This is a genomic window from Ornithinimicrobium sediminis (assembly GCF_021272345.1).
In the GTDB taxonomy this organism is placed as follows: Bacteria; Actinomycetota; Actinomycetes; order Actinomycetales; family Dermatophilaceae; genus Ornithinicoccus; species Ornithinicoccus sediminis_B.
This window is the reverse complement of record NZ_JAJSDQ010000006.1, coordinates 1-56,064: the sequence shown is the minus strand read 5'-3', so window position 1 is coordinate 56,064 and position 56,064 is coordinate 1. Positions and strand designations below refer to the sequence as shown.

At 69.6% G+C, this 56,064-nt stretch carries 50 protein-coding genes and 4 tRNA genes (1 of these 54 only partly in view); 33 read left to right on the top strand and 21 right to left on the bottom strand.

Going from position 1 to position 56,064, the window contains the following annotated elements; genetic code table 11:
- Positions 1 to 94, bottom strand: partial view of a DUF6131 family protein gene (locus LVO85_RS13425; RefSeq protein ID WP_232748000.1) — the 5' portion only. 62 nt of this gene lie to the left of the window's left edge; the window shows 94 of its 156 coding nt (coding positions 1–94); its start codon is at positions 92 to 94; the stop codon falls past the left edge of the window.
- 167 nt (positions 95 to 261) lie between these two features.
- Between LVO85_RS13425 and LVO85_RS13420 the strand changes: the two genes are divergently transcribed.
- Together LVO85_RS13420 and LVO85_RS13415 are read left to right on the top strand one after the other, a co-directional pair.
- Positions 262 to 1,329 (top strand): ATP-dependent DNA ligase, encoded by a 1,068-nt coding sequence (locus tag LVO85_RS13420; RefSeq protein WP_232747999.1) that lies wholly within the window; start codon positions 262 to 264, stop codon positions 1,327 to 1,329.
- A complete protein-coding gene (locus tag LVO85_RS13415; RefSeq protein ID WP_232747998.1) occupies positions 1,329 to 2,588 on the top strand; it encodes an alpha/beta hydrolase family protein in 1,260 nt (419 codons plus the stop codon). Before LVO85_RS13420 ends, LVO85_RS13415 begins: the two co-directional genes overlap by 1 nt.
- On the opposite strand, the gene LVO85_RS13410 is transcribed toward LVO85_RS13415, so the two are convergent.
- Positions 2,545 to 3,297, bottom strand: coding sequence for a dihydrofolate reductase family protein (locus tag LVO85_RS13410; protein WP_232747997.1), 753 nt, complete (start codon positions 3,295 to 3,297; stop codon positions 2,545 to 2,547). The genes LVO85_RS13415 and LVO85_RS13410 overlap by 44 nt on opposite strands.
- Before the next feature lie 45 nt (positions 3,298 to 3,342).
- On the opposite strand from LVO85_RS13410, the gene LVO85_RS13405 reads away from it, so the two are divergent.
- Positions 3,343 to 4,254: a polyphosphate kinase 2 family protein gene (locus LVO85_RS13405; RefSeq protein ID WP_232747996.1), complete on the top strand. Its 912-nt coding sequence runs from the start codon at positions 3,343 to 3,345 to the stop codon at positions 4,252 to 4,254.
- A gap of 27 nt (positions 4,255 to 4,281) precedes the next feature.
- On the opposite strand, the gene glgX is transcribed toward LVO85_RS13405, so the two are convergent.
- The gene (glgX, locus tag LVO85_RS13400) at positions 4,282 to 6,420 is read right to left on the bottom strand and encodes a glycogen debranching protein GlgX (protein ID WP_232747995.1); all 2,139 of its coding nucleotides are present in this window, start codon (positions 6,418 to 6,420) and stop codon (positions 4,282 to 4,284) included.
- Between the two features lie 125 nt (positions 6,421 to 6,545).
- On the opposite strand from glgX, the gene LVO85_RS13395 reads away from it, so the two are divergent.
- From LVO85_RS13395 to LVO85_RS13380, 4 genes are all read left to right on the top strand, one after another.
- Positions 6,546 to 7,556: a YihY/virulence factor BrkB family protein gene (locus LVO85_RS13395; protein WP_232747994.1), complete on the top strand. Its 1,011-nt coding sequence runs from the start codon at positions 6,546 to 6,548 to the stop codon at positions 7,554 to 7,556.
- Between the two features lie 63 nt (positions 7,557 to 7,619).
- Positions 7,620 to 7,692, top strand: a tRNA-Gly gene (locus LVO85_RS13390).
- A gap of 22 nt (positions 7,693 to 7,714) precedes the next feature.
- Positions 7,715 to 7,785, top strand: a tRNA-Cys gene (locus LVO85_RS13385).
- 26 nt (positions 7,786 to 7,811) lie between these two features.
- Positions 7,812 to 7,883, top strand: a tRNA-Val gene (locus tag LVO85_RS13380).
- Positions 7,884 to 7,984: 101 nt separating this feature from the next.
- On the opposite strand, the gene LVO85_RS13375 is transcribed toward LVO85_RS13380, so the two are convergent.
- Complete coding sequence (locus LVO85_RS13375) at positions 7,985 to 8,191, bottom strand: helix-turn-helix domain-containing protein (protein WP_232747993.1); 207 nt, start codon at positions 8,189 to 8,191, stop codon at positions 7,985 to 7,987.
- 199 nt (positions 8,192 to 8,390) lie between these two features.
- Between LVO85_RS13375 and LVO85_RS13370 the strand changes: the two genes are divergently transcribed.
- Genes LVO85_RS13370 through LVO85_RS13355 form a run of 4 tightly spaced genes read left to right on the top strand, consistent with a single transcriptional unit; the run spans position 8,391 to position 15,439 of the window.
- Positions 8,391 to 9,845: a type I restriction-modification system subunit M gene (locus LVO85_RS13370; protein WP_232747992.1), complete on the top strand. Its 1,455-nt coding sequence runs from the start codon at positions 8,391 to 8,393 to the stop codon at positions 9,843 to 9,845.
- Complete coding sequence (locus tag LVO85_RS13365) at positions 9,842 to 10,996, top strand: restriction endonuclease subunit S (RefSeq protein WP_232747991.1); 1,155 nt, start codon at positions 9,842 to 9,844, stop codon at positions 10,994 to 10,996. The genes LVO85_RS13370 and LVO85_RS13365 overlap by 4 nt, the downstream gene beginning before the upstream one ends.
- A 3-nt stretch (positions 10,997 to 10,999) precedes the next feature.
- Positions 11,000 to 12,082, top strand: a complete 1,083-nt coding sequence (locus LVO85_RS13360) for a hypothetical protein (RefSeq protein WP_232747990.1) — start codon at positions 11,000 to 11,002, stop codon at positions 12,080 to 12,082.
- 9 nt (positions 12,083 to 12,091) lie between these two features.
- Positions 12,092 to 15,439, top strand: a complete 3,348-nt coding sequence (locus LVO85_RS13355) for a DEAD/DEAH box helicase family protein (RefSeq protein WP_232747989.1) — start codon at positions 12,092 to 12,094, stop codon at positions 15,437 to 15,439.
- Positions 15,440 to 15,937: 498 nt separating this feature from the next.
- On the opposite strand, the gene LVO85_RS13350 is transcribed toward LVO85_RS13355, so the two are convergent.
- The 3 genes from LVO85_RS13350 to LVO85_RS13340 are packed head-to-tail and all read right to left on the bottom strand — an operon-like array spanning position 15,938 to position 19,434.
- The gene (locus LVO85_RS13350; protein ID WP_232747988.1) at positions 15,938 to 17,611 is read right to left on the bottom strand and encodes a DUF6119 family protein; all 1,674 of its coding nucleotides are present in this window, start codon (positions 17,609 to 17,611) and stop codon (positions 15,938 to 15,940) included.
- 6 nt (positions 17,612 to 17,617) lie between these two features.
- Complete coding sequence (locus LVO85_RS13345; protein WP_232747987.1) at positions 17,618 to 18,790, bottom strand: helix-turn-helix domain-containing protein; 1,173 nt, start codon at positions 18,788 to 18,790, stop codon at positions 17,618 to 17,620.
- A 41-nt stretch (positions 18,791 to 18,831) separates the two neighbouring features.
- On the bottom strand, positions 18,832 to 19,434 hold the full coding sequence (locus tag LVO85_RS13340) for a hypothetical protein (protein ID WP_232747986.1): 603 nt from the start codon (positions 19,432 to 19,434) through the stop codon (positions 18,832 to 18,834).
- A 401-nt stretch (positions 19,435 to 19,835) separates the two neighbouring features.
- On the opposite strand from LVO85_RS13340, the gene LVO85_RS13335 reads away from it, so the two are divergent.
- Both LVO85_RS13335 and mobF read left to right on the top strand, forming a co-directional pair.
- Entirely contained in the window at positions 19,836 to 21,107 is a 1,272-nt protein-coding gene (locus tag LVO85_RS13335) for an IS110 family RNA-guided transposase (protein ID WP_232747985.1), read from the top strand.
- Between the two features lie 650 nt (positions 21,108 to 21,757).
- Positions 21,758 to 25,567 carry a MobF family relaxase gene (mobF, locus tag LVO85_RS13330; RefSeq protein ID WP_232747984.1) on the top strand — a complete coding sequence of 1,270 codons (3,810 nt, stop codon included), beginning with the start codon at positions 21,758 to 21,760 and terminating at the stop codon, positions 25,565 to 25,567.
- A 12-nt stretch (positions 25,568 to 25,579) separates the two neighbouring features.
- Here the strand turns inward: mobF and LVO85_RS13325 are convergent, their stop codons facing one another.
- Positions 25,580 to 26,350: a hypothetical protein gene (locus tag LVO85_RS13325; RefSeq protein WP_232747983.1), complete on the bottom strand. Its 771-nt coding sequence runs from the start codon at positions 26,348 to 26,350 to the stop codon at positions 25,580 to 25,582.
- Positions 26,351 to 26,785: 435 nt separating this feature from the next.
- Here LVO85_RS13325 and LVO85_RS13320 point away from each other — a divergent pair, with 435 nt between their 5' ends.
- The gene (locus tag LVO85_RS13320; protein ID WP_232747982.1) at positions 26,786 to 27,199 is read left to right on the top strand and encodes a helix-turn-helix domain-containing transcriptional regulator; all 414 of its coding nucleotides are present in this window, start codon (positions 26,786 to 26,788) and stop codon (positions 27,197 to 27,199) included.
- A gap of 6 nt (positions 27,200 to 27,205) precedes the next feature.
- On the opposite strand, the gene LVO85_RS13315 is transcribed toward LVO85_RS13320, so the two are convergent.
- The 4 genes from LVO85_RS13315 to LVO85_RS13300 form a co-directional block, all read right to left on the bottom strand.
- The gene (locus tag LVO85_RS13315) at positions 27,206 to 27,427 is read right to left on the bottom strand and encodes a hypothetical protein (protein ID WP_232747981.1); all 222 of its coding nucleotides are present in this window, start codon (positions 27,425 to 27,427) and stop codon (positions 27,206 to 27,208) included.
- Between the two features lie 18 nt (positions 27,428 to 27,445).
- Positions 27,446 to 27,703: a hypothetical protein gene (locus LVO85_RS13310; RefSeq protein WP_232747980.1), complete on the bottom strand. Its 258-nt coding sequence runs from the start codon at positions 27,701 to 27,703 to the stop codon at positions 27,446 to 27,448.
- A complete protein-coding gene (locus LVO85_RS13305; protein WP_232747979.1) occupies positions 27,700 to 28,863 on the bottom strand; it encodes a tyrosine-type recombinase/integrase in 1,164 nt (387 codons plus the stop codon). Before LVO85_RS13305 ends, LVO85_RS13310 begins: the two co-directional genes overlap by 4 nt.
- A 278-nt stretch (positions 28,864 to 29,141) precedes the next feature.
- Entirely contained in the window at positions 29,142 to 30,848 is a 1,707-nt protein-coding gene (locus LVO85_RS13300) for a lipase family protein (protein ID WP_232747978.1), read from the bottom strand.
- 277 nt (positions 30,849 to 31,125) lie between these two features.
- Here LVO85_RS13300 and LVO85_RS13295 point away from each other — a divergent pair, with 277 nt between their 5' ends.
- Together LVO85_RS13295 and LVO85_RS13290 are read left to right on the top strand one after the other, a co-directional pair.
- Positions 31,126 to 31,992 carry a GAF and ANTAR domain-containing protein gene (locus tag LVO85_RS13295; RefSeq protein ID WP_232747977.1) on the top strand — a complete coding sequence of 289 codons (867 nt, stop codon included), beginning with the start codon at positions 31,126 to 31,128 and terminating at the stop codon, positions 31,990 to 31,992.
- Positions 31,993 to 32,170: 178 nt separating this feature from the next.
- Positions 32,171 to 32,410 carry an acyl carrier protein gene (locus LVO85_RS13290; protein WP_232747976.1) on the top strand — a complete coding sequence of 80 codons (240 nt, stop codon included), beginning with the start codon at positions 32,171 to 32,173 and terminating at the stop codon, positions 32,408 to 32,410.
- 70 nt (positions 32,411 to 32,480) lie between these two features.
- Here the strand turns inward: LVO85_RS13290 and LVO85_RS13285 are convergent, their stop codons facing one another.
- The gene (locus LVO85_RS13285; RefSeq protein ID WP_232747975.1) at positions 32,481 to 32,654 is read right to left on the bottom strand and encodes a hypothetical protein; all 174 of its coding nucleotides are present in this window, start codon (positions 32,652 to 32,654) and stop codon (positions 32,481 to 32,483) included.
- Positions 32,655 to 32,758: 104 nt separating this feature from the next.
- On the opposite strand from LVO85_RS13285, the gene LVO85_RS13280 reads away from it, so the two are divergent.
- The 3 genes from LVO85_RS13280 (at position 32,759) to pflA (ending at position 36,250) form a co-directional block, all read left to right on the top strand.
- Positions 32,759 to 32,980: a hypothetical protein gene (locus LVO85_RS13280; RefSeq protein ID WP_232747974.1), complete on the top strand. Its 222-nt coding sequence runs from the start codon at positions 32,759 to 32,761 to the stop codon at positions 32,978 to 32,980.
- Between the two features lie 194 nt (positions 32,981 to 33,174).
- A complete protein-coding gene (gene pflB / locus LVO85_RS13275) occupies positions 33,175 to 35,436 on the top strand; it encodes a formate C-acetyltransferase (protein ID WP_232747973.1) in 2,262 nt (753 codons plus the stop codon).
- A 52-nt stretch (positions 35,437 to 35,488) separates the two neighbouring features.
- Positions 35,489 to 36,250: a pyruvate formate-lyase-activating protein gene (gene pflA / locus LVO85_RS13270; protein ID WP_232748125.1), complete on the top strand. Its 762-nt coding sequence runs from the start codon at positions 35,489 to 35,491 to the stop codon at positions 36,248 to 36,250.
- Between the two features lie 9 nt (positions 36,251 to 36,259).
- On the opposite strand, the gene LVO85_RS13265 is transcribed toward pflA, so the two are convergent.
- Positions 36,260 to 38,047, bottom strand: coding sequence for an alpha-amylase family glycosyl hydrolase (locus LVO85_RS13265; RefSeq protein WP_232747972.1), 1,788 nt, complete (start codon positions 38,045 to 38,047; stop codon positions 36,260 to 36,262).
- 154 nt (positions 38,048 to 38,201) lie between these two features.
- Here LVO85_RS13265 and LVO85_RS13260 point away from each other — a divergent pair, with 154 nt between their 5' ends.
- Positions 38,202 to 38,711: a hypothetical protein gene (locus tag LVO85_RS13260; protein ID WP_232747971.1), complete on the top strand. Its 510-nt coding sequence runs from the start codon at positions 38,202 to 38,204 to the stop codon at positions 38,709 to 38,711.
- A gap of 11 nt (positions 38,712 to 38,722) precedes the next feature.
- On the opposite strand, the gene LVO85_RS13255 is transcribed toward LVO85_RS13260, so the two are convergent.
- Complete coding sequence (locus tag LVO85_RS13255) at positions 38,723 to 40,384, bottom strand: phospholipase D family protein (protein ID WP_232747970.1); 1,662 nt, start codon at positions 40,382 to 40,384, stop codon at positions 38,723 to 38,725.
- Positions 40,385 to 40,788: 404 nt separating this feature from the next.
- Between LVO85_RS13255 and LVO85_RS13250 the strand changes: the two genes are divergently transcribed.
- Entirely contained in the window at positions 40,789 to 41,202 is a 414-nt protein-coding gene (locus LVO85_RS13250) for a phage holin family protein (protein ID WP_232747969.1), read from the top strand.
- Positions 41,203 to 41,227: 25 nt separating this feature from the next.
- On the opposite strand, the gene LVO85_RS13245 is transcribed toward LVO85_RS13250, so the two are convergent.
- Positions 41,228 to 41,749, bottom strand: coding sequence for a DUF421 domain-containing protein (locus LVO85_RS13245; protein WP_232747968.1), 522 nt, complete (start codon positions 41,747 to 41,749; stop codon positions 41,228 to 41,230).
- A gap of 136 nt (positions 41,750 to 41,885) precedes the next feature.
- Between LVO85_RS13245 and LVO85_RS13240 the strand changes: the two genes are divergently transcribed.
- Entirely contained in the window at positions 41,886 to 42,278 is a 393-nt protein-coding gene (locus tag LVO85_RS13240; RefSeq protein WP_232747967.1) for a DUF302 domain-containing protein, read from the top strand.
- Here the strand turns inward: LVO85_RS13240 and LVO85_RS13235 are convergent.
- The gene (locus LVO85_RS13235) at positions 42,264 to 42,950 is read right to left on the bottom strand and encodes a phosphodiesterase (RefSeq protein ID WP_408637697.1); all 687 of its coding nucleotides are present in this window, start codon (positions 42,948 to 42,950) and stop codon (positions 42,264 to 42,266) included. The two genes, LVO85_RS13240 and LVO85_RS13235, sit on opposite strands and share 15 nt — an antisense overlap.
- Before the next feature lie 156 nt (positions 42,951 to 43,106).
- Between LVO85_RS13235 and LVO85_RS13230 the strand changes: the two genes are divergently transcribed.
- A complete protein-coding gene (locus tag LVO85_RS13230; protein WP_232747966.1) occupies positions 43,107 to 44,243 on the top strand; it encodes a baeRF3 domain-containing protein in 1,137 nt (378 codons plus the stop codon).
- 31 nt (positions 44,244 to 44,274) lie between these two features.
- Here the strand turns inward: LVO85_RS13230 and LVO85_RS13225 are convergent, their stop codons facing one another.
- Positions 44,275 to 44,988, bottom strand: coding sequence for a spermine/spermidine synthase domain-containing protein (locus tag LVO85_RS13225; RefSeq protein ID WP_232747965.1), 714 nt, complete (start codon positions 44,986 to 44,988; stop codon positions 44,275 to 44,277).
- A gap of 499 nt (positions 44,989 to 45,487) precedes the next feature.
- Between LVO85_RS13225 and ctlX the strand changes: the two genes are divergently transcribed.
- Both ctlX and LVO85_RS13215 read left to right on the top strand, forming a co-directional pair.
- Positions 45,488 to 46,552: a citrulline utilization hydrolase CtlX gene (gene ctlX, locus LVO85_RS13220; protein ID WP_232747964.1), complete on the top strand. Its 1,065-nt coding sequence runs from the start codon at positions 45,488 to 45,490 to the stop codon at positions 46,550 to 46,552.
- A complete protein-coding gene (locus LVO85_RS13215; protein ID WP_232747963.1) occupies positions 46,549 to 47,247 on the top strand; it encodes an HpcH/HpaI aldolase family protein in 699 nt (232 codons plus the stop codon). The genes ctlX and LVO85_RS13215 overlap by 4 nt, the downstream gene beginning before the upstream one ends.
- A gap of 4 nt (positions 47,248 to 47,251) precedes the next feature.
- On the opposite strand, the gene LVO85_RS13210 is transcribed toward LVO85_RS13215, so the two are convergent.
- The gene (locus LVO85_RS13210; protein ID WP_232747962.1) at positions 47,252 to 47,557 is read right to left on the bottom strand and encodes a DUF427 domain-containing protein; all 306 of its coding nucleotides are present in this window, start codon (positions 47,555 to 47,557) and stop codon (positions 47,252 to 47,254) included.
- A gap of 83 nt (positions 47,558 to 47,640) precedes the next feature.
- Here LVO85_RS13210 and LVO85_RS13205 point away from each other — a divergent pair, with 83 nt between their 5' ends.
- The gene (locus LVO85_RS13205; RefSeq protein ID WP_232747961.1) at positions 47,641 to 48,873 is read left to right on the top strand and encodes a bifunctional alpha/beta hydrolase/OsmC family protein; all 1,233 of its coding nucleotides are present in this window, start codon (positions 47,641 to 47,643) and stop codon (positions 48,871 to 48,873) included.
- Positions 48,874 to 49,006: 133 nt separating this feature from the next.
- Positions 49,007 to 50,254, top strand: a complete 1,248-nt coding sequence (locus LVO85_RS13200; protein ID WP_232747960.1) for an MFS transporter — start codon at positions 49,007 to 49,009, stop codon at positions 50,252 to 50,254.
- A gap of 34 nt (positions 50,255 to 50,288) precedes the next feature.
- Here the strand turns inward: LVO85_RS13200 and LVO85_RS13195 are convergent, their stop codons facing one another.
- Together LVO85_RS13195 and pta are read right to left on the bottom strand one after the other, a co-directional pair.
- Positions 50,289 to 51,482 (bottom strand): acetate/propionate family kinase, encoded by a 1,194-nt coding sequence (locus LVO85_RS13195; RefSeq protein ID WP_232747959.1) that lies wholly within the window; start codon positions 51,480 to 51,482, stop codon positions 50,289 to 50,291.
- 6 nt (positions 51,483 to 51,488) lie between these two features.
- Positions 51,489 to 53,549 (bottom strand): phosphate acetyltransferase, encoded by a 2,061-nt coding sequence (gene pta, locus LVO85_RS13190; protein WP_232747958.1) that lies wholly within the window; start codon positions 53,547 to 53,549, stop codon positions 51,489 to 51,491.
- Between the two features lie 47 nt (positions 53,550 to 53,596).
- Here pta and LVO85_RS13185 point away from each other — a divergent pair, with 47 nt between their 5' ends.
- From LVO85_RS13185 to LVO85_RS13160, 6 genes are all read left to right on the top strand, one after another.
- Entirely contained in the window at positions 53,597 to 54,514 is a 918-nt protein-coding gene (locus LVO85_RS13185; protein WP_232747957.1) for an aminotransferase class IV, read from the top strand.
- A complete protein-coding gene (locus LVO85_RS13180; protein WP_232747956.1) occupies positions 54,511 to 54,795 on the top strand; it encodes a DUF6343 family protein in 285 nt (94 codons plus the stop codon). Before LVO85_RS13185 ends, LVO85_RS13180 begins: the two co-directional genes overlap by 4 nt.
- A 62-nt stretch (positions 54,796 to 54,857) precedes the next feature.
- On the top strand, positions 54,858 to 55,121 hold the full coding sequence (locus LVO85_RS13175; RefSeq protein ID WP_232747955.1) for a hypothetical protein: 264 nt from the start codon (positions 54,858 to 54,860) through the stop codon (positions 55,119 to 55,121).
- A 39-nt stretch (positions 55,122 to 55,160) separates the two neighbouring features.
- Positions 55,161 to 55,237: transfer RNA gene (locus tag LVO85_RS13170), tRNA-Val, on the top strand.
- Between the two features lie 165 nt (positions 55,238 to 55,402).
- A complete protein-coding gene (locus tag LVO85_RS13165) occupies positions 55,403 to 55,660 on the top strand; it encodes a type II toxin-antitoxin system Phd/YefM family antitoxin (protein ID WP_232747954.1) in 258 nt (85 codons plus the stop codon).
- Between the two features lie 4 nt (positions 55,661 to 55,664).
- Positions 55,665 to 55,922, top strand: a complete 258-nt coding sequence (locus LVO85_RS13160; protein WP_232747953.1) for a Txe/YoeB family addiction module toxin — start codon at positions 55,665 to 55,667, stop codon at positions 55,920 to 55,922.
- The last annotated feature ends 142 nt before the right edge of the window (positions 55,923 to 56,064 follow it).

The window sequence follows — 56,064 nt, the reverse complement described above, 5'->3', positions numbered from 1 at the left end:
CTCCGATGACGGCCAGGATGATGCCGATCGTGTAGAGGATGCCGATGTCGAGGACGACGCCGAGCACGATGAGGATGACGCCCAGGATGATCACGGTGGCTCCTTCGTTGTGCAGGCTCTTCGTGTTGCGCTGCCTTCTGAGGTTAGTGCCGACCGTGCTGTGCGGCGACCGGAACGGATGGCGGGGACTCCGCTCCGGGGGACTCGACCGGGGCTGCCGGGTTCCACCGGGTGTCAGCGGTATGGGGCAGGATGTGTGCTGTGGACCTGCCCGTCATGCCGCCGGTCAAGCCGATGCTGGCCAAGCCCGCGACCACCATCCCGCCGGGGCAGCTCTACGAGCCCAAGTGGGACGGCTTCCGGTCGGTCGTCTTCCGGGACGGTGACGAGGTCGTCATCGGCAGCCGGAACGAGCGTCCCCTGACCCGCTACTTCCCCGAGGTGGTGGACGCGGTCCTGGCATCCTTCCCGCAGCGGGCCGTGGTCGACGGTGAGATCGTCGTCGCCGACCTGGCCGGCAACCGCCTCGACTTCGAGGCGCTGCAGCAGCGGATCCACCCGGCGGACAGCCGCGTGCGGATGCTCGCGGAGCAGACGCCGGCGAGCTTCGTCGCCTTCGACCTGCTGGCGCTGGGTGACGACGACCTCACCCAGGAGCCGCTCGAGCGCCGGCGCGCCCTGCTGGAGGAGGCCTTCGCCACCGCGCAGGCGCCCGTCCACCTCACCCCGCTCACCCGCGACGTGGAGGAGGCCCGGCGCTGGTTCGAGCAGTTCGAGGGCGCGGGTCTGGACGGCCTGGTCGCCAAGTCGCCCACGCTGACCTACCAGCCCGACAAGCGCGTGATGACCAAGGTCAAGCACGTGCGCACGGCCGACTGTGTGCTGGCCGGCTACCGCGTGCACAAGTCCGGACCCGGCGTCGTCGGCTCACTGCTGCTGGGCCTCTACGACGACGCGGGCACGCTGGCCAGCGTCGGGGTCGTCGGGGCGTTCCCGATGGCCCGCCGCAGGGAGCTCTTCGCCGAGCTGCAGCCGCTGGTCTGCGCCTGGGACGAGCACCCGTGGAGCTGGGCGGCGCACGAGGCCGGGGAGCGGACCCCGCGCAAGAACGAGACGTCGCGGTGGAACGCCGGCAAGGACCTGTCCTTCGTGCCGCTGCGACCGGAGCGGGTGCTCGAGGTGAAGTACGACTACATGGAGGGTGCACGCTTCCGGCATACGACCCAGTTCGTGCGCTGGAGGCCCGACCGCGACCCGTCCAGCTGCACCTACGACCAGCTGGAGCGCCCGGTCGCGTTCGACCTGTCCGACGTGCTGGACGGACGCTGATGGACGCCAAGGCCGCGCGGGCCGCGACCACCGCTGCCGTGGCCGGGATGGCCCTGGGGGTGGTGGCCTCGCTGGGCTCGTTCGGTGCCGCGACCTACTTCGCCCGCCGCATCATCACCCCGGAGCACGAGAAGAAGGACGACACGACCGTGGTCGAGGTCGGCGACGGCACCGTCACCCTGGTCGCCGAGCCGCACACCCTCGCCCCGGGGCACTACGGGCTGTGGCTCGACGGTGGAGCGGGCCACGCCCGCCTGGGCGACGTCCTCGCGGTCGACGCGACGTCGCGACGGGCCGCCGAGCACACCGTGACCCGGGAGGTGCTCGGCGTGGACGCCGGGGAGCTCCGGGTGGGCACGGCCCGGTGGAACGGCTACCTCTACTGCGGTGACCCGATGACGGCGCACGGGCTGGCGCACGAGGACGTCCTGGTCACCAGCGACATCGGCGACCTCCCGGCGTGGCGCGTGCCCCCGGCCGCCGACACCGACGGAGACCGCACGCGATGGGCCGTCCTCGTGCACGGCCGCAGCGCCCGTCGCGAGGAGACCCTGCGGGCCCTGCCGGTGCTGCACCGCCTGGGGTACGTCTCCTTGGTCCCCATGTACCGCAACGACATCGGCGCCCCCGCCAGCATCGACGGCCGTTACAACCTCGGGCTGTCGGAGTGGCGGGACATCGAGGCCGCCATCCGGTATGCCGTGCGTCACGGCGCCCGCGAGGTCGTGCTGTTCGGATGGTCCATGGGGGGCGCCGTCGTGCTGCAGACCCTGGACCGCTCGCCGCTGGCAGGGTGGGTGCGCAAGGTGGTGCTCGACGGCCCGGTCATCGACTGGGGCGACGTCATCTCCCACCAGGCCGACATCAACCGGATGCCCTTCGGCGCCGACGTGATCTCCAAAGGACTGCTGGGGCACCCGTGGGCCCGCGGGCTGCTCGGCGCGGCCGAGCCCATCGACATCGGGGTGACCAACTGGGTGGCCCGGGCCGACGAGCTCGAGCACCCGGTGCTGCTCATCCACTCGGTGGCCGACGACGTCGTGCCCTCGGGTCCCTCGCAGGCCCTGGCGCGGCGCCGGCCCGACCTGGTGCAGCTGGCGCTGTGGGAGCAGGCGCTGCACTGCCGGGAGTGGAACACCGACCCCCAGCGGTGGGAACGGCTGGTGGCCGACTTCCTCACCACCGGCGCCATCCGCGACGACCCGCCTCCGACGGTCAGCGCAGGCGGTAGCGCATCATCAGGTCGTCGTCGAGACTGAGCACCGAGAGCAGCCGGGCCTGTCGCACCCGCTCCGGTGCACCGGTGAGCAGCGACGGCCCACCACCGCCCACGAGCAGGGGCCGCAGGGTGAGGCAGAGCTCGTCCACGACCTCCGCGTCGACCCACTGGGCCAGCAGGCTCGGGCCGCCCTCGAGGAGCACGTGGCGCCAGCCCCGCTCCGCCAGCTGCTCCAGCAGCACCTCGGGCTCCACCTCGTCCGTGCCGCAGACCAGGACCGCCTCGTCTCCGAGCCGGTCCCTCAGCCCGGCCACCCTCCGGGGGTCGGTGCGCCGGGCCACCGCGACGACGAGGTCGCCGGTGCCGGGGCGCTCCTGCAGCAGTCGCTCGGGCAGGTCACCCGAGGCGGTGACGGCCACCAGCGGCGGGTGTGGCGGCCGCCCTGCCCGCTCACGGTGGTCCAGCCAGCCGGGCGCGGTGGCCAGGCGGGTGTAGCCCTCGACGCGCAGGGTGCCCGAGGCGACCACCACGACGTCGGCCAGAGCCCGCACGGTGTCGAAGACGACCTTGTCGGCAGGGGAGCCGATGGAGCCGGAGAGCCCGTCGGGTCCGCCGACACGACCGTCCAAGGTGCTGACGAAGCCGGCTCGCACCCACCGCCGGGCCGTGACGGCATACAGCTCGGCCAGCTCGTCCCGACCGGTGACACCACTGCGCAGATCCGTTGTGCCGCCGCTGCTCCGCTCCATGGCGCCCATCGTGGCGCACTCACTCGCAGCGTGTCACCATGGCCCATGGCGAAGAAGAAGAGCAAGGCGACGAAGAAGGCTGGCAGCAGCACCACGAAGGGCCGGGCGACGGCCACGGAGTCGGCGACCCCCTTCAGCGACGCACTGCGCGTGGGGGAGGGCTTCGCTCTGACCGACGTGGACCCCCGGGACACGCCGGTCTTCGACGGCAAGAAGGCCGAGGGCAAGGAGGCGCTCGCGGCGGCGGACGCCGAGCTCGACGTGCTGCAGGAGAAGCTCTTCGCCCACGGGCGCACCGGGGGAGCCGAGCGCGTGCTGCTGGTCATCCAAGGTCTCGACACGGCAGGCAAGGGTGGCATCATGCGCCACGTCATCGGCTCGGTGGACCCTCAGGGCGTGGAGCTCACCGCCTTCAAGAAGCCCACGCAGGAGGAGCTCGACCACCCCTTCCTGTGGCGCATCCGCAATGCGCTGCCCGGGCCCGGCATGATCGGGGTCTTCGACCGCTCGCACTACGAGGACGTGCTCATCGTGCGCGTCCACGACCTGGTGCCACCGGCCCAGTGGAAGCGGCGCTACCGCACCATCAACGACTTCGAGCAGAGCCTCGTGGCGGACGGGACGACGGTCGTCAAGGTGATGATGCACATCTCGAAGAAGGAGCAGGGCGAGCGGCTGCAGGAGCGGCTCGACCGCCCCGACAAGCACTGGAAGTACAACCCCGGCGACGTGACCGAGCGGGGCCACTGGGACGACTACATGGAGGCCTACCAGGCGGCGCTGGTGAAGTGCTCGACGGAGGCAGTGCCCTGGTTCGTGGTGCCCGCGGACCGCAAGTGGTATGCCCGCCTGGCGGTGCAGCAGCTCCTGCTCGAGCACATGCGGTCCCTCGACCTGGCCTGGCCGTCGGCCGACTTCGACGTGGAGACCGAGAAGGCGCGGCTGGCCGCGAGCTGAGCCCGCGGCCGACCGCGCCGGATGACGTCAGTCGAGCTCGGGCTCGGGCACCCCCAGCAGCACGACGACCGCACGCGGGGGCAGCTCGTGCGTGGAGCCGGCGTCCCACGTGACCGGCTCGCCGGGCTCGGCCAGCGTGTCACCCTCGTCGCTGGTGTCGACGACGACGGTCCACACGCGGGCGTCGATGTCGTCCGGCACGGTGAACGCGACGGCCTCGTGGAAGGCGTTGAACAGCAGCAGGAAGTGGTCGTCGACGACGGGGCGGCCCTTGGTGTCGGTCGTCGAGATCGCCTCGCCGTTGAGGAAGACCATGAGCGAGGTGCGGCTGGTGTGCCAGTCCTGGCCGTCCATGACGGCGCCTTCCGGGGTGTACCAGACGATGTCACCCAGCTCGCTCTGGCCGCCGTGGTCGGCGTCGCCGGCGAAGAACCGCCGCCGGCGCAGCACCGGGTGCTCCTTGCGCAGCCGGATCAGGGACGAGGTGAAGTCGAAGAGCTCCTGCTCGTCGTCGGCGATCTCCCAGTCGACCCACGCCAGCTCGTTGTCCTGGGCGTAGACGTTGTTGTTCCCCTGCTGGGTGCGGCTGAGCTCGTCACCGTGCAGGATCATCGGCACCCCCTGGCTGAGCAGCAGGGTGGCCAGGAAGTTCTTCTGCTGGCGCAGGCGCATCGTCAGGATGTCGGGGTCGTCCGTCGGGCCCTCGGCGCCGCAGTTCCACGAGCGGTTGTGGCTCTCGCCGTCCTGCCCGCCCTCGCCGTTGGCGTCGTTGTGCTTGTGGTTGTAGGACACCAGGTCACGCAGCGTGAAGCCGTCGTGGGCGGTGACGAAGTTGATCGAGGCGTAGGGGCGCCGGCCGGAGTGCTCGTAGAGGTCGGAGGAGCCGGTGAGGCGTGAGGCGAACTCGCCGAGGGTGGAGGGCTCCCCGCGCCAGAAGTCCCGCACGGTGTCGCGGTACTTGCCGTTCCACTCGGTCCACAGCGGTGGGAAGTTGCCCACCTGGTAGCCGCCGTCGCCGAGGTCCCAGGGCTCGGCGATGAGCTTGACCTGGGAGATCACCGGGTCCTGCTGGATGATGTCGAAGAAGGCGGACAGCTTGTCGACCTCGTGGAACTGCCGGGCCAGGGTCGCGGCCAGGTCGAAGCGGAAGCCGTCCACGTGCATCTCGGTCACCCAGTAGCGCAGCGAGTCCATGATCAGCTGCAGCACGTGCGGGCTGCGCATGAGCAGGCTGTTGCCCGTGCCGGTGGTGTCGTAGTAGTGCTGCGGGGCGTGGTCGACGAGCCGGTAGTAGGAGGCGTTGTCGATGCCGCGGAAGGCCAGTGTCGGCCCCATGTGGTTGCCCTCGGCCGTGTGGTTGTAGACCACGTCGAGGATGACCTCGATGTCGGCGTCGTGCAGCGCCTTCACCATCGACTTGAACTCGGTGACCTGCTGACCCCGGGTGCCGTATGCGGCATACCCGTTGTGCGGCGCGAGGAAGCCGATCGTGTTGTAGCCCCAGTAGTTGGACAGCCCCTGGTCGACCAGGTGGCTGTCCTGCACGAACTGGTGCACGGGCAGGAGCTCCACCGCGGTGACCCCGAGGTTGGACAGGTGCTCCACGACCGCCGGGTGCGCCAGCCCGGCATACGTGCCGCGGATGTCGTCGGGCACCTCCGGATGGGTCATGGTCAGACCCTTGACGTGGGCCTCGTAGATGACGGTGTCGTGGTACTCGTGCCGCGGCGGCCGGTCGTGGCCCCAGTCGAAGAAGGGGTTGACCACGATCGACATCATCGTGTGCCCCAGGGAGTCCTCGGTGTTGAAGGAGTCGGGGTCGCCGAAGGTGTAGCCGAACAGCGGCTGTCCGCCGTCGCCCTGGCCCTCGATGGCCTTGGCGTACGGGTCGAGCAGGAGCTTGTGCGGGTTGCAGCGGTGGCCGTGCTCGGGGGCGTACGGCCCGTGGATGCGGTAGCCGTAGCGCTGCCCGGGCTGGACCGTCGGCAGGTAGGCGTGCCAGACGTGGGCGTCGACCTCGGTCAGCTCGTGGCGGGTCTCCTTGCCGCGCTCGCCGATCAGGCAGAGCTCGACCCTCTCGGCGACCTCGGAGAAGATCGCGAAGTTGACGCCACTGCCGTCATACGTGGCGCCCAAGGGGTAGGGCTTGCCGGGCCAGATGTCCATCAACGGTCTTCCTGTCGGGCGGTCAAAAGAGTCCGACGGCGCTGTCGGCGACGTTCATTGTGTCCCATGGCGGCGCTCCCGACGGCTTCCGGGGTGTGCGCCGGTGCTGCGGCTACCGTGGGGACGTGACGTTTCGGCAGCGTGTCCGGCGGGTGCTGGCACCGGTCCCCGGAGCGCTCAACGTCGCACGTGTCGTGGTCGAGACCGGCACGATCGCCCTGCGATACCGGGTGACCGGCCTGGCTGCCGAGGCTGCGTTCTTCGCCCTGCTCTCGGTGCCACCCCTGCTGCTGGCCCTCATCGCCGGGGTGGGCTTCGTCGGTCGCCAGCTGGGCACCGACGTGATCGACACGGTCACCGAGGCCATCGAGACCTGGGCGCTGCGCTTCCTGACCGAGGACACAGTCGACCAGGTCATCATGCCGACGGTCAACGACACCCTGGTCGGTGGGCGTGCCGACCTGCTCTCTGCAGGGTTCCTGCTGTCGCTGTGGGCAGGCTCCCGTGCGCTGCACGTCTTCATGGACACGATCGTGATCATGTACGGCCAGATGGGCTACCGGGGGATGGTCCGCTCCCGGGCGCTCAGCCTGTCCCTCTACGTCGGCCTCACCGTGGCGATGGGCATCACGGTGCCCCTGGTGCTGATCGGGCCCCGGTACCTGCGCGTGTGGCTGCCCGACCAGGCGCAGTTCCTGGTGGCAGGCTACTGGCCCATCGTGGGACTTCTGGGGCTGGTGAGCCTGACCGGGCTGTACCACTTCGCCACCCCCCAGCGGTCCCCGTTCTTCCGGGACATCGGCGGAGCCCTCCTTGCGGTGGTGGTCTGGGTGGGTGCCTCCAACGTGCTGCGCTACGGGGCCGAGCAGGCCGTCGGCGGGGCGTCGATCTTCGGACCCCTCTCGGCTCCGATCATCCTGCTGGTCTGGCTCTACTTCCTCGCCCTCGCGGTGCTGGTCGGGGCGGCCTTCAACGCCGCGATCCGCCGGCTGTGGCCCCCGCCGGACTACCGGGGACCGGTCTCGCGGCTCAACGACTGGTGGGACCAGCGACGCGAGAACGGCGAGGAGCCGGGGCCGCTTACCCCGGTCCAACCGCCCCTGGAGCAACCCCAGCAGGAGCCCCGTCCAGGCTGATTTTGCGACCGGTGCGGGGGTGGGCTAATGTTCCGTGACGCACCGGGGAGACCTCTGGGGCACGCGGACGTAGCTCAGTTGGTAGAGCGCAACCTTGCCAAGGTTGAGGTCGCCGGTTCGAGACCGGTCGTCCGCTCGGAGGCAGAAGCATGTCTCACGGTGGAGTGGCCGAGAGGCGAGGCAACGGCCTGCAAAGCCGTCTACACGGGTTCAAATCCCGTCTCCACCTCGCAGCACGACCAGTCCAACACGCCAGGGCGATTGGCGCAGTGGTAGCGCGCTTCCTTGACACGGAAGAGGTCACTGGTTCAAACCCAGTATCGCCCACAGGATAACCGCAGGTCAGAGGCCCTTTAGGGGGCCTCTGCTTGTGTCCGAGGAACATCCGAGGAACAGCGGGCGGGTCCTTCTGGGCACGCATGGGACTCTCAGCCAGCCCGACGCCACCCGCCGACGGGTCGGGCGTCGATGAACCTCTCGATCGAGTCGAGCTTGATCCGCAACGTCTTGCGCCCGAGCCGCACGGCGTCGAGGTGCCCGTCGGCGATGTAGCGGCGCACGGTCTTCGTCGAGACCGCGAGGACGTCGGCCGCTTCGGCCAGCGACACGAGCTTGTGGGGGATGGTGGCAGCCATGGTCTTCTCCTGGGTCGCTTGCGGCCCACCTGGCCGCGCTCATCCTCTAAGGCCGCCGAGTAACCGCGAGTGGCCACCGGCGTCTCCCGCGGTCCCCCTCCTCCGGGGAGCGGCCATCCTGAAGGGCGGCACGGACAACCCGGCGGGCCGGAGGGTGTCCCCGGTCTGAGCGCGGGGCCTAGTCGCTAGAGTTACGCCTGTGATCACAGGTGACCTGAAGAGCAAGATCGACCGCGTCTGGGACGCCTTCTGGTCGGGCGGTATCAGCAACCCGCTCGAGGTGATCGAGCAGATCACCTACTTGCTGTTCATCCGTCGCCTCGACGACATTCAGACGCTGGCCGAGAAGAAGGCGCGCATCACCAAGACTTACGTCGAGAATCCGGTTTTCCTGCCTGGCCAGGCGCATCTGCGGTGGGGTCAGTTCAAGAACACCTCGCCCGAAGTGATGCACAAGACCATCGCCGACGAGGTGTTCCCGTTGCTGCGTGGCCTTGGTGACGGGAGCACCTACAGCGAGCACATGAGGGACGCTCGCTTCACCATCCCCACCCCGGCGCTGCTGTCCAAGGTCGTCGACATGCTCGACGACATCCCGATGGTCGATCGCGACACCAACGGCGACCTGTACGAGTACCTGCTCTCCAAGATCGCTTCCGCCGGCGTGAACGGCCAGTTCCGCACGCCGCGCCACATCATCGACCTCATGGTCAAGATGACAGCGCCACAGACGTCCGACGAGATCTGCGACCCCGCCTGCGGCACCGCCGGCTTCCTCGTCGCCGCCAGCGAGTACGTCCGCGACACCCAGGCCGAAGCTCTGCTCGACTCTCTGCAGCGCAAGCACTTCCACCAGTCGATGTTTCACGGCTACGACTTCGACTCCACGATGCTGCGCATCGGCAGCATGAACATGCTCCTGCACGGCATCGAATCTCCCGACATCCGCTACCGCGACTCCCTTTCCGAGGGAGCGGCCGGGGACGCCGACAAGTACACGCTCATCCTTGCCAACCCGCCGTTCGCGGGCTCACTCGACTACGAGGCCACCGCCAAGGATCTTCAGCGGATCGTCAAGACCAAGAAGACCGAACTGCTCTTTCTCGCGCTGTTCCTCAAACTTCTCAAGTCCGGCGGCCGCGCGGCGATCATCGTCCCCGACGGCGTGCTGTTCGGGTCGAGTACTGCGCACAAGGCCCTGCGCAAGATGCTGGTTGAGGACCAGAAGCTCGACGCCGTCGTAAAGCTGCCGTCCGGTGTCTTCCGCCCGTACGCCGGCGTCTCAACTGCGATCTTGTTCTTCACCAAGACCAATTCCGGCGGCACCGACGACGTCTGGTTCTACGACGTTCGCGCCGACGGCTTCTCCCTCGACGACAAGCGCAACCCGGTGGAGACGAACGACCTGCCCGACGTGCTGGCCCGATGGCAGAACCTCGACGCAGAGCAGGACCGCGCCCGCACCGAACAGTCGTTCCTCGTCCCCAAGGCCGACATCGCCGCTCAGAGCTACGACCTCTCGCTCAACCGGTACAAGGAGATCGTCCACGACGAGATCGAGCACCGTGCCCCCCTTGAGATCATCGCCGACATCGAGCAGTTGGACGACGAGATCTCTAAGGGCCTCGCCGAACTGAAGGCGAGGCTCTCGTGACGAGACTGGCACGGGCCATACCCACCAGAGTTGGCGGCTACTGGGGCGTTGAAGCTGAAGGCTCAGACATTGATGCACGGGCGATTCGGAACGGCGATGTGGGAACGTCGGGCGAATTGAGGTGGGACGCGCTACCGCTTCGAGGCTACACAGAACGAGAGTTTGGCAAGGCACATGTGCGCGCCGGAGACATCCTGCTGACGACTTCTGGAAACTGCGGGAACGTCGCGTACATCGGAGCAGAGCCGGCGGAGCCAACGGTTGCCACGAACTTCGTCCGAGTTCTTCGGGTTGACCCACTCGAGGTTGACTCGCGTTACGCCTTCCACTATCTCCGCTCCGGGTGGTTCACCGCGGGGATCGCTCCATTCGTGCGAGGCGCTACCATTAAGAACCTCTCTGTTGAGAGTGCATTTGCGGCCATTGAGATTCCTCTCCCACCCCTTACCGAGCAGCGCCGCATCGCCGCGATCCTCGACCACGCCGACGCCCTCCGGACCAAGCGCCGCCAAGTCCTCACACGCCTCGATGCCCTCACCCAATCGATCTTCAAAGACATGTTTGGCACCGACCCGGGTAGTCCGACGCAGTTAGGGGAGATTGCAACCTTGTACGGTGGCAGCAGCCTGCTCGAAGGCGAACCGTTCAAAGGGCAGACTGACGGCACACTGCTGATGAAGGTTTCTGACATGAACGCGGTCGGAAACGAGGAGCGGATTGCCACGACTGCCCGTTGGACAGACGTGGCAACTGCACGGTCCTCCACGGTGTCCGCTGGCGCGGTTCTTCTGCCCAAGCGAGGCGCTTCAATCGCGACGAACAAGAAGCGACTCGCGACGCGGCGAACGGCACTGGATCCAAACTTGATGGGCATCAAGGGAGACGAGGGACGGGTCACAAGCGGCTACCTCTTCGAGTGGTTCCGGAAATTCGATCTTTCGACGATCACGAGCGGAAGTACCGTTCCTCAACTGAACAAGCAGGACCTGTTTCCTCTAGAGGTGCCGGTTCCGCCTCTCAGTCGCCAGCGAGAGTTCGATCGCCAGATTGAGCATGTGGGGCACCAACGGGTTCGAGAGCAGCATGCGCAGGCGGCCGTAGAGGCGCTCTTCGTATCCATCCAAACCAGAGCGTTCCGAGGGGAACTTTGACCCATGCCGGTTGAGATGAGGATGTGGCGCATCGAGGGCGACGACCCGCGCCCCCTGACAACCAAGGCATTACCTGCCGAAAAGGAGCTTCATCAGTTCCTGCTGAGGGACCCGTCTCTGCTCGGCATGCGGCTGCTGGTCATCGGTAGCGAGGTGCCGACGCCGTACGGCAAGCGGCTGGACCTGCTGGCGATCGACACCGACGGCAACCTTCACGTCTTGGAGCTCAAGCGCGACCGCACACCGCGCGAGGTGGTAGCGCAGATCCTCGACTACGGCTCGTGGGCGTCAACGCTCTCGCGCGACGAAGTCATCGACATCGCCGACAAGCACCTCCACCAGCCGTTCGAAGCGGCTTTCGAGGACGTCTTCGGCAGCGCTCCGCCCGACGAGCTCAACGGCGAGCTGCAGCTAACGGTCGTCGCGTCCGAGCTGGACAGCAGCTCCGAGCGCATCGTCACCTACCTACGCGGCTTCGGTGTCCCTGTGAACGCTGTCTTCTTCTCCTACTTGGAAGACGACGGCCGCCGGTACCTCGCCCGGTCTTGGCTGGCAAATTCCGAGGAAGGTGCGCCGGCAGCGTCTTCAGCCGCGAAGAAGGGCAAGCGGGCCGCCTGGAACGGACTCGACTGGTACGTCTCGTTCGGCGGCGACCGGCCTTGGGACGACGCCCGGAGGTTGGGCTTCGTGTCCGCCGGCGGTGGGAAGTTCTATTCGCAGACGATGAGGTCGCTCCCGGAGGGCGCGCGCGTATGGGTGAACGTCCCCGGCACCGGCTACGTCGCTGTTGGCAAGACGCTCGCTCCCGCACGCCGATGGACAGAAGCCCTCGTCAAGGTCGGCGAGAACTGGGTGAAGCTCGCCGAGCAGGACCTCATCGGCAAGCCACATGCGCACTTTGACGCCGTCGACGACGACACGGCTGAGTGGGTTGTTCCCATCGAGTGGCTGGACGCACGTCCCGAGACGGAGGCCTACTGGGAGAAGGGCATGTTCGCCAGCCAGCACAGCGCCTGCAAGCTCCGTCAGGAGTTCACCCTGGAACGACTCGCCGACCACTTCGGCATCGAGAACAAGGCCGAGTGACCGACCATCATGGGCAACTTCGACTTCGTCCGCCAGACGCTCCCGTCGCTCCATGACGACTGCGCCCGGGCCGAGTCATATTTGTCGTCGGATCCGCGGTCCGCGTGCTTCTACAGCCGCCGCGTGGTCGAGGAACTGGTCGGCTACCTCTACACCGTCCTCTCACTGCCGATTCCCTACCGCGATGACCTCGCCGCGAAGATCAACGACGCCGCGTTCAAGGCCACGGTGCCTCAGGGAATCACGCAGAAACTGACTGCGATCCGTCGCATCGCGAACACCGCGGTGCACGAGACCCGCCAGATCCGTCCTGACGTGTCGCTGGCGGTGCTGCGAGAGTTGTTCCACGTCGTCGTGTGGACGTCGTACCACCACTCGCCTGAGCCCGCTGTGGTGCCGTTGCAGGCGCAGTTCGATCCCGCGCTCGCGGCCAAGGCAGCGCCGCTGTCACGCGAGGAAGTTGCCCGGCTCGCAACCAAGTTCCAGGAGCAGGACGACGCCCATGCCCGCCAGCTTGCCCAAAAGGACGAGCGGCTCGCCGCGCACCTGGCCGAGATCGCCGTGCTCAAGGCCCAGATCGCGACAGCTCAAGCGGAAACCGCCCCGGACACCAGGGACTACGACGAAGCCGCCGCCCGCGACCTGTTCATCGACGTTCTGCTTCAGGAAGCCGGCTGGACGCTGGATCAGGACCGGGATCGCGAGTACGAGGTCACCGGCATGCCCAACGCCGAAGGCAGAGGCTTCGTCGACTACGTCCTGTGGGGTGCCGATGGTCTGCCGCTCGCCGTCGTCGAGGCCAAGCGCACCTCAAAATCGCCAGAGGTAGGTCAGCAGCAGGCCAAGCTCTACGCCGACTGTCTGGAAAAGCAGTACGGTCGCCGGCCGGTGATCTTCTACACCAACGGCTACGAGCATCGGATCTGGGACGACGCGGGCTACCCGCCGCGCGAGATCCAGGGGTTCTACACCCGGGACGAGCTGGAGCTGCTCATCCAACGCCGCCAGACCAAGCTGCCGCTCTCCTCGGCGCAGGTCAACACCGACATCGCAGGCCGGCCCTACCAGGTGCGGGCGATCAAGGCCGTAGGGGATGCCTTCGACCGCAAACAGCGCGAAGCCCTGCTGGTCATGGCAACCGGGTCGGGCAAGACCCGCACCACCATCGCGCTCGTGGACCTGCTGCAGAAGGCTAACTGGGTCAAGCGAGTGCTCTTCCTCGCCGATCGCACCGCTTTGGTCAACCAGGCCGCGAACGGGTTCAAGGAACACCTGCCGGGGTCGACGACCGTAAACCTGGTGGTCGAGAAGGCTGTCGAGGGCCGCGTCTACATCTCGACCTACCCGACGATGATGAACCTCGTCAACGAGGTGGACAGTGGCAGACGCCGGTTCGGGCCGGGCTACTTCGACCTCATCGTGATCGACGAGGCTCACCGGTCCGTCTACGCCAAGTACGGCGCCATCTTCGACTACTTCGACGCACATCTCGTCGGCCTGACCGCGACGCCAAAGGACGAGGTCGACCACAACACGTACCGCCTTTTCCACCTCGAGGACGGCGTACCGACCGACAACTACTCGCTGGACGAGGCTGTCGATGCGGGATACCTCGTGCCCCCGAAAGGCTTCAGCGTCGGCACCCAGTTCCTGCGCTCGGGCATCAAGTACGACGACCTCACCGAGGACGAGAAGGACGAGTGGGACGCCCTGGACTGGGGTGAGGACGGTCCGCCTGAGGAGGTCGGGGCCGAGGAGCTCAACCGGTTCCTGTTCAACGAGGACACCGTCGACAAGGTCCTGGAGACGCTGATGACGCAGGGCCACAAGGTGGCCAGTGGTGACCGGCTAGGCAAGACGATCATCTTCGCCAAGGGCCAGAAGCACGCCGAGTTCATCGAGAAGCGCTTCAACCTCGCCTATCCCGAGCTCGCGGGGCACTTCGCACGCGTGATCACGTACGGCACGCCCTACGCGCAGTCGTTGATCGACGACTTCTCGGTCAAGGACAAAGCGCCGCACATCGCGATAAGCGTGGACATGCTCGACACCGGCATCGACGTGCCCGAGGTCGTCAACCTGGTCTTCTTCAAGATGGTGCGCTCGAAGTCGAAGTTTTGGCAGATGATCGGCCGTGGCACCCGGCTCAGCCCCGACCTGTTCGGGCCCGGTGACGACAAGGAAGACTTCCTCGTCTTCGACTTCTGCGGCAACCTCGAGTACTTCAGCCAGGACCTTCCCGGCTCCCCGGGCCAGAGCCAGAAGTCGCTGTCTCAGCGGCTGTTCGAGGCACGCCTCGGGCTATTGATCGGGCTGGGTGACACCGAGCCAGCCCTGCGTACCTCGACCGCGTCGACCTTGCACGAGGTCGTCGCCGGGATGAACCTCGACAACTTCGTCGTGCGCCCTCACCGTCGGACCGTCGAAAAGTACGCCGCCGCCGACGCCTGGAAGAAGATCACAGCGGAGGACTCCGAGGCGCTGCTCGCGGTCGCCGGATTGCCGTCCTCGGTTCGTGACGAGGACGAGGATGCCAAGCGCTTCGACCTTCTCGTCCTGCGCCGCCAGCTCGCCCAGCTCGACGGCGACGCCGTCCTCGCCGAACGACTGCGCGAGACCGTACAGCAGATCGCCGCTGCGCTTCTAGGGAAGACGACCATCCCGAGTGTCGCCGAGCAGGCGGTGCTGTTGGAGTTGGTCGCTGGTGACGAGTGGTGGATCGACGTCACCCTCCCCATGCTCGAGGAGGCCCGCCGCAAGCTACGCGGCCTGGTGCGCTTCATCGAGAAGACGTCGCGCAACCCGGTCTACACCCATTTCGAGGACATTCTTGGCGAAGGCATTGAGGTCGTCCTGCCCAGAGTCACGCCCGGCACCAACTTCGAGCGCTTCCGCGCCAAGGCCGAGGCGTATCTGCGCGAGCACCTTGACAACCTCACCCTTCAGCGACTTCGCCGCAACAAGCAGCTCACCCCCGATGACCTGACAGCGCTGGAGCAGATGCTCGTCGCGTCCGGTGGCCAGCACGTCGACATCGCCTGGGCCACCGAACAGGGCGGCGGCCTCGGCATCTTCGTGCGCAACCTGGTCGGACTTGACCGCTCCGCCGCCATCGAGGCCTTCGAGAAGTACCTCGACAACACCAAGTTCTCCGCCGCCCAGGTTCGTTTCGTGAACCTCATCGTCGACGAACTCACCAAGAACGGCGTGATGGACCCGGCCCGACTGTTCGAGTCGCCCTACACCGACCACGCCCCCACCGGCCCCGACTACTTCTTTCCCGACGCCGAGGTCGAGGTCATCGTGGAGACGTTGCACCACATCAAGCAGACCGCGGTCCCTGGCGAGGTCGCCTGACCTCCGCGCCCGTGCCTGCGCGGTCCGCGCTACGAGAGCCTAGGTACTGAGCCAGCCGCCTCCCAATCGGATGTCACCAGGTCGTCACGCGTGGAGTTTCAGCGCACCTCTATGGCAGGCGTGGTCCTCACTCGAGTACTCTCGGCCGCTGTCTTAGCTTAGGGCCTGTTCCGTCCCGTTGGCAGGGCCTTGGTGTTCGCTCCTCGTCGTGATGGCGCTGCCGGTGCGGGATGCCTATCAGGCGGCCGTCAACCGACGGCGACGCAGTGTCACGATCAGGCTCGGCGCTCGGGAATCTGCTCATCTGTCACGGCGCAGCCAGATCCGGCGCCCGTACAGGTGGCGCGAATCACGGTCCATCGAACAGGCTCAGCGATCTGGTCGACCATGATTGGGTGATCGACAACGGTGAGGGTTCCGCCGCAGTCTGGGCAATTGATCTTTCGGAGCTCGTCTCGCATGCAGTCACTCTCTCACGCATTGCTCCGTACCGAAGTCTCACGGCTCAAGCATGTCCCTGTCACCCGCGATCGAGACGATTCGCACTTGCACGCCCCGCGACTCTAGAGACGACGCCTGCCGGACGAGGTTGACTTTCGTGAAGGTGAAGAGCTCACCCGCGGTCAGTGCTGGACGATCGCTGCGGTGCATCGCCAAGATGACACGCGTGGGTTTGATTCCCAGCCTGCTAGGGTCGCCGTCCCTCGCGATGATCCTCTCGCGTAGTTTCTGGCGCGCCTGCTCGTCGTTGCAGAGGGCGTCCGCAGACACCAATGCTTGGGCGAGGAGATGGCTGGCCGCTGTTGACCGGTCAGTTCTCTTGACGTGGATGAGGGTCCCATCATGCAGGTACACGTCACATGCCTCGATGCCTCGACGGTGTAGATCCGTTGTGATGAGCTCGCGATCGAGGCACACTCCACCTACGGCAACTGCCAATTTCATGTTGTACGCCGCTTCGTGGTCGTCAGGGCCCCATGTCGGGAACTCGACGTCGTCGACGGCCTTAGCAAAAATCGCCTCGGTGCGCCTGTTCACGTTGTCAGCGTAGTCGTGGTGGATCTGGTACCAAGCTCCGTCGTACAGGGCGTAAGTACTTCCGTCGAGTTCGCACTGGAACCCCACCCAGCGGCGGAGCGGAATTGCTTGGCTGATGGGTTCCTGACCCTCGGCGTCACGAAAAAGTTGAATGCTGGCTCGATCGAGCCTATCTAGACGCTGACCCGGCGGATAGGTTCCTAGAGCCTCCGTTATTTCGTTCCACTCGGGCTGCCCCTCTCGGACTGTATTCGGTCTACGGGGCCCCAGGTTGCGTGGCAGCCACGAATCAGGAGTGCCATTCTCGTTGACTCGCTCGTGAGGCCAGGCCAACCCAATCGTCCCTTCACCCTCATCGAGGGCGGTCGAGAGGCGAGCATCGAGCGTCTTTCTGACCTCCGGGTTCTTTATCGCCGTCAATTGCTCGAGGATCTTCAGCGATTCGGGCGGTGGCACGGCAAGATTGTTCTCCAGCATGTCGATGTCTGCGGTGACCTCGTCGGGGGTGAGGCCGATGGGCACGTTGAGCGCGTCAGCCCCTCGGAGCTGAATGGGCATTCCGTCGGCTCGTGAAAGGTCGGGAAGGTTCGCTATTGCGACGATTCGGCTCACAGCCTCACCGATGTCTCCGATGCCGAAACCGAGCAACCCTTCACCTTGGGGAATGCTGGCTCGGGAGACGCGGGACCTCTCGTCCATGGTCGTAACGGTTAGTGAACGGAGGTTGTCGGGTTCGGCGGTCCGGATGGCCATCCGCTGGCCGAAGAGGTTGTCCAGTCTGCTTGGTTCGAGGAGCTGAAAGCCCATGCCATACGTCAGGGCGTATGCGACCGTTGGGTCGTCCGTAGCCTCCGGGCTTGGGCGTAGCACGAGTACACCTGCAGGAGTGGCGCCCGCGATGGCGACGGCGCGTCCGGTTAAGGCCGTCACGGTCGCGCACCAATCGGCGGTGTCCTTGGTCATTGCGCCGGTCAGGAGCAGTGCAGACCGCTCGCCGACCGCGACGTCGGCCACCTCGAAGCCGTTGCGGTCTAGGTACTTTGAGCGCAGGGCGTTCCTTAGGTGCTCGACTCCCGTCAAGCGGTAGATCGTCGTTCGGCGACCCTTCTTTTTGTCATTGACCTTACCCGCCACCACTCGTCACCTACTCGCTGTGCCGGCGAGACCAGTCTTTTTTCCCCGTCTTTGGGAAATCGAGGCAACTCCCACGGGGAGATCGGTCGTCGGGGTGCCGGCGAGGTCCCAAGCTTGCCAGTCCTGCAGGTAGCGAGGGGTGAGACCGATGGCGGCTGCGGCGGTGATGCTGTCATGACCAGCGTGGGTCATGGCCTTGGTGAGCCAGATTGCGTACTCGTGACCGACGGGGACCGGTTCGGTCTTGTTCCACTTGCGAGCACTGATCTGCTTGTAAAGGCTGCGGGCGTGCTGATCGTCGATGCGACCGAGTTGTCTGAGGCGGACCACGAGCATCTTGATGGCGACCCCCCACGTCTTCTTCAGTTCGGCCAGCGTGCTCAGGGTGACGCGGCCGCTGAGCCGGTCCAAGTCATCCACAAGAGCGTCAGCCGGTGTCAAAAAGGCTCCGGCGAAGCGGTGGGCCTGTTGCTCAACGAGGCGGGCCTGCTCGGCGGTGGCCGGAGGTGGCGTGGTGGCGTGGAGTGTGAGGTGACCAAGCTCATGGGCGACAGTGAACCGCTGCCGGTCCCCTGAAGGGCTGATGGTGCCGTCGTCGGCCACGTGAGGTCTACTAACCCTGATGACCGGGGTGGCATTTACGCGCTGCGAGAGGCCCATGTGACGACCGAGCTCGTCGTGCATAGGGAGCACCATCACGCCGAGACGCTCGATGCGGCGGATGCAGTTTCCGACCACGCTGCCGTCCTCGAGGCCGGCCGCGTGGCGTACCTCGCGGGCGAAGTCCTCGATGGCATCCTCATCGTTGGCGTCGTCGTCGAAGTGTGGCAAGGTCTCCGGGATCGGCTTAAGGCGCAGGGTGTCGAAGGCCTCTATGGCGATTTCGGTGTCGGCGACGTACCGGTCGACGGCCTTCTTCGAGGCGTCGGCATACGCGCGCAGCCAGGGCCGGGTAGCGGTCGATTGCGGCTGCGAGCGGGTCAGGTAGTCAGCGCTGCATCCGAGCGCGTCGGCGATGCGTGCCAGAGCCTCAGGGTCGAGGCCTTGGCGACCATGTTCTGCCATTGAGACGGCCCCAGTAGGAATGGCTGCGGTCGCGGCGAGCTGGGCCTGACTGAGGCTGTTGGCGATGCGTAGGCGCTGAATGCGGTGGCCAGTGTCGGCTGGGGTGGTGACCACGGTGTGCCTCTCGTGAGGGTGGGTGCGGACAACGGGCTGGGTCAGCCGGCCCCTACGGCACCTTCCTCGCCTTCCTCCTCGAAGTCATCCATCGGGAGGTCCTCGTCCGTGGGCTGGAACCCGCCGTCGCCTGTGGGCGGGCGGCCTACCAGCATGTACTCAGGGCCGAGGACCAGTGCGCCCGGGGTGCCATCGAGCCGGTCCAGGACCTGTGCGACGAACAGGTCTTCGACCTGGTTGTCCTGGTTCAGGGTGTACGCCAGCACCCATGGCTCCTCGAAGAACAACGAGTCACTGTCGGTCTGCAGGATGTTGTCGCTGCTGGAGAGAATCCGGAAGTCGTCCTCGTGCTTGCTCGCCGCTAGGACCCGGTAGCGGCGCAGGTAGCGGCGGTCAATGCTGCGCACGAGCCGGACGCCGCCGTCACCGGTCTCCAGGTCAAGCTCGACCCCGCCGACCGCAGCTGCGACGGCGGACTGCATCATGGAACGCGCCAGACCCGACCGGCCGCGCTCTCCCTCACGGAAGCATGGGTCTTGGTCCAGGGCGGTACCGATGTTGTGGCCCCGCTCGCTGAAGAACTCCCGGATGCCGAACGCGAGCCGCTCGAGACGGTCGAGCTCCTCCGGCGAAAGATGTGACATGAGCGTGAGGATATTCTATCGGATGTCACAACGCAAGCGGCTATCAGCACGTTGAGGTGACACGCCCCATCCAGAGCCCCAGAGCAGCCGACTGCTGGTTGAGCAACCACTCCGCTCATCGGCCCTCGGGCGGCTCGGAAGGGTCGTCGCACCCGAGCTGTATTCGGCTACTAGGAGACTTGGCGTCATGACCGGGTCGGGCCAGACTCGGTCTAGGTGCCCGGCGGGACGCTCTCAATTTCGGCTGCCCAGCCCTTGTGGTTGTGGTTCTCATCTGGACTGCGCCTCGTCGGGCGCCGCTGACGAGGCGTGGCTCAAGAGGGGACTGCCCTGCTCGTAGTAGCACTGCCCACCTCGCCGTTTCCCATACCGGTTCGAGGCGCCCATCGGAGGCGAGGAGCATGGCAGAGGTCATCATCGGGGTAGACCCCCACAAACTGTCCGCGACGATCGAGGTCGTGGACCGTCAGGAGCGGCTGGTCGCCACCGGCCGGTTCGGCACCGACCAGCGCGGCTACACCGCGATGCGGTCCTACGCCCGAACCTTTCCGCACCGGCTCTGGGCGGTCGAGGGCGCTAACGGCACCGGCCGCCCGCTGGCGCAGCGCCTGGTCGAGGACGGAGAACGTGTCGTGGACGTCCCGGCCAAGCTGGCCGCGCGGGTGCGGTTGTTCGACACCGGGCACAACCGTAAGACCGACGCCCTGGACGCCCACTCGATCGCCGTCGTCGCCGTCCGCACCTCGGGGTTGCGGGTGGTGCACCGCGACGGGGAGCTGGAGGCGTTGCGGATGCTGGCCGACCGCCGTGACGAGCTATCCCGGTTGCGGGTACAGACGGTCAACCGGCTCCAACGCCTGCTCGGGGAGCTGGTCCCCGGCACGAGGAAGAAGGACCTGTCAGCGTTGCAGGCCAAGAGGATGCTGGCCGGCGTCCGCCCTCGTGACGTCGCCGGGCGGACCCGTCGGCGGATGGCCGTGGAGGAGCTGGCTGACCTGGTCGCCGTCGACGCCAAGCTGAGGGCCATGAAGGCTGAGCTGAAGGCTGCGGTACTGGCCCGCGGGTCGCACCTGATGGACATCCACGGGGTCGGCCCGGCCGGTGCGGCCCGGATCCTGGCGGATGTCGGCGACGTCGCCCGCTTCCCGACCAGGGCGAGGTTCGCCTCGTGGACCGGGACCGCGCCCCTGGACGCGTCTTCGGGCCAGCAGATCCGCCACCGCCTCTCCCGGGCGGGGAACCGTCGGATGAACCACGTGCTGCACATCGCCGCGGTCGTCCAGCTGCGCAACGCCACCGAGGGGCGGGCCTACTTCGACCGCAAGGTTGCCGCCGGCAAGACCCCCAAGGAAGCCCTACGGGCACTAAAACGGCGCCTGTCCGACGTCGTGTACCGCCAGCTCGTCGCCGACGCCACCGTCACCCAGGACGCTCTCGAGGGCACCGAGCACGAGGCGGGTCCGGGAGGGCACTGCGGGGCGACTGACGTATCCAGCGCGGCCGACCTGCCCCCGCACATCGGCACTTCGGATCAGCCACTTCCCGGACCCGCACACCCGACGCTACCCCGGCCCGATCCCGGCGACCACCCCCTCCCGGTCCCGGCAGCGGCCCCCCAGCGCCGGCGCGCCGGAGCTGTCAAGGTGCAGCGCCCCACGGACGAACGACCTTGACGGCGACCAGCGGGGGCGCACCCTGAAAGCGACGGAACCGGGGGGCCCTTGACACAGAGGGGAACCAGAGTCGTCATGTCTCGTACGCGTGGTGAACAACCCTGTACTGCGGTCGGGATGGCCTCGAGCCCGGCAACGAGGACAAAGATCCCGCGGTTGACTCGTTGCTCTTGCGGTGCTTGTCGGCCTTCGAGCTTGCGGTAGCACCTCGAGAAGCCTTGGCGGCCCGAAGCCGAAGCGCTGCTCGTTCGGTCGGCGCGACCGCATCGCCTTCTCCAGACGACCGTCTCACCAGCAGCATGGTACGAGACACAGGGCTGCCGCCGGACGCGACGACCCTAGAAGCCGCGAGGTTGGCACCCGGCCGAGCTTATCGCCGACTCAGCCAGTCGACCGCGTCCGTACTTAGGCTTCAGCACGCTACCCAAGACCGCCACGCCACGCCACGCGCACGTCGAAGTCGTCCGGCCTCCACGGACCTGACTGCCACCGCGCAGCTTCAGTCCACTTGAGCAGCCCAGACGCCGTGACGCCCTCAACGGCGACGTCCCCCACCACTTCTCGCTCCGCTCATGTCCCCACACACCTTTTTCATCCTGGCCCGCTCCGTGGCCACTCGCCGTCCGGTTGCGGCCTTGGGGGGCGTGACGATGACGCTGCACAAGCTGTCGGCGGGGTCGGGGTATGAGTACCTCACCCGTCAGGTTGCGGCGGGGGACGACTCCGGGATCGGTCGCCGCGGGCTGGAGGACTACTACGCGGCCAAGGGCGAGTCGCCCGGCCGCTGGACCGGCTCGGGCCTGGTCGGGATCGACGGGCTCGAACCCGGTGACCGGGTCACCTCGGAGCAGATGCGCCACTTGTTCGGTGCCGGCCGTCATCCGTTGACGGGTGTGGCGTTGGGTGCGGCCTACCGGGTTTACGACAGCGACGGGGGAGGTTTCAATGCGGAGGTCGCCCGCCGGCTGGAAGGACGTGCTGACGGCTCGACGGAGCCCGCGGAGCGACTGGCTGAAGCCGCTGCGGCGCGCAACGAGGTGGCACGGGAGTACTTCGCCCGCGAGCAGGGGAGGGAGCCACGTGATGCCCGGGAGCTGGCCTCCGCGCTAACTCGGTACTCAAGGCCGCAGCGGACGGCCGTGGCCGGGTATGACCTGACGTTCAGCCCGGTGAAGTCGGTGTCGACACTGTGGGCCATCGCCCCGCCAGAGATCTCCCAGGTGGTCGCGGAGGCGCACGAGGCCGCGGTGCAGGACGCGCTGACCTTCCTCGAGCGCCAGGTGCTGTACACGCGAGAGGGCAAGAACGGGGCACGCCAGGTCGAGACCAGAGGGCTCATCGCGGCGGCCTTCACCCACCGGGACTCTCGGGACGGCGACCCCGATCTGCATACCCACGTCGCGGTCGCCAACAAGGTGCAGACCGTCGAGGGCAAGTGGCTGTCGATCTACGGACGGGTGCTGCACCAGCATGTCGTCGCCGCGTCGGAGGTCTACAACACTGCCGTTGAGGCTCACCTGCGTGCTTCCCTTGGGATCCGTTTCGTTGAGCGGCCAGGCGGGAGCGCGGACAGGCGGCCGGTCCGTGAGGTCGAGGGTGTCGACCGCACGTTGTGCGAGCTGTGGTCCCGGCGCCGGGGTGACATCACCGCCCGGCAAGAAGTGCTGTCCCGGCAGTTCCTGGAGGCGCACGGGCGGCCGCCGACACCGGTGGAGCAGATCGCCCTGGCCCAGCAGGCCAACCTGGAGACCCGGGCGGCCAAGCACGAGCCGCGATCCCTGGCGGCCCAGCGCGACACGTGGTGGGCCGAGGCGGCCGGGGTGCTTGGGGCGGAGGGGGTCCAGCAGATGGTGGCGACCGTGCTGGGCCAGACAGGGCGCCCGGTGGAGGGGGTGTCCGAGGACTGGGTCCACGAGGCGGCGCAGCGGGTGGTCGCCGAGGTCGAGGCGCGGCGCGCCACCTGGCAGGTCTGGCACCTGCAGGCCGAGGCCCAGCGCCAGGTCCGCGGCCTGGACCTGCACCCGAGCATGGTCGTTGACGTCGTCGGGCGGGTCGTCGACGCGGCGACGGTCGCGCGCTCGGTCAACCTCACCCCAGACCTGGACCCCATCCCCGAGCCGGGAGCCCTGCGGCGAAGCGACGGCACCAGCGTGTACCGCCATACCGGCAGCGACCACTACACCAGCCTGCGGGTCCTGGAGGCCGAGCAGCGGATCACCTCGGCCGCCGCCCGGGGCGATGGTGCTGCGTTCGCCCGTGAGGACGCTCAGCTCGCGGTGCTCGAGGCCTCCGTGCAGGGGAGGGACCTCAACCGCGGGCAGGCGGACCTGGTCCTGGCGCTGGCCTCCAGCGGTCGCCGGGTGCAGCTCGTCCTGGCCCCGGCAGGCTCGGGCAAGACCACAGCCATGCGGGTCCTCGCCGACGCATGGCGTGCCCACGTTGGTCCCGTGATCGGGCTCGCGCCCTCCGCGGCCGCGGCGAGCGTGCTCGCCGAGGCGACCGGCATACCGTCCGAGACGCTGGACAAGCTCGTCCACGACCTCGAGCACGGGCGCCGGTCCTGGCTGGACGACGCGATCGGGCCGGACACCCTCGTCGTGGTCGACGAGGCGGGTATGGCGGACACGCTCACCCTTGACCGGGTGATCACGCACGCGCTGGGCCGGGGCGCCTCGGTCCGGCTCATCGGCGACGACCAGCAGCTTGCCGCCGTCGGCGCCGGCGGAGTGCTGCGCGACATCGCCAACGCCCACGGAGCCGTACGCCTGGATGAGGTGGTCCGGTTCTCCGACTCCGCCGAGGCCGAGGCGACCCTGGCGTTGCGGGCCGGCGACGCCACCGCGCTAGGGTTCTACCTCGACCGGGACCGCGTGCACGTCGGGGACGTCGCCACCACCGTCGAGGCGGTCTTCACCGCCTGGTCCCGGGACCGCGCGAGCGGGCGGGACTGCCTCATGCTCGCACCCACCCGCGAGCTCGTCACCAGCCTCAACACCCGCGCGCGCGCTGCGCGCCTGGGTGGCGGCACTCCTGACCGCGAGGTGCTCCTCGCCGACGGCACCCGCGCCTCCGCCGGGGACGTCGTCATCACCCGGCGCAACGACCGACGGCTGGGCGTCGGCAGCACCGACTGGGTCAAGAACGGTGACCGGTGGACCGTCACCGCGGTCGACGGACCCGCCCTGAGCGTCCGTCACCTCAGCTCCGGGCTGCGGACGAGGCTGCCGGCCGGTTACGTCGCTGAGCACGTCGAGCTCGGGTATGCCGCGACCGTGCACACGGCCCAGGGTGTCACCACCGACACCATGCACGGCATCATCACCGGGCAGGAGTCCCGGCAGCTGCTCTACACCATGCTCACCCGGGGGCGGCACGAGAACCACGTGCATGTCGTGTCGGCCACCGACACAGACGGGCACACCCTGCCGCTGATCGAGACGACCAGCCCGGCCACCGCGACCGAGACCCTGCAGGGCGTGCTTGCACGTGACGGTGCCGCGGTCTCGGCGACCACCGAGAGGGCACGAGCGGCCGACCCGGCGGCACTGCTGCACCAGGCAGCCGAACGGTACGAGGACGGCCTCCTTGCCGGCGCCGAGAGGCTCCTCGGCCCTGGCTGGGGCGATGACATCGAGTCTGCCGCCGCCGCCTTGGTCCCAGGCCTCACCCACGCCCCGGCGTGGCCCAGCCTGCGTGCCCACCTGATGCTCACCCAGGCCGACGGGCGCGACGCCCTCCAGACACTCACGAACGCGTCCACCTACCGGGGGCTCGGCGACGCCGACGACCCTGCCGCCGTCCTGCTCTCGCGTCTTGACCGCAGGCCGGCAGGCGGTCCCCTCCCATGGCTGCCCGCCATCCCGAAGCGGCTTGCCACCGATCCCGTCTGGGGCGGCTACCTCACCGCCCGTGCCGAACGAGTGAGGAGCCTGGCCGCCCAGGTGCGTCAGGGAACCACCCCCGAGCAGCAATGGGCCGCGCCCCTCGCGCACCACATCAGCCCCGAGCTCGTCGCCGACCTCACCGTGTGGCGGGCCGCCCGAGCCGTCGACCACAGTGACCTGCGCCCGGTGGGGCCGCCGGACGCCGGGGGAGCGGCCGGCCGGTACGCACGCGGCCTCCTCTGCCGGGTCACCGGCCAGCTGCCCGACGCGCTCCGGCACTGGGAGCGTCTCATCGTCGAGCACGTCGGACACCGGGACTGGTTCACCCCGCAGCTGGCCGAGCGTCTCGACCGTCTGCACCGTGCCGGCGTCGACGTACCCGACCGGCTGGAGCAGGCGGCGGACCAGGGCCCTCTTCCAGACGACGAGGCGACCTCGGCCCTGTGGTTCCGCGTTATCGACCCGCAGCACAAGAGTGCATGGGCCTCTGCGCACCGGACCGCGCCGCAGGGGGTGCGTCCAGAGGACTACTGCCCTGCCCCGTCCGGTCCTGCTCTTCACGGTCCCAGCCGTTGATGCCGACCGGGGTCACTGCCTCGACCGGCGGAACGCTTCGAGACCGGCGACGGCCTTGGCTGCGCGGCGACGGATCGTGCGTGCCGATGCTGCGTAGTCCTCGGCGACAAGCTCAGCCACCGACGGGGTCATGAGTCCGCCCCGGCCTCGTCGCGCGGGTACGTTCAGCCGCGCCGCCTCCCGGGCGACGTCCATGAGCAGGGCTCGGTCTTCGCGGGCCAGAGCACCCGTCGCGGCAGCCTGCTCGAGAAGCTCGGCCAACTCACGCACGGGTTCCGGCCCGGCATCCAGGAGTGGCACCTCGGGGACCGATCCCATGGGAACTGTCGACGCCCAGACGCGGTCACGACGCACGGCTGCCTCGCCAACACCCAGGTCGGCCATCACTTCACGCCGCGTCCGGGCCAGCAGCGTGGCGGCGACGCGCCGCGGCGGGTCTCCACGGTAGGCCCGAACGGTCAACCACAGCTGTCCGGCGACGAGAGCGTCGATGTCGGGGGAGAGGTCCGCGAGCTGCCGCGCCAGGTTCACTGCTCCGGGGACCAGGAGCCACGTGATCACGGAGACCGCCTCGACGTCGTGTGCGGCGGCCCGCGCGAGAGCCGCCAGCACCTCATCCCGCCCTTCCGGTGTCGCCTGACCCAGCCAGGGTGGCAGGTCGAGCAGATCGGAGACCACCACGAGGGCTGGGTGGGCACGGGCCCAGTCCTGCCAGTGGGTCCGGGCCCACCGCAGCGGGGGACGTTCGTGGGTGTCCACCCCAAGACAGGTCGCTACGCTCATCGTCGTCTCCTTCCACACCGTGTCGATGTGGCCCAGACGATGACGTGAGGGCATACCCGGATACGTCCCCGGAAGCGTCCCCCCCCGGGCGCCCGCCCGCGCCCGGAACGGCGTGATTCCATGCCTTGCTGGCACGCCCTCGTGACTCTCGTGCAGACATTTCCGCAGGTCACGGACCGCCCCCAGCGCGCCCAGGAGCGTCCCCACCTTGTGCGGGCCAGCGTCCCTGGTCCTCGGTGGGGCCGCCGGCGTCTGAGGCCTCATGTCAGGTATCGCCGCAGGTCAGGGCCACGTCCCCAAAGAAGTCAGGTACGTCCCCAGGAAAGTTGGCGACGGCAGGGCGGTGCGGGCCTCGGGTGGTCGATTTGCTGGCGGCCCAGCCCTCCCCATGCGTAGCATCTATGTTACGCTGTCTGTCATCAGGAAGGTGAGGGAATGAGCAAGCACACCGCGTTCTGGGACGACCTGAACCGTGACCTGCAGGACCCAGAGTTCCTCCGCGAGTACGTCGTGGAGTCCATGCGGATCTCCACCATCGACTCGGTCGTCAACGCCATTGACGACGCACGCGAGGCTGCGGGGCTGTCCAAGGCCGAGCTGGCACGGGCCATCGATAAAGAGCCAGCGACCATCCGTCGCCTGCTGTCCTCCGAGAGCTCCAACCCGACGCTGGGCACGCTGGCCGAGGTGGCGGCCGCCCTCGGGTTGCGCATCACCGTCGAACCCATCCCTCTGGCCGAGCGCGGCCTGATCACCGAGCCCTTGCTCGAGGGTCGGACGGCCGACCCGATGAAGCTTGCCGAGCACCTGGACACGTTGCGTACGCCCAGAGCGAGGCTTCCGGCCTGACTGGCCTCAGATGACGGACCGGGGGTTTCGTCTGCGGTACTCCGTCCCCAGCTTGCGGACCGCGACGTAGTCGGCCTCCGGCATCGTCGTCCGGAACGGCTTGTCCCGCCCGTCCACGACAACCAGCAGCGGTTTGTCCTGGCCCTCGGCCTCGTAGTGGAGGAGGCAGAAGAGTCGGTAGTGGTGACGTCGCGGCCCGTCCATCCGCACCTCGAACCAGCCGCTCATGTCACCCTTCATCGCCTCTCAGTAGCCGCCCCCTGCGAACCGCTTCGGTGGGGCGATCGCGACGGCGACCAGGGCGGCCCGCATCTTGGCGCGAACTCCGGCCGGGTAGGAGTTCAGCGCCTCGCGACCGGGAGCACGCTGCTCCGGGGCGTCGTCCGCGTGCCGCCTGAAGAAGACGATCGCGTGCGCATCGTCCGAGGACGGAGCCGTGCGTACCGGGGGTGCTTTCGACCGCGGCGTGGTCGCCTTGCGGCGATCACGCCGATCAGGACTCATCCCAGAGCCGTCGTGCCGTGCAGCTCCGAGAGCCGCCGCGCGATCTCGGCGTCGCGGTCGGCGGCGGCGTGCTGGTAGCGCATCGCCGCGCCGGGGGTGGAGTGGCCGAGCCGCCCCATGAGCTCGGCGAGGGTCGCGCCGGTCTGGGCCGCGAGGACGGCGCCGGTGTGGCGCAGATCGTGCCAGCGCAGGTCTGGGCGGCCGGCGGCCCTCCTCGCTGGGTAGAAGACCTTGTAGAGCGTCGATGGCGCCATGTGCCGGTCGCTGTCTGCCGCGGCGGGGAAGAGCAGCGCGTCCTTGCCGGACGCGGTGTGCCTCGACAGATGATCCTTGACCGTAGCGAGCAGATGGGGCGGGATCGCAACGTCGCGTGCGCCTGCATCACTCTTGGGTGGGCCGACGATGAACCGGCCGCCGACCCGCACCACGCCACGACGGACCTTGACCCGCCCGGTCCGGAGGTCGACGTCACCACGGCGCAGCTCGGCCAGCTCGCCGAAGCGCAGCGCGCACCAGGCGGCGAGCAGCGCCATCAGCCGGTAACGCTCGGGCAGCTCCGCGACGATCGTCTCCAGCTCCGACAGCGTCGCCGGCTCGACGTGATGGACCCGCCTGGCGCTTCCGGCGCCACGGATGTGAGCCGGGTTGTAGGGGATGAGGGGAGTAGGCCGCACCGACGCGGCCCCGGCGAAGATCGTGCGCAGCAGGCTGTACGCCTGTGCCCTGACGGTGTCCCGGCCCGGAGCCACCTGGTCGTACCAGGCGTTGACGTCCTCGTGCGAGATGCGGTCGATCCGCTCCTCGCCGAACGTCGGATAGATGAACCGCTCCAGCAGCATCCGATACTGCTGAGCGGTCGTCGGGCGCAGCTCGCGCCCCCGCGTCCGGCGGGTCTCCAGCCACAGCTCGGCGTACGCGCGGAACGTCGGGGCCTCCCGTCGCCGTGCCCCTTGAGCAGCGGCGTGTGGCGCCCAGATCTCCATCCCGATCTCGGCACGGCGCGCGGACAGCCAGGCGATGGCGTCGTCCTTGGCGTCGAAGGTCATCGGGGCCCGGTAGAGACGACCGTCTGGCCCGGTGTAGGCAGCCCGGTAGCGCCCCGACTTGAGCCGCTCCACGCGCCCGAAACCACGTCGGGACCGATGGTTGGTGCGAGACAACTTGTGTCCTCCCAGTATCGCCTTTCGAGGAATAGACGAGGAACAACGACGTCAAAACCTGTCCAGACCCGTCCTTCTTTGTCCCTTGCCGATATGCCCTCTGACCTGGGAGTTTATCATCAAAGTGGACGGTCGGGAGGCATCTGTGGTAGGCCCCTTTCTGAAAGTTTCAAACCCAGTATCGCCCACCATCACGAAGCAGCCCCTGACAGGCAGGTATGCCGGTCAGGGGCCTTCGCGTCCGGAGCAGCGGGTCCGTCCCGGGTCCCCAGGGTGTCCTACCCGGAGCAGGTGGACGCGCTCTGCACGCCGTCGAAGCGGTCCTGGGTCCACTGGAGCAGGTCTCCGACCAGGGCGGAGTCGTCCGCCACGACGCTGAGATGGTCCTCGCCGGGGTAGGTGCGGTAGTCGACCGCATGTCCGTCGGCGCACCGCTGCTGCACGTAGGCGTCCTGCGCGGCAGGCAGGACCAGGGGGTCGGCGGCACCCTGTGCGAGCAGCAGAGGGGCGTCGATAGCGCCGGACGGCACGTTCTCGGCGAGCCGGGCGCCGAAGCTGCCCGACGTCGCGTCCTCGGCAAAGACGGAGCCACCGAAGAGGAAGGTCTCGACCAGGGAGACCAGCACGCCCGGCTCGGCCAGGCAGCGCCCGGCGATCTCCTGGGCCTGCACCCTCGCCGCGGGGCGGATGACGTCGTCGAACGCCACGTCGTCGTACACGTCGCTGTAGGCCTGTGCGATGTAGGAGGCGAACAAGGAGCCCCCAGGGACGACGTCCAGGTTGTCGACCAGCCCGGGCAGGTTGCTCGCCGGCGCCATCGCGGCCACCCCCACCACGTCGGCCTCCGGTGCGTAGTCAGATGCCAGGACACCTGCCCAGAGCGCAGCATGGCCCCCCTGCGAGTGTCCCCAGACGACCGTGCGCTCCGCCAGGTCCACGTCCTCCAGCTGCCGTGCGGCGCGCACCGCGTCGAGCACCGACCGTCCCTCACCCTGGCCGATGAGGTAGGGGTGGGGGCCCTCGGTGCCCAGGCCCACGTAGTCGGTGGCCACCATGACCCAGCCCTTGTCGACCACCTCGGGCAGCGCCGGTGTGGCTCCGGCCTCGAAAGGGTCCTCCAGCACCGAAGGTGCACACCCGGGCACGACCCCGGTCGTGCCGTGCGCCCAGGCCACGACGTCGTGCGGCTCGTCAGCAGGCTGAGCGGGGGCAACGACGATGGCGCTGGCGACCGCGGGGTGTCCCTCGTCGCGCGTGGTCGTGTACAGGATGCGCCAGGCCCGTGCGCCCTCGGGCACGTCCCGCTCGAAGGCCTCGGCCGCAAGCAGCGAGCCGGCGTCCGCCGGCACCTGGTCAGGCGGGTCGTAGAAGGCGTCGGCCTCCGGCGCACCGCCGCGCAGGACGACACTCAACAAGAGCAGGGCCAGCGCCCCCAGCAACGCGACCACAGCGCCCAGGGTTCGGCCCCACCTGCGAAGCACCCCAGGCCGTTGCGCCGGACCCTCTGAGCGATGCCGTCCTGCCCGCACCGTTGACCATGCCAGTGATATCCCGAAGACCACGGTCCGGACACCGAAGGCGACCGCCACCACGAAGACGGTGACATCGGGCCAGGCCAGGGCCAGAAGACCCAGCACGACCCCGGCAGCGCCGAGCAGCATTGAGGCGAGCCGCGCATCGCTGGTCCCGCGCACGCCGGTCACCATGCGCAGCACCCCGGAGGCGACCATCGCGAGGCCGACCGTCACCGCGAGCACCCGGATGGACGGACCCGGCCAGAGCACCACCACGAGGGCGGCCGCCAGCCAGGCCACCCCCATCACTCTGGAGACCATGGGCGCCTCGGAGCGGCTCGCCGTGGCCAGCTCACCCGCCCCGGTGACCGACAGAGCCAGCACCACCAGGACGACCAGCACGGCGATCGAGACGAACGGTGTGACGGTGAGGATGCCGCCGACGACGACGAGGAGCAGACCGAGGATCACGAGCCCCCACCTCACTCGCGGTGCTTGTGCAGCCTCGGTCGTGGCCGTGCCCATGAGCGTCCTCGCGTTCCGGAGAGGTGACAGAAGGGATGTGACGGCGTTCAGGATAGGGGCTCCACATGTTGTCTGAACAGCACCGATGTGCTCGTCGCAGGGGACATGGGGCCTTCAGGGCCTGTATGCCGCGCACAGCCCTGAGTGCGGGAGTAGCCGTCCTGGGGTCGTACCTGTGTGGACGGCGCGGGGGTGTGTGGGTGGTGGGTGCCATGGTGAACACATGTCCGAAGACGAGCCGGGCTTCAGGGGTGGTGCGCGGAGGCTCGGCGGCACGGCGGACCTGCCGCGGGACCCTGTAGATGCCGTAGTGTGGATGGTGCGGGGTGAGGAGGACGGAATGACCGTGGACAGCGGTGCACGAGACCTGCTGGAGCATGCCGCCGAGGTGGCCCGACTGTTGCACGCCGAGCGCGATGTGGCCATGACGGCAGAGGTCGCCGTCGAGCTCGCGGTCACCCTGGTCAGTGGCTGCTCCGCAGCGGGCATCAGCCTCTGTCGCCGCGGACAGGTCTCGACGGTCGCGAGCTCGCACAGCACCGTCGACCAGGCGGACCGCTGGCAGTACGAGCTCGGCGAAGGTCCCTGCCTCGACGCGTTGAGCCCGGGGCAGGACGATGTCGCCAGCGCCGACCTCACGGTGGAGACGCGGTGGTCCCGGTGGGCCCCGCGCGTCGTGGAGGAGCTGGGCCTCCGGTCGATGGTGTCCTACCGGTTGTTCACCGGCACGGGCGTGATCGGCGCGCTGAACCTGTACGGGTTCGACGTCGGGGCCTTCACGGAGGAGGACATCCTGGAGGGCCAGGTGCTGGCCGGCCAGGCCGCGGTTGCCCTGGCAGCGCGGGAGCAGGCCGACCACCTCAAGATCGCCGTGGCCACGCGCACGACGATCGGTCAGGCCGAGGGCATCCTCATGGAGCGCTTCGGGCTCGATGCCGACCAGGCTTTTGCCCTGCTGACCCGGCTCTCGCGCAACCGCAACCAGAAGCTCCACGACATCGCCGAGGACCTCGTCACCACGCGGAAGGTCCCCGCTGACCCGACGGGGACCGTGGAGGTGCCGGTCCACGGCATCGCGTCGTCCGGCTGAGGGCCGTCCGCCGAGAGGAGCTCGGTCACTGGCCGAAGGCGTGTCGTCTCGGCTTGCGACCCGCCGCCGTCTCCCTAGCGTGGAGCCACGGCCAAGGTCCCGCGGACCCGGCCGAGGGCATCGGGGCCCTCGGTGCGCCGCACCCACGCGGTTGGCGGTGAGAGAAGGGAGCATGCGCATGGCAACCGGCGAAACCGGGTTCGACGACGTCACCTTCGACCTCATCTCGGTGCAGTACCACGCACTCAAGGCCGGGCACGACTACGGGCAGTACGTCCGGGACGCCCGCAACGCCGGCCAGGACGAGATCGCCTCGTTCTTCGAGCAGGTCATGGACGAGGACTCCCGGCGCGCCCAGCAGTGCCACGAGTTCCTGCGCCGGCTGGGGGGCACCGACAACACCCAGCCGCAGGGCTGACCCCGCAAACACAGGACACAGCGACGGCACGGCGGTCGCCGTGCCGTCGCTGTGTGGGGCCTCGCGTGCGTCAGTGCGAGGGCGGGAGCGGGTTGTTGTCGGGGGTGTCCGGGACGCTGTCCGCACCTCCCATGGCGGCCTCGCTGTCCGGAGCGCCGGAGCCTGCCTCGGAGACCTGTCCCTCCTGCTCGTCCGTGTCCGTGCCGTCCTTGTCGTCCCGGTCGTCCGGGTGTGCCTGCGTCATCGTCCGACTGTAGGCCGCCTGGGTTGCGGTTGCCGACCCGACGCCGCCGCCGGGTCATGAAGGTGCGTCCTAGGGACTGGCAGCAGTGGGGCAGGTGGTGGCGCATGGACGTCGTCGGCATGTCGGTGCGCGAGCTCATCCAGGAGCTGGCCCGCATCGAGGACTGCGGCCGGGTGGAGGAGAGGCACTGGTGCGCCGAGGCCGGCTGCGCCGGCCCGCAGTCTCGGCTCTTCCACCAGCAGAGCGCCATCACCGAGCTGCGACGGCGTCACGAGGTTGTGCTCCGGGCGGGCGAGGAGGACGAGGACGAGCTGGTGCCTCACTGACGCAAGGCCTGCGAGGGAGCGGGTGCGACCGAGATCACCTCGCGCACCGCTGACGGGTGAAAGCGCTTTCGGTAGAATGGGTCCGAGGGCGTGAGACCGCCCTCGGGAGCAGCGGCACCGCGCCGGCCAGCGCCGTCCGACACAGGACCGCTCCCGCACCATACGGTCACCGAGACCGTGTCCTGGGAGGAACCATGGTCAGCACCCACGTCGAGAGCGTCAGCGCCACCCAGCACGCCTGGAGAGGCTTCGCGCCCGGTCCGTGGCAGGACCACATCGACGTCCGCGACTTCATCCAGCGCTGCTACACGCCGTATGCCGGGGATGCGGACTTCCTCTCCGGGCCCACCCCTCGCACCACCAGGCTGTGGGGGACCCTGACGGCCATGCTCCCCGAGGAGCGTGCCAAGGGCGTCTACGACGTCGACCCGTCGACGCCGGCGGGCATCACCGCCCACGCCCCGGGGTACATCGACCGCGAGGACGAGATCGTGGTGGGCCTCCAGACGGACGCTCCGCTGAAGCGGGCGATCATGCCCTACGGGGGCTGGCGCATGGTGGAGACCGCGCTGGAGACCTACGGCTACCCGGTCGACCCGGTGCTGCGGACCATCTTCACGACCTACCGCAAGACCCACAACGCCGGCGTCTTCGACGTCTACCCGCCTGATGTGCGGGCGGCGCGCAAGGCAGGCCTGGTGACCGGTCTCCCCGACGCCTACGGGCGCGGCCGCATCATCGGCGACTACCGCCGGGTGGCGCTCTACGGTGTGGACGCCCTGGTCACCGCCAAGCAGGCCGAGCGGGCCGAGCTGGACGCGCTGCGCTCCACCGAGCACGTCATCCGCGACCGGGAGGAGCTGGCCGAGCAGGTGCGTGCCCTCGGCGAGCTGGTGGACATGGCTGCAGGCTACGGGTGTGACGTCTCCCGGCCGGCAGCCAGCGCCTACGAGGCCGTGCAGTGGCTGTACCTGGGCTACCTGGCTGCGGTGAAGGAGCAGAACGGTGCCGCGATGTCGCTGGGGCGCACCTCGACCTTCCTCGACATCTTCATCGAGCGAGACCTGCAGGCGGGGGTCCTGACCGAGGAGCAGGCGCAGGAGCTCGTCGACGACCTCGTGGTCAAGCTGCGCATCGTGCGCTTCCTGCGCACGCCGGAGTACGACCAGCTCTTCTCCGGGGACCCCACGTGGGTGACCGAGTCGATCGGTGGGCTGGGGGAGGACGGCCGGCCGCTGGTGACGCGGACCTCCTTCCGGGTCCTGCAGACGCTGTACAACCTCGGGCCGGCACCCGAGCCCAACCTCACGGTCCTGTGGCACGAGCAGCTGCCCGAGGGCTTCAAGCGGTTCTGCGCCCAGGCCTCCATCGACACCTCGGCGATCCAGTACGAGTCCGACGCCCACATCCGCGGTGCCTGGGGTGACGACGCCGCCATCGCGTGCTGTGTCTCCCCGATGGCCGTGGGCAGGCAGATGCAGTTCTTCGGGGCGCGGGTCAACCTGGCCAAGGCGCTGCTCTACGCGGTCAACGGCGGGCGCGACGAGGTCACCGGCGAGCAGGTGGCGCCGGTCGGTGAGCCGGTGCGGGGCGAGGTGCTCGACTACGACGACGTCCTCGGTCGCTACGACCGCCTGCTGGACTGGCTGGCCGCGACCTACGTGGACGCGCTCAACTGCATCCACTACATGCACGACAAGTACGCCTACGAGCGGCTCGAGATGGCGCTGCACGACCGCGAGGTGCTCCGCACGCTGGCCTGCGGGATCGCCGGGCTGAGCGTGGCTGCGGACTCGCTGTCCGCGATCCGGTACGCCACGGTGCGCCCCGTCCGGGACCACACCGGGCTGGTGGTGGACTACCTGGTCGAGGGTGACTTCCCGGCATACGGCAACGACGACGACCGGGTCGACGCCATCGCCGTCATGCTGGTGGAGCGGTTCATGGCCAAGATCCGGAGGCTGCCGACCTACCGCGGCGCCGTGCACACCCAGTCGGTGCTGACGATCACGTCCAACGTCGTCTACGGCAAGGCCACGGGCAACACCCCGGACGGCCGGCGGGCCGGTGAGCCGTTCGCCCCGGGCGCCAACCCGATGAACGGGCGGGACACCCACGGCATGCTGGCCTCGGCCCTGTCCGTGGCGAAGCTGCCGTACGAGCAGGCCCAGGACGGGATCTCGCTCACCAGCACCGTGGTGCCCTCCGCGCTGGGGCGGACGGTCGAGGAGCAGGTCACCCACCTGGTCGGGCTGCTCGACGCCTACATGGACGCCTCCGGCTTCCACATGAACATCAACGTGCTCAACCGGGACACGCTGGAGGACGCCATGGCGCACCCCGAGCGCTACCCGCAGCTGACCATCCGGGTGTCCGGGTATGCCGTCAACTTCGTGCGCCTCACCCGCGAGCAGCAGCTCGACGTGCTCTCCCGGACGTTCCACGGCGCGTCGTGAACGGTATGCCGTGAACGCCGGACCGGCGGCCCCGCTCGCCGTCGGCACGCTCATGCACAGGGAGCTGCTCAGCGGCGTCCGCACGGGCGCGGTCGGCTCCGTGCACTCGTGGGAGCTCGTCACCGCGGTGGACGGGCCTGGGACGCGGCTGACCGTCTTCCTCGCCGGGTGCCCCCTGCGGTGTCTCTACTGCCACAACCCCGACACGATGCGGATGCGGGACGGGCAGCGGGTCGAGGTCACCGAGGTGCTGCGGAGGCTCCACCGCTACCTGCCGGTGTTCCGGGCTGCCGGGGGAGGCCTGACCGTCTCCGGAGGTGAGCCCCTGATGCAGCCGGCCTTCCTGGCACGGCTGCTGCGCGGTGCCCGCGAGCTGGGGGTGCACACCGCGGTGGACACCTCGGGCTTCCTGGGGGCGAACGCGTCCGACGCGCTGCTCGACGACGTCGACCTGGTGCTGCTGGACGTCAAGTCCGGGGACGACGCGACCTCCCGTCACGTGACCGGCCGGGACCTGCAGCCGACGCTCGACTTCGGGCGGCGCCTGTCCGAGCGGGGCACCGAGATCTGGGTGCGGTTCGTCCTCGTGCCGGGACTGACCGACGCGGTCGACGACGTGGCGCGGGTGGCCGACCACGTCGCAGCGATGACGAGCGTGTCCCGCGTCGAGGTGCTGCCCTTCCACCAGATGGGGCGTGAGAAGTGGGAGCGCCTGGGCATGGACTACGCACTGACGGGGACCTCGCCTCCGGACGCGGCCCTGCTTGCGCGTGCCCGTGCCCAGTTCGCAGCACGTGGCCTCACGGTCTACTGAGCAACCGGCCTACTGAGCATCCCGCTGGGGGGTGTAGACGAGCACCGTGTAGGGCCCCACGTCGACCGAGGCGTACGCGGGGTGGTCGTGCTCATCGCTGAGCTCGTGCGCCTGGAGGTCGTGCGCGGCGTGCCCGCCGAACAGCGCGCTGTAGGTGGAGGCGTCGGAGTTGCAGCGCAGCCGCCACTGTCCTGCGTGCGGCATACCGACCTGCTGGGCCTCCAGTGGCCGGCCGCTGAGGTTGGCGACGACGACGGCGTGCTCGTCGTGGTCGGTGGCGCGCTGGAAGACGAGCAGCTTGGCGTGGTCGTCGACATGGAGCAGTCGCGTGTGCCGGCCGGTCAGGCCGGCGCTGTCCCCTTGCAGGTTGCGGCGCAGCGAGACGAGGTCACGGAACAGGCGGACGACGCCCTCGAACTGCTCACCGCGGGGCCAGTCCAGCGGGACGTCGTCGCGGAACCACTCGTCCTCGAGGAACTCCTGACCCTGGAAGAGCATCGGGATGCCGGGAGCGGTGAGCACCAGCGCGGCCCCCAGCGTGGCCCGCTTCTGCGCCGCCCAGCCCGAGGAGTCGGTCGCAGCGATCTCGTGGGGCACCCGGGCGGAGCCGTTGGCGACCTCGTCGTGCGACTCCGTGTAGACCACCCGGGCGAAGGTGTCGCCGTAGGTGAACATGATCGCGTGGGCCACCTCGTCCATCGAGCGGTCACCGTCGTGCTCCGCGATGACCGCTCGGCGGACGGGGTGCACGAAGTGGGTGTCCCACTGTGCGTGGAAGCAGGCCCCCTCGTCACCGGTAGAGGTGACGGCCGGGTCACCGTGCAGGTCCTCGGCGATCATGATCCGGCCCGGGAACTGCTCGCGCGCGTCCCGCGCGATCCAGCGCATGAGCTCCCAGCCCTCGGGGATGTCCTTGCCCGTGCCGTCGACGCTGCGCATGTACGGCGTCATGTCGAACCGGAGGCCGTCGAGGTGGAAGTCGCGCAGCCACATCATCGCGTTGTCGTGGATGTAGCGCCGCACCGCCTCGCGGCCGTAGTCCGGTCGTGTCTCACCCCACGGCGTGGCGGCCCGGTGGTCGTTGTAGAAGTAGATGCCGCCCTTGTCGCCCTCGCTCCACCCGTCGAACTGCCACAGGTCGAGGTCGCTGGGGCCGAAGTGGTTGTAGACGACGTCCAGGACCACGGCGATGCCGTGGCGGTGCGCCTCACGGACGAAGGCCTTGAGCGCGTCCGGGCCTCCGTAGCCGGACTCCACGGCGAAGATGTGCGCCGGGTTGTAGCCCCAGGAGTAGTCGCCGGCGAACTCCATGAGCGGCATGAGCTCGATCGCGTTGACGCCGAGGTCGCGCAGGTAGCCCAGCTTGCCGGCGACCAGCTCGAGGTTGCCGGACCCACCGGGACCGCCGACGAAGGAGCCCACGTGGGTCTCGTAGATGACCAGCTCGTGGTGCGGCGGACAGGCGAAGTCGTCGCCCTGCCAGTCGAAGGCGGCGGGGTCGTAGACGATGCCGTTGCCCACCGAGTTGGTGACCTGTCGCGCGTACGGGTCGACCCGGTCGAAGGTCCGGCCCTCGTGGGTGATGCGGAACTTGTACTCCTGGCCGGCGTGGGCACCGGGCACGTCGGCGTACCAGTAGCCGTCCCCCTCGTCGGCCAGCGGATGGTCCGACCCCGACCAGCCGTCGAAGTCGCCGGTGACCACCACCGCGCCCGCGTGGGGAGCCCAGACCCGGAACGCCGTCCCGGCCTCGTGGGGGATGGCCCCCATGCCTGTGTGCACCGTGCTCTGCGCCATCCTTGCTCCTTCGCCGACCGGGGGATGGCCCGAGACTACGACGTCGGAGGGCAGGTCGTGGCCCCGTGTCCGGCTGACATGCGCAGCGCGACGCCGGTGCATAGCGTGGTCGAGACCGCAGTGACCACGACGACCGAGACGAAGGGGTGCCGGGATGCCGACCTCGCAGACCGCCCAGGGTGTGGACCGCACACTGCTCAGGACCTACCTCAGCGACCATCTGACCGGGGCCACCGGGATGCTCCACCGGCTGGAGCACATGCGGGACTCCTACCAGGACCTCCCGATCCACGACGAGGTCGCCCAGCTCACCCAGGACGTCCGTGAGGAGCGGAGCCGGCTCGCCGAGGTCATCGAGACCCTGGGCCTGACCCGGAGCAGGCCGAAGGAGGCGCTGGCACGCGCCGGAGAGGTCGCTGGGCGGCTGAAGCTGAACGGACGGCTCTTCTCCCGCTCACCCCTGAGCCCGGTGCTCGAGCTGGAGCTGCTGCAGTCGGGGGTCAGCGGCAAGTCCGGCCTGTGGCGCACCCTCGGCACGCACGCCGGTCACCTGGGCCTGGACGCCACGGAGTTCGAGCACCTGGAGCGCCAGGCGCTGGAGCAGGTCGAGACCATCGTCCGGTGCCACCGGGCCCTGGTCGGGCCCGCCTTCCGGCAGGGCTGAGCTCGGGCAGGTCAGTGGCGCCGGTGCAGCTTCATCCGTGGTGGTCGTCCGTCGGGGTCGAACACCGCACGGTAGGCGGGGGAGGCCAGCCACTGCTGCCAGCGGGGCGGGACCTGCACCTCGTGCGGGCGTAGCCGACCGGGCGGTCGAGGGCCGACCCGGCCGCCGGCGTGCCAGTCCTGAAGGCCCGCGGCACTCTCGCGCACGGCCTGCGCGGCGGCGTGGGGGTCCAGCAGCCCGGTGTCGTCGTCGCGGTCGAGGTGCTCGCGCCACAGCTCCAGGCGCAGGTTGCGGGCGAAGACGCGCGCACCGTCGCCCAGCCCTGCCGGGTCGGCGGGCTCGCGGGTGTCCCGCGCCGCGTCGACCACCGCGGCGGTGAGCTCCGAGTCGTGCGTCCAGGAGCGCCGGTTGAAGTTGTCGCTGCCCACGCTGGCCCACACGTCGTCCACGACACAGACCTTGGCGTGCACGTAGACGGGCTCGCCGTCCTTGTTCTCCACGTCCAGCACCTGCACCCGTTCGCCACCGGCCTCACGCACCAGCTCCAGGGCCCGGGCGTGTCCCAGGAGAGCCGCGGGCGTGCTGAGGCGGCCGTCCTGGTCGGGGTAGCGGGGGACCACCGCGACGAGGTGCAGGTCGGGCTCCCTGCGCAGGGCCTCCGCGAAGACCCGCGCCACGTCGGTGGACCAGAGGTACTGGTCCTCGACGTAGACCAGCCGTCGCGCCCGGCTCAGCGCCTTGGCGTAGCCGCGGGCGGCGCTGCGCTCACCGTCGGGAGCGAACGGGTAGCCCGGCCAGCGGTTGGGGTAGGTGGCGAGCAGCTGGACGGCACAGGTGCCGGCCTGCGGCGGGTCCGGCAGCGGGTCGCGCAGCGCGTCGGGGTCGCGGCGGGTGCCGTGCCGCAGGTCGGACAGCACGTGCCAGGGCAGCCGCGAGAGGGCGGCCGGGTCCTGCCAGCGCTCGCGGAAGACGGCCTCCACGTCGTTGACCGCCGGTCCCCGGAGCTGCACCTGCACGTCGTGCCAGGCGGGGCTGCCGCCGTACGGCGAGGCGAAGGGCTGGGTCTGCGGGTCGCCTCCGTGGGTGGCGTCGTCGCGCCTGCTGTGGGCCAGGTCGATGCCACCCAGGAAGGCCACGTCGGCGTCCGGGCGCCGGGGATGGCGGACGACGAAGAACTTCTGGTGGTGGCTCCCCAGGGGGCGCACCCGCTGGTCGAGGAGCACCTCACCCCCCTCGTCGTTCACGTCCTCGGCCAGCGTCCGGTTCTGGTCGACGGAGAAACGCAGACGGTCCAGGTGGCTGCGCCACAGCAGCCCCTTGACCAGCACCCCCCGGCGGGCGGCTGCCGAGAGCAGACCCGCGGCGGTCGGCCCGTCGTCGGCGAGCAGCTGGTCCGGGTCGCCCCGCCAGTCCGCGAAGTAGAGACGGTCGCCGGGGCCGGTGGGTTCCACGGCGCGCAGCAGCGCTGCGAAGTATGCGGCGCCGTGCACCAGGGGGGTCGCCTCGTTGCCCTCGGTCCACGGACGCACCCGGGTGGCGTCGTTGCCGCGCTGGGAGGCCGTCAGGAACCAGTCATGGTCGGCCTCGTCGGGCCGGGGCCGGGGCAGCTCCTCGGCCGCCCAGGACGCGAGCCGGACGCCGTCGCGACGCAGGGGCGGAGTGAGGCGGAGCACGCACCCAACCTTGCACACCGGGCCGAGGGCTCGCGAACCGGGCTCGGGCAGGTGGCGTCTCGACCTGCGCGCCCCACAGGACGCGGCTAGCGTCGCGGACACCGACAACACGAAGGAGAAGCCATGGGTCTCATCTCAGGTCTGCTCAGTCGCGTGACGGGCACCACCCGCCGCGGTTCCGGCCGGGGCACCACGCCCACCAGGACCACGGGTGGAGCAGGAGGGGCGGGAGGTCTGCTCAGCAGGCTGACCGGTGGTGGCAGACGTCGTCTGTGACGTCTGCGCCAGGCCCCCCGCCCACCCTGTGGTCGGGGGGCCTGCTCGTGCGCCGGGTGCCCCTCCCACCTGCACCAACGGGACCAACGACCCTGGTGCGGGGAGGGCGGGAGCCCTACCGTGGGTCCATGGTCAGACTCCTGCTCAGCGCCGCGCTGTTCCTCGCCTCGGCCGCGATCGGACTGGGCGCTGCCCTGCTCCTGGTGGACGAGATGTCGGTCGACCTCACGTCCTTCATCTTCGTGGTTGTCATCTTCGCCGTCCTGCAGTCCGTGCTCGCACCGTTCATGGCGAGGGTGGCCGCCCGCAACGCCCCGGCCCTGCTGGGGGGCGTGGGGCTCATCACGACCGTCGTCTCCCTGCTCATCACCACGCAGGTGAGTGACGGTCTCACCATCGACGGTGGGATCGGGCCGTGGCTGCTGGCCTCGCTCGTCGTCTGGCTGGTCACGATGCTCGCGACCCTGCTGCTGCCGTTCCTGCTGGCCGCCTTCGGGGTCAAGGCCCTGCGGGAGAACCGCGGCGGCGCCCCGGTGGTCTGAGCGCGCAGCGCCCAGGGGCGGAGCCTCACGGACGGTGCACGAGCTGGGGCATCAGGCTCGACCCGTCTCCCATGGACTCGGCCGTGATGACGCCCAGCGACCCGTCCTGGTGGAGCACCACGGCCTGGGCAGAGGCCAGCGAGCCGGCGCCTCCCTGGATGACGGCGTTGTGCACGTCGTCTTCGGTGAGACGGTGACGCCGCAGCGCGGTCGTCTGCATCTGCCCGTCGTAGTAGAGCAACGAGGGCGGTGAGTCCAGGAGCTTCTGCACCGCGCGCCACCGGGCCCGAGACGCGGCCAGGAGCCACTGGAGCGCGACCAGCAGCACCAGCGCGACGACCGCCTGGGCCAACGGCACGTCCTCAGCGGTCACCGTCCGGCCGAAGGCCGAGCCCAGGGTGACGGCGACGACGAAGTCCAGGGGCGTCATCTTGGCCATCGTGCGGGGGCCGGTGCCGCGCAGCAGCAGGACGAGGGTGAGGTATCCAGCCGTGCCGAGGAGAAGGGTGTGGGCGATGGGTGACCATCCGGTCCAGAGCAGGTCCATCACCCGACGCTAGCCCGTGGCCGGCGGCGCTTCGGAACCCCAGGGGGCGACAGACACGGCCGACTCGGTGACGATGGGCGGGTAGCAAGCCGGCCGGCACCGCGCGGGCCGGCGTGACACAGGCAGGAGAGCACACATGAGCAAGGCACTGAGCACCACCGTGCAGCGACCGTTCACCGACACCCTGAGCGCCACCCGGGAGGCGCTGGCCGACCAGGGGTTCGGGGTGCTGACCGAGATCGACCTGCAGGCGACCCTGAAGGAGAAGCTCGATGCCTCCATCGACCCGCAGGTCATCCTGGGGGCGTGCCGGCCGCCCCTGGCGTATGCGGCACTGCAGGCCGAGCCCTCCATCGGCACCCTGCTCCCGTGCAACGTCGTCGTGCGCTGGCTGGAGGCAGGGCAGACCCGGGTCGAGGCGATGGACCCGGACCTCATGGTGAAGGTGACCGACAACGACGCGCTGACCGAGGTGGCCGAGGACGCGCGGGCACGCCTGGAGGCGGCCCTGGCCTCACTGTCCGACTGACCCCGTCTCGGCCTCCACCGGCCAGCCTCGGCGAGCCGCGGCATACGCGGGCTCCCGCAGGGCTCGCTCGGTCGGGTAGTGGTCGAGCCCGGGGACGGGATGCAGGACCGTGTCGAAGCGCAGGGGTGGGTCCGCCTCGCCGGTCACCGTCGCGCCCAGCGACAGCCGCCCCCTGGACTGCCACGGACCGCCCGGGCGTGAGATGCGCACCGTGAAGGCACCGGGCTCGGCGTCCTCACCCGGGTCGGGGAAGAGCCCGAGCAGGAGCGGGCCGTGCGCGCTGCGCAGCGGGATGAGGGTCGTGAGCGCCCCCCGTCCCACAGCACGGCGCGGCACGAGCACGTGTCGGGTCAGGCGACCCTGCCCGGTGCCGGCGAACAGCAGGTCGACCGGGTCGCCCTGGGCGTCCAGCCGGATCGCCGCCCCGTGGATGTCCGGCAACGGCACAGGCAGGCCGGTCGCCCGCGAGAGCCGGACCAGGCACTCGTGCTCACCCGGCTCGTCCAGGAGCGGCACGCCGGTGGAGGCCGCACCCGGGCGGATGCTGAGGGTGCCGTGCCGCAGGACTCCCACGGGGTGCAGCGGCTTGGAGCCACGCAGGACGGCCACGGCGCCGAACGTTGCGCCCAGCACGGCACCGCCCGCCAGGGCCAGGGCTGACATGGTCTTCACCCGACGGGACGCTACCGACCCGCCCGGGCACCGGCGAGCGCAGCGGACGAGACGCGCCGGGTGGAACGGGCTGTGCCCGGCTTCCAGAGGGGGCTGTCGGGCGGGTGTCGCACTGCGCAACTATGGTCGGGAGCACGTGTCGACCAAGGAGGATGCATGGACCTGCTGACCCGGAACGAGATCGAAGGCCTGGCGCGGGACACCGGCGGGACGCATGTGACCCTGTGCATGCCGACGCACCGCGCCGGACCCGAGACCGAGGGCGACCCGATCCGCTGGCGCAACCTGCTGTCCGGCGTCGAGGCCCAGCTGGTGGAGACCGGGCTGAGCCGCGCCGAGGCCCAGGAGCTGCTGGCCGAGGCGTGGGAGCTGCAGCGGGACGGCCTGGCCTGGCAGCACATGAGCGACGGGCTTGCGGTCTTCCTGAGCGCGAGCGGGATGCGGCTGTACAGGCTGCCGGTGTCGCTGCCGGAGCTGGCGGCCGTGGGGGAGCGCTTCGTCCTCGGGCCGGTGCTGCCCCTGCTGGGCGACGAGCACTTCCTTGTCCTGGCCCTGAGCCAGCGTCAGGTGCGGGTCCTGGACGGCAGCCGTCAGCGCGTCGAGGAGCTGCACCTGCCGCAGGTCCCCGAGAGCTTCGACGAGGTCTTCGCACCGGACGAGCCACGCTCGGACAGCATGGCGCGACCGGTGTCGCCGGGGCGTAGCGGGCCCTCGGTCTACTACGGCACCGCCGGCCCCGACGGCACGGAGCGCAAGGTGGAGGTCACCTCGTTCTTCCGGGAGGTCGCCGACGGGGTGCACGACCACCTTGCGGGGCGCTCCCTGACCATGGTGCTGGCCGGCCTTCCCGAGTCGGTCGCTGCCTACCGTTCGGTGAACCGGTACGCGCACGTGGCCGACCATGCGGTGGAGTTCAACCCCGACGACCTCAGCGCGGAGGAGCTGCACGACCGGGCGTGGCCGATCATCCAGGCCCGGCTCGCCGAGGCCGACCTGCGGGCGACCGACCAGCTGCAGCAGCGGCTGGGCACGGGCAAGGCAACGACCGACCGGCACGAGGCGCTCCGGGCAGCACGGGAGGGCCGGGTGGACACCCTGCTGCTGACGATGCGGGACTGCTGGGCGACGCTGGAGCCGGACGGGCACGTCCTCCGGCTGGCCGGCGAGGAGCCCACGGACCGCTGCGAGATGCTGGACGCCGCGGCCGCGGCGACGCTCACGACAGGCGGCACCGTGCGGGTGCTGGACGAGCTGCCCGAAGGCACCGACATCGGCGCCGTCCTGCGCTACTGACGGGGGCGCTGTCGGCCGTGCGCCGGAGCGCTCAGCTGCTGGTGCGCGCCAGGTAGACCGTGTTGGCCGAGGTGCCTCCGGTGAGCGGGTTGGCGAACCGGACGACCTCCGCGCGAGCCCGGTCGAAGACGCTGTCCAGGACACCGGTGAAGGTGTGGTCGGGTGGTCGGTCCGACCACAGGGCGAAGACCCCGCCCGGGGCGAGGAGGTCGAGCAGTCGGGTCAGGCCTGCGGGGGAGTAGAAGCCCTGGTGGCTCTCGTCGAGGACGAAGTCCGGGGCGTGGTCGATGTCGAGCAGCACGCAGTCGTAGGGCGGCCGGAGCCCCGGGGCCTCCTGCGTCCCTGCCGCCACGGCGAAGAAGTCGGCGAGCACCAGGGACGTCCTCGCGTCCTCGAGGAGCTCGTCGGAGCAGGGGAGCAGGCGCTCGCGGTGCCAGTCGACGACCGGCTCCAGCGTCTCGACCACATCGACGCGGGCGACACCCTCGTGACGCAGAGCCGCCACCGCGGTGTAGCCCAGGCCCAGCCCTCCGACCAGCACGGTGGCACCGGACCGGGACAGCCAGTCGAGGGCCAGGTCGGCCATGGCCTCCTCGGCGGCCGTGAAGAGGCTCGACATGAGGAACTCCTCGCCGAGCTTGACCTCGTAGACCTGCCGGCGGGTCACCGGTTCCAGCCGGCGACGCAGGCTCACCTCGCCCATGCGGGTGCCGGCCCACGCCAGCTCCTCGAACCGTCTGCTCATGGACCCACCCTCTCATCGGGACGGGTGCAGCGACACGCTGGCGGGCCTGCAGCACATCGCCTGCTGGAGTCGGTATGAAGGTCGTGGGTCCCTGCGCGGTATGAGCGTGCAGGGCCCTACATCGTGCACGGTCCTCCGTCGTGCAGGGTCCTGCACAGGGTGTGGGCCCCTCGCGCAGTATGAGTGTGCGAAGGGCCCACGGTTGACCGACGTGATGGCCGGTCGACCACAGGGTGTCGTTCGGCTCGCCCCACCCCATCACGGGTGGGTTGCACCGGGTCGAAGACCCGGATCGCGAATCCGCAACCGGCCTTGTGGTCGGCTCTCCGTTGCCGGAGTGCGTCCTCCTTGTCTAGTCCACTCGGCGCGAGCGCGCAAGAGCTTCTGGTCGTGATCCGGTGCCGTCTCGGCGTGTCGTGGCGACACGCCGAAGGCAGCGCTGGACCTGGCCGCTGCGGCTGCTTCGCCGTCGGGCGGGCGCTGCCGCATAATCACGGCTATGTCCGTCCAAGCTCCCTCTGCCGTCGTGCTCATCCGCCCCCAGCACTTCGCCCCGAACCCCGCGACCGCCACCGACAACGCCTTCCAGACCAAGGACCACGACGGGGATCCCGAGGACCTGGCACGCGCGGCCTACGAGGAGGCCACGGGCGTGGCCGACGCGCTGGCGGAGGCGGGGGTGACGGTCCACCTGTTCGAGAACGAGGACAGCACGAGGCCGGACAGCGTCTTCCCGAACAACTGGTTCTCCACGCACAAGGGTGGACGCGTCGCGCTGTACCCGATGTACTCCCCGAGCCGCCGCTCGGAGCGACGCGGCGACGTGGTCGAGATGCTCAAGCGCAACTACCGGGTGCACGACGTGGTCGACTACTCCGGGCTGGAGTACGACGCGATGTACCTCGAGGGCACCGGCGCGATGGTCATCGACCACCAGGACCGGGTGGCCTACGCGGCTCGTTCCAACCGCGCCAACCCGGTGGCCCTGGAGCGCTTCTGTGCCGACTTCGGCTACGAGCCGATGGTCTTCGACGCCAACGACAGCGCCGGGGTGCCGATCTACCACACCAACGTCATGATGTGTATCGCCTCGGACTTCGTCCTCATCGGCCTCGACATGATCACGGACCCGGTGCGCCGGGCCGAGGTCCGCGACTCCCTGGAGCTGTCCGACCGCGAGGTCATCGCGCTGGACCACGGCCAGATCCATGACTTCCTCGGCAACGCCATCGAGCTCAAGACGCCCGCCGGCCGGGTGCTGGCGCTGTCCAGCCGCGCCCACGCGAGCCTCACCGACGAGCAGCGGGAGCGCATCGGACGCTCGTGCACGCTCCTCCCGCTGGAGGTGCCCACGATCGAGCTGGCCGGCGGCTCCGTGCGGTGCATGATCGCCGGCATCCACCTCACACCGCGTCACCCGCTCGCGGCCACGACCCGCAACCGCAGGGACCGGGCCGGTGAGCTCTCGGGTCAGTGGTTCCGGGCCATGGAGGGGGAGGCGGTCACGCCCGCCGGTCAGGTCGAGCCGAGCCTGTGGGCGCCGACAGGGGCCTCCGGCGCATGAGCGTCCAGGTGCGGGGCCGCGGTCTGTGGGTCACCTGCCTGGGACCTTTCGCGCTCGAGGCGGCACTGCGTCCGGAGGTGGACTGGGTCGGGCTCGACCTGCAGCACGGGGCCCTGACGGTCGACGACGTGGCTCCCCTGCTGCGGGTGTCGCAGGCCGCGGGCACACCGACGCTGGTCCGTCTGCCTTCGGACGACCGGGCCGTGCTGGGGCGCGTCCTCGACGAGGGCCCTCACGGGGTGATCGTGCCGGCCGTCGAGTCGGGGGCCCAGGCCTCGGCGGTCGTGGCCGGCGCGCTCCCGCCCCCGCGAGGCTCGCGCAGCACGGGGCTGGGGCGCACCGCGCTGGGCCTGCCGGGGGTGCCGACCGGCCCGCTGGTGCTCGTCATGGTGGAGACGGCCGCCGGCCTGCGCGCCTGTGAGGAGATCGTCGCCACCGAGGGGCTGGACGGTGTCTTCGTGGGGCCCTACGACCTGGCGTTGTCCCTGGGTGCGGGCGGCACGACGGAGCCCGAGGTGCTGGCCGCGGTCCGTGAGGTGCTCACGGCGACCCGGGCCGCCGGTGGGCTGACGGGGTACTTCGCCGGCGACCCCGGCCTGGTGGCCCTCCTGCCGGAGGTCGACCTGCTCGCGGTGGACAGCGACGTCGCAGCGCTCCGTGCCGGCGTCGCGGCCCGCTGGGAGGTCACCCGCTGAGCGGTCAGACGGGGCGGACCTCGACACCTCGCCAGAAGGCGACGTGGCCCGCGATCGGTGCTGCGGCCGCCTTGGGCTGGTCGTACGTCCAGGCGGCGTCGGGGTGGGCGGCGCCGCCGACCTGCACGGTGAAGTAGGTCGCCGTGCCCTTCCACGGGCAGAGGGTCGTCTTCTCCGTGGGACGGAAGTGCTCCTGCACCAGCGACGCCCGCGGGAAGTAGTGGTTGCCCTCGACGAGCACGGTCTCGGCGGACTCCGCGATCACGGTGCCGTGCCAGACGGCCTGCATGGTGGGCTGCGATGCGCTCATGGTGGACGAACCCGCTGGTGACCCGTCTCATTCCCGAGGCAGAGGTGTCGCGCCGGGCCCACGGCATACGTCATGCTCGACGCATGCCGACCACCTCACCGCACAGCACCGCCCGGGTGACCTTCCCCGGAGCGCTGGGGGAGGACCTGGCGGGGGTGCTCCATCTGCCCGCAGGCCCGGCCCGCGCCTTCGCCCTCTTCGCCCACTGCTTCACCTGCAGCAAGGACTCGCACGCCGCCGCGCGCATCTCGGCCGCCCTGGCGGAGCGCGGCTTCGGGGTGCTCCGCTTCGACTTCACCGGGCTGGGCGACTCCGGCGGGGACTTCGCCGACTCCACCTTCGGGAGCAACGTCGACGACATCGCAGCCGCGGCCGCGTGGATGCGCGCCCGCTACGAGAGCCCGCGGCTGCTCGTCGGTCACTCGTTGGGCGGGGCTGCCGTGCTGGCTGCTGCTGCTCGCGTCGAGGGAGTCGTGGCGGTCGCGACGCTCGGCGCCCCCGCGTCCCCGGACCACGTGGAGCACCTCATCACCGGCATCGGCACCGACACCGACGAGGGCGACGTGCTCGAGGTCTCGATCGGGGGACGTCCCTTCCGGCTGCGGCGTCAGTTCCTGGACGACCTGCGGGAGCGGGCCGGTGCTGCACAGCAGACGGCGCAGGGGACGGCACTGCTGGTCATGCACTGCCCACAGGACCAGGTGGTCGCCGTCGACAACGCCCGCCAGATCTTCGACGGGGCACGTCACCCCAAGTCGTTCGTGTCGCTCGACGGGGCCGACCACCTGCTCTCCCGGCGGGCCGACTCGGCGTACGCCGCAGCGGTCATCGCCGCGTGGGCCGACCGGTATGTCGCATCGCCCGACCCGGACGTCGTCGCGGACGAGCCGGCCGTCCTGACGGTGCACGAGTGCGACCCCTCCGGGTTCGTGCACCACGCCCAGGTCCGGCACCACCGGTGGACCGTCGACGAGCCCGAGAGCGTCGGGGGAGCGGACTCCGGCCCCACCCCCTACGAGCTGCTGCTGGCCGGCCTGGGGGCGTGCACCTCGATGACCATGCGGATGTATGCCCGGCGCAAGGGCTGGGAGTTCGGCTCGACCACGGTGCGGCTCGAGCACGGCAGGGTGCATGCCCGGGACTGCGCGGACTGCGAGGGTGGCGCGAGCATGGAGCAGATCACGCGGGAGATCGCGTTCGACCCGGCGGTGACGGCGGAGCAGCGCGAGCGGCTCCTGGTGATTGCCGAGAAGTGCCCGGTGCACCGCACGCTGGAGCGAGAGGTGGCCGTCCGCACCGTGATGCGTCCCGGCTGACGCCCGCTGCGCCCGGGTGTCCCGTCCCTGCAGCTTCCCGCTCCGGGTGGCTGCGGGTGTGCCGCACGGCATACAGTCAGCCGGTTGTCGTGCGGCCCGTCCGACAGCCCCTGGACGACGAGGAGGCCGGCGCGTGCTCACCCGGCTGCTCCCCGACGCCCTCGGCCGCGACTTCCGTTGGCTGTTCGGCGCTGCCACCTCGACCAACCTGGGTGACGGCATCCTGCTGGCAGCCGGCCCGCTGCTGGTCGCCTCGCTGACCCGCGACCCGTTCGCGGTCTCGATGGCCGTGTTCGCCCAACGGGTGCCGTGGCTCTTCTTCGGCCTGCTCGCCGGGGCCGTGGTGGACCGCGTCGACCGGCGTCTGCTGGTGATGACCGCCGACGTCCTGCGGGCAGCGGTCGTCGGCGCGCTGGCGCTGGCCGTCGGCACCGGGATGGTGGGGCTGCCGTGGCTGTACGTGACGTTCTTCCTCCTCGGCACCGCCGAGGCGTTCGCCGACAACGCCGCCTCGACCCTCACGGTGGCCGTCGTGCCGCGGAAGCACCTGGGCAAGGCCAACGCGCGCATCTTCGGCTCGGCGATGATCACCAACCAGCTGGCAGGCCCGCCCCTGGGAGCGGCCTTGTTCGCCCTGGCTGGGTGGCTCGCGTTCGGGGCCAACGCCGTGCTGGCCCTGCTCGGCGTCGCACTCCTGAGCCGGATGAGGCTCGCCCGACGGGTCGTCCCGCAGCACCGTGCGCCGCTGCGCCGGCAGACCCGGGAGGGCGCGGTGTGGCTGTGGCGCCACCCGCCCGTGCGCACCCTGGCGCTCATGATCACCTTCTTCAACGTGACCTTCGGAGCGGCCTATGGCGTCTACGTCCTCTACGCCCAGGAGCGGCTGGGCCTGGGCGACGTGGGCTTCGGTGTGCTGCTCTCCGCCGTCGCCGTAGGTGCCGTGCTGGGCTCGGTGCTCTACTCCCGGCTCGAGGCCCGCTTCGGCTACGCCGTGCTGCTCCGCACGGGTCTGGTGGTGGAGACCTTCAGCCATGCCGCCCTGGCACTCACCAGCGCGGTGTGGGTCGCAGTCGCGGTCCTCTTCGTCTTCGGCGTCCACGCCGCCGTGTGGGGGACCACGTCCACGACGGTGCGGCAGCGCGCCGTGCCGGACGCGGTCCTGGGCCGTGTGACCAGCGTCTACCTGCTCGGCTCGGTAGGAGGCATCGCGCTCGGCACGCTCATCGGTGGCCTGGTGGCCGCGCGCTGGGGTGTCCTGGCGGCCTTCTGGTTCGCGTTCGCCGGCTCCCTCGTGGTGCTCGTGTGGCTCTGGGGGCCCATGCGCAACGTCGCGCTGGCCGCCGAGCATGGGCCGGCGACCCAGGACGTCCCGCCGGTCTGAGGGAAGGCCCCGCGGCGCAGAGGCCGAGGGGCCCTCAGCGCAGCAGCTCGGCGCTCTGTCGCGCGATCTCGCCCTCCTCGTTGGTGGGCACCACCCACAGCGAGGTGTCGCTGTCCGGGGTGCTGATGCACGTCTCGCCGTGGGCCCCGTCGTTGGCCTCCCGGTCCAGGTCGACGCCGAGCAGCCCCAGCCGGTCCGCCACCGCGGCGCGCACCACGGGGTCGTGCTCACCCACCCCGGCGGTGAAGGCCACCGCGTCCACCCGGCCCAGCACAGCAGCGAGCGCACCGACGTGGCGCACGATGCGGTGGATGACGACGTCGAAGGCGAGGACCGCAGCCTTGTCACCGGCCGCCCGCATCTCCATGACCTCACGGAAGTCGCTCGACCCGGTGAGCCCCTTGAGCCCGCTGCCCCTGCTGAGAGCCTCGTCGTAGTCCTGGGCCGACAGACCCGCGACCCGGCCGAGGTGCGCGGGCAGCGACGGGTCGAGGTCGCCCGGCCGGGTCCCCATGACGAGCCCGTCCAGGGGGGACAGGCCCATCGAGGTGTCGACGCTGCGGCCTCCGTCCACCGCGCAGGCGGAGGCGCCGTTGCCCAGGTGCAGGACGATGGTGCGCACCTCCTCCAACGGACGTCCCAGGAGGCCGGCCACGCGTCTCGACACGTAGGCGTGCGAGGTCCCGTGGAAGCCGTACTTGCGCACGCCGTACCTCTCCCGCCACGCGCTCGGCACGGCATACGTGCTGGCGGCCGGTGGGATCGTGGCATGGAAGGCCGTGTCGAAGACGGCCACCTGGGGCAGGTCCGGGAAGGCCTCGCGGGCCACCTCGATGCCGGCCAGGTTGGCGGGGTTGTGCAGTGGCGCCAGGGGGACGAGCTCGCGCACGGCCTCGACCACGTCGTCGTCCACCACGACCGGGGCGCTGAAGCGCTCGCCGCCGTGGACGACCCGGTGTCCCACGGCGACCAGGTGGAGGTCGCGCAGGTAAGGGCCGTGCTCCAGGAAGGCGTCCTGCAGGACGTGGATGGCGGCGCCGTGGTCGGCGGAGGTGACCTCGCGCCGGAACGTCTCACCACCGACGGTGTGCCGGGACGTCCCCGTCTCCAGGCCGATCCGCTCGACCATCCCCGCGGCCACCGACTCCCCCGTGTCGGGGTCGATGAGCTGGTACTTCAGCGAGGAGGACCCCGCGTTGACCACGAGGACGTGGGAGGTGGCGGACATCAGCGGTCAGCTCCTTGCCTGGATGGCGGTGATGGCGATCGTGTTCACGATGTCCCGGACGGTCGCTCCCCGGGACAGGTCGTTGACGGGCTTGCGCAGCCCCTGCAGCACGGGGCCGATGGCCACTGCCGACGCGCTGCGCTGCACTGCCTTGTAGGTGTTGTTGCCGGTGTTGAGGTCGGGGAAGATCAGCACCGTGGCCCGGCCCGCCACGGTCGAGTCCTTGAGCTTGGTGGCGGCGACCGCAGGGTCGACCGCGGCGTCGTACTGGATCGGGCCCTCGACGTGCAGGTGCGGGGCCCGCTCCTGCACGATCCGCGTCGCGGCACGCACCTTGTCCACGTCGGCTCCGGTGCCCGATCCGCCGGTGGAGTAGGACAGCATCGCCACGAGGGGGTCCACCCCGAACTGCTCGGCCGTGGCGGCCGAGGAGATGGCGATGTCGGCCAGCTGCTGGGGGTCGGGGTCGGGGTTGATGGCGCAGTCGCCGTAGACCAGCACCCGGTCGGCCAGACACATGAAGAAGACGCTGGAGACCACCGAGACCCCGTCCGCGGTGCGGATGACCTCCAGCGCCGGCCTGATCGTGTGCGCTGTCGTGGTGATGGAGCCGCTCACCATGCCGTCCGCCTGGTCGTTGAGGACCATGAGGGTGCCGAAGTAGGCAGGGTCCACCACGACGTCGTGCGCCTGCTCCAACGTCATGCCCTTGTGGGCGCGGAGCTCGGTGTACTGCTCCGCGAACCGCTCACGCCGGGGGTCGGTCACCGGGTCCACGACCTCCACGGCGTCGATGCCGAGGCCGAGCTCGGCCGCGCGGGTGCGGATCGTCTCCTCCTGTCCGAGCAGGACCAGGTCGCAGACCCCACGGGCCAGGATGGTGTCGGCGGCCCGGAGGATGCGGTCCTCCTGACCCTCAGGCAGCACGATCCGGGCACCGGTGCGGCGGGCGCGTGCCGTGAGCTGGTGCTCGAACATGAGGGGGGTCACGGCGTCCCCGGCCGTGGAGCGCGACGAGGGCAGCACCCGGGACAGGTCCAGGTGCTCGTGCACGAGCGAGCGGGCACGCTCGATCTTGCGCGGTGTCTGCCCGGTGATGCGGCCGGTCGCGCGTGCCGCGGCGGTGGCGGTCTCCATCGTGCCGCCGTCCGTCGTGATCACCGGCAGCTCGACCCGCAGGCCCTCGACGAGCCGCTGGGTCTGCGGGCTCAGCGGGAAGCCGCCGTTGAGCACCATGGCGGCCAGCGACGGGAAGGTGCTCGAGCTGTGGGCGAGCATCGCGGCCAGCATCACCGCCTCGCGGTCGCTGGGGCAGATCATCACGCAGCCTTCGATGATGCGGTCCAGCACGTGGGGCAGGGTCATCGCCGCGACGATCACCTCCATCGCCTCGCGAGAGAGCAGGTCCTCGTCGCCGAGCATCAAGGTGCCGTCGACGGCGTCCATGACGTCACGGACCGTGGGCGCCTGCAGCACCGGGTCGGCAGGGAGGGTGTAGGCGGGGAAGGCTCCCAGGTGCTCGGTGAGGCGGGTGTGCGTGGCGGCGCGGACGTCCGGGTCGACGCGGTTCACGACGATGCCGCTGACCCGGGCGTGCCGGGCGTGGGCCTCCTGCAGGAGCAGGTCCACGGCCACGATCACCTCCTCGGTGCTCCGCTCGACCGCCGGCACCACGAGCAGCATGGGCGAGCCGATGTTGGCGGCCACCGTGGCGTTGACACTGAACTCCGTCGGTGTCGGCACGTCGGTGAAGTCGGAGCCGACGACCAGCACGGCGTCGTGCTGCGCCGCGTAGGCGTGGAAGCGCTCGACGATGGTGCCGACGGCGCGCTCGGTGTCGTCGTGGACGGCGTCATAGGTGACACCGATGGACTCCGCCACCGGCGTGTCCGTCGTGGACAGCGGGAGGAGCAGGTCCAGCAGGGGGTCGGTGGCCCGGTCCTGGACGATGGGACGGAAGACTCCCACCCGGCCACCCGCACTCGACATCTCGGCGAGCAGGCCCACCGCCAGGGCGGACTTGCCGGACTGGGACTCCGCGGACGCGACATACAGAGATGGATTCACCCCACCGAGCCTAGTGAGGTCCGCTGCCCTCTGGCAGAGTGACACCCATGAGTGGAGCACATGACGACGGCACGGCCGTGCGGGTCTGGGTCAACGGACGCCGGATCGACGAGGGTCCGGCGCTGGCCGCACTCGACCACGGGATCACCGTGGGGGACGGTGTCTTCGAGACCGCGAAGGTCCTCGGCAGCGACGTGTTCGCGCTGACCCGCCACCACGACCGGATGGACCGGTCGCTGCGCGGCCTGGGTCTGCCGGCCATGGACCGCAGCCTCGTGCAGGAGGGCATCGCCGCAGTGCTGGCCGACGGGCCCTTGGACTTCGGGCGTCTGCGCTACACCATCACGGCCGGACCCGGCCCCTTGGGCTCGGACCGCAGCGGTGGGCCGATGACCTACATCGTGACGGCGGGGCCCGCGCCACGCCCCGAGCCGTCCACGACGGTCGCCGTGGTCCCCTGGACCCGGAACGAGCGGGCCGCCACCGCGGGCCTGAAGACCACCTCGTATGCCGACAACGTGATCGCACTCGCGGCGGCGAAGGACCTCGGTGCCTCGGAGGCCGTCTTCGCCAACACCAGAGGGCACCTGTGTGAGGGCACGGGGTCCAACGTCTTCGTGGTCCTCGACGGCGTCGTCCTGACGCCCTCGCTGCGCTCCGGTCCGCTCGCCGGCATCACCCGTGCGGTCACCATCGAGTGGCTGACCGACGAGGGCATCGAGGTGCACGAGGACGAGCTGCCGCTGTCGATCCTCAGCGAGGCCGACGAGGCCTGGCTGACCTCCAGCACGCGGGACGTGCAGGGCATCGGTGCCGTGCGCGTGGCCGGCGCCGTCTCCACCCTGGCCGGGCAGCTCCCAGCGGCGGACCTGCCCGAGCGCGTCTTCAGCACCTCACCCGGGCCGTTCACCCAGCGTGCCCAGGAGATCTTTGATCGCCGTAGCGCGGAGCAGCCCGACCCATGAGCCCCCAGCAGGACGACCGCCGGCCGGACCCGGGCAAGGCCCGGCCGGACCACCACGACCCCACCGGCGGCATCGGCGGGGCGGCGCCGGCGCACAGCGCGCTGACCCTGCGACTGGTGCTGGCGAGCTTCGGGCTCGTCGCCCTCACGGTCTTCGCGGTATGGAACGTCGCGGTGGGCGGGGAGGGCTGGATCACGGTCATGCTGGTGGTGCTCCTGGTCGTGACCCTGGTCGACCTCGGGGTGGTCCTGCGCCGCAAGCGTCGGGGCGAGCCCGGCTGAGCACCACCTCGTCCGCCCGGTCCGCGGTTGAGGGATCGGCCCCGACGCGGGACGATCACAGTATGAGTACCAACGACCCGCGCAACCCGCACCCGCCGGCCGACGACTCAGACCCGGGCATCGGCAAGGGGGAGAAGCTGACCGAGGACCCGCCCCAGCTCGCCCTCACCCTGGGCCTCGGGCTGCTGGCACTGGTGTGCGCGGTGTGGTCGGTGTACAACGCCGCGACGAGTGGCGCGATGTGGCTCACCGTCCTGCTGGTGGTGGTCGGCCTGCTCGCCATTGCCGGGCTCGGCACGCTGGTGCGCCTGCGCAAGGACGATTAGGCCGCCGCCGTCAGGACAGGCTAATGTGCGTGCTCGCACGGACGTGTAGCTCAGCTGGTTAGAGCGTTCGCTTCACACGCGAGAGGTCAGGGGTTCGAGTCCCTTCACGTCCACCATCAGCAATCGGGGCCTGACCAGCGGAAACACCTTGGCAGGCCGCTGTTTGTTTCTGCGGCGTGTCGGATACGTGTCGGATCGTTCCGGCGCGTGATGGCCTCGTCGAGCTGCAGCGTTGCCGTATCCGTCGACTCGACGTACAGTTGTCTGTACAGGAGGTCGCCATGAAGACGATGAGCTACACCGAGTCGCGCGCCCGCTACGCAGAGGTCCTTGACAGCGTTACCGACGACCGCGAAGAGGTCGTGATCACCCGCGCGGGTCATGACCCGGTGGTCATCGTCTCCTTGGCGGACTACGAGTCGTTGCGCGAGACCGCTTACCTCATGCGCTCACCCGCCAACGCGCGACGGCTCCTTGACGCCATGGAGCGACTCGAGGCAGGCGAGGGCCAGACACGCGAGCTGGTCGAGACGGACTAACCGAGTGCTGCTGGTCTGGGACGAGAACGCTTGGGAGGACTATCTCTGGTGGCAGTCGCAAGACCGCAAGGTCCTCAAGCGCATCAACCTGCTCCTCAAGGACATTCAGCGGAACGGCAACCAGGGGATCGGCAAGCCGGAGGCACTCAAGCACGACTTCGCCGGCTACTGGTCGCGCCGCATCACGGACGAACACAGGCTCGTCTACAAGGTCGCAGGGGGCGAAGTCCGAATCGCCGCCTGCCGGTATCACTACGGATAGCCGCCCAGCGGCACATGGTCGGGTCTTCGTAGCCGTGCTTGCAGCGGCAAGAGCGGACATCAGAGCGCGGCGCGAATGTGCGCCGCTGTGGCGTCTAACTGCACGCGGGCCGGATGGGAGAACTCGGCGCTGATCTGAAACC

Bases quoted from the DNA above. Each gene is read 5' to 3' on its own strand.
- LVO85_RS13415 (WP_232747998.1), top strand. From the start codon at position 1,329: ATGGACGCCAAGGCCGCGCGGGCCGCGACCACCGCTGCCGTGGCCGGG.
- LVO85_RS13410 (WP_232747997.1), bottom strand. From the start codon at position 3,297: ATGGAGCGGAGCAGCGGCGGCACAACGGATCTGCGCAGTGGTGTCACC.
- LVO85_RS13405 (WP_232747996.1), top strand. From the start codon at position 3,343: ATGGCGAAGAAGAAGAGCAAGGCGACGAAGAAGGCTGGCAGCAGCACC.
- glgX (WP_232747995.1), bottom strand. From the start codon at position 6,420: ATGGACATCTGGCCCGGCAAGCCCTACCCCTTGGGCGCCACGTATGAC.
- LVO85_RS13375 (WP_232747993.1), bottom strand. From the start codon at position 8,191: ATGGCTGCCACCATCCCCCACAAGCTCGTGTCGCTGGCCGAAGCGGCC.
- LVO85_RS13360 (WP_232747990.1), top strand. From the start codon at position 11,000: ATGCCGGTTGAGATGAGGATGTGGCGCATCGAGGGCGACGACCCGCGC.
- LVO85_RS13355 (WP_232747989.1), top strand. From the start codon at position 12,092: ATGGGCAACTTCGACTTCGTCCGCCAGACGCTCCCGTCGCTCCATGAC.
- LVO85_RS13340 (WP_232747986.1), bottom strand. From the start codon at position 19,434: ATGTCACATCTTTCGCCGGAGGAGCTCGACCGTCTCGAGCGGCTCGCG.
- LVO85_RS13335 (WP_232747985.1), top strand. From the start codon at position 19,836: ATGGCAGAGGTCATCATCGGGGTAGACCCCCACAAACTGTCCGCGACG.
- mobF (WP_232747984.1), top strand. From the start codon at position 21,758: ATGACGCTGCACAAGCTGTCGGCGGGGTCGGGGTATGAGTACCTCACC.
- LVO85_RS13325 (WP_232747983.1), bottom strand. From the start codon at position 26,350: ATGAGCGTAGCGACCTGTCTTGGGGTGGACACCCACGAACGTCCCCCG.
- LVO85_RS13320 (WP_232747982.1), top strand. From the start codon at position 26,786: ATGAGCAAGCACACCGCGTTCTGGGACGACCTGAACCGTGACCTGCAG.
- LVO85_RS13315 (WP_232747981.1), bottom strand. From the start codon at position 27,427: ATGAGCGGCTGGTTCGAGGTGCGGATGGACGGGCCGCGACGTCACCAC.
- LVO85_RS13310 (WP_232747980.1), bottom strand. From the start codon at position 27,703: ATGAGTCCTGATCGGCGTGATCGCCGCAAGGCGACCACGCCGCGGTCG.
- LVO85_RS13295 (WP_232747977.1), top strand. From the start codon at position 31,126: ATGTCCGAAGACGAGCCGGGCTTCAGGGGTGGTGCGCGGAGGCTCGGC.
- LVO85_RS13290 (WP_232747976.1), top strand. From the start codon at position 32,171: ATGGCAACCGGCGAAACCGGGTTCGACGACGTCACCTTCGACCTCATC.
- LVO85_RS13285 (WP_232747975.1), bottom strand. From the start codon at position 32,654: ATGACGCAGGCACACCCGGACGACCGGGACGACAAGGACGGCACGGAC.
- LVO85_RS13280 (WP_232747974.1), top strand. From the start codon at position 32,759: ATGGACGTCGTCGGCATGTCGGTGCGCGAGCTCATCCAGGAGCTGGCC.
- pflB (WP_232747973.1), top strand. From the start codon at position 33,175: ATGGTCAGCACCCACGTCGAGAGCGTCAGCGCCACCCAGCACGCCTGG.
- pflA (WP_232748125.1), top strand. From the start codon at position 35,489: ATGCACAGGGAGCTGCTCAGCGGCGTCCGCACGGGCGCGGTCGGCTCC.
- LVO85_RS13265 (WP_232747972.1), bottom strand. From the start codon at position 38,047: ATGGCGCAGAGCACGGTGCACACAGGCATGGGGGCCATCCCCCACGAG.
- LVO85_RS13260 (WP_232747971.1), top strand. From the start codon at position 38,202: ATGCCGACCTCGCAGACCGCCCAGGGTGTGGACCGCACACTGCTCAGG.
- LVO85_RS13250 (WP_232747969.1), top strand. From the start codon at position 40,789: ATGGTCAGACTCCTGCTCAGCGCCGCGCTGTTCCTCGCCTCGGCCGCG.
- LVO85_RS13245 (WP_232747968.1), bottom strand. From the start codon at position 41,749: ATGGACCTGCTCTGGACCGGATGGTCACCCATCGCCCACACCCTTCTC.
- LVO85_RS13240 (WP_232747967.1), top strand. From the start codon at position 41,886: ATGAGCAAGGCACTGAGCACCACCGTGCAGCGACCGTTCACCGACACC.
- LVO85_RS13230 (WP_232747966.1), top strand. From the start codon at position 43,107: ATGGACCTGCTGACCCGGAACGAGATCGAAGGCCTGGCGCGGGACACC.
- LVO85_RS13225 (WP_232747965.1), bottom strand. From the start codon at position 44,988: ATGAGCAGACGGTTCGAGGAGCTGGCGTGGGCCGGCACCCGCATGGGC.
- ctlX (WP_232747964.1), top strand. From the start codon at position 45,488: ATGTCCGTCCAAGCTCCCTCTGCCGTCGTGCTCATCCGCCCCCAGCAC.
- LVO85_RS13215 (WP_232747963.1), top strand. From the start codon at position 46,549: ATGAGCGTCCAGGTGCGGGGCCGCGGTCTGTGGGTCACCTGCCTGGGA.
- LVO85_RS13210 (WP_232747962.1), bottom strand. From the start codon at position 47,557: ATGAGCGCATCGCAGCCCACCATGCAGGCCGTCTGGCACGGCACCGTG.
- LVO85_RS13205 (WP_232747961.1), top strand. From the start codon at position 47,641: ATGCCGACCACCTCACCGCACAGCACCGCCCGGGTGACCTTCCCCGGA.
- LVO85_RS13195 (WP_232747959.1), bottom strand. From the start codon at position 51,482: ATGTCCGCCACCTCCCACGTCCTCGTGGTCAACGCGGGGTCCTCCTCG.
- LVO85_RS13185 (WP_232747957.1), top strand. From the start codon at position 53,597: ATGAGTGGAGCACATGACGACGGCACGGCCGTGCGGGTCTGGGTCAAC.
- LVO85_RS13180 (WP_232747956.1), top strand. From the start codon at position 54,511: ATGAGCCCCCAGCAGGACGACCGCCGGCCGGACCCGGGCAAGGCCCGG.
- LVO85_RS13175 (WP_232747955.1), top strand. From the start codon at position 54,858: ATGAGTACCAACGACCCGCGCAACCCGCACCCGCCGGCCGACGACTCA.
- LVO85_RS13165 (WP_232747954.1), top strand. From the start codon at position 55,403: ATGAAGACGATGAGCTACACCGAGTCGCGCGCCCGCTACGCAGAGGTC.